48 protein-coding genes and 2 pseudogenes (2 of these 50 only partly in view) are annotated in these 56,325 nt (G+C 71.5%); 18 read left to right on the top strand and 32 right to left on the bottom strand.

Going from position 1 to position 56,325, the window contains the following annotated elements; genetic code table 11:
* Together ACWD4J_RS06910 and ACWD4J_RS06905 are read left to right on the top strand one after the other, a co-directional pair.
* Nucleotides 1-685, top strand: partial view of an FAD:protein FMN transferase gene (locus ACWD4J_RS06910; RefSeq protein ID WP_451394248.1) — the 3' portion only. The gene continues 80 nt to the left of window position 1, outside the view; the window shows 685 of its 765 coding nt (coding positions 81-765); its start codon lies beyond the left edge, outside the window; its stop codon occupies nucleotides 683-685.
* Between the two features lie 135 nt (nucleotides 686-820).
* Nucleotides 821-1,774, top strand: a complete 954-nt coding sequence (locus ACWD4J_RS06905) for a bile acid:sodium symporter family protein (RefSeq protein ID WP_451394247.1) — start codon at nucleotides 821-823, stop codon at nucleotides 1,772-1,774.
* Nucleotides 1,775-1,873: 99 nt separating this feature from the next.
* On the opposite strand, the gene ACWD4J_RS06900 is transcribed toward ACWD4J_RS06905, so the two are convergent.
* From ACWD4J_RS06900 to ACWD4J_RS06870, 7 genes are all read right to left on the bottom strand, one after another.
* Nucleotides 1,874-2,413, bottom strand: a complete 540-nt coding sequence (locus tag ACWD4J_RS06900) for an arginine repressor (RefSeq protein ID WP_067281338.1) — start codon at nucleotides 2,411-2,413, stop codon at nucleotides 1,874-1,876.
* Between the two features lie 7 nt (nucleotides 2,414-2,420).
* Complete coding sequence (locus tag ACWD4J_RS06895) at nucleotides 2,421-3,620, bottom strand: acetylornithine transaminase (RefSeq protein ID WP_451394246.1); 1,200 nt, start codon at nucleotides 3,618-3,620, stop codon at nucleotides 2,421-2,423.
* Entirely contained in the window at nucleotides 3,617-4,537 is a 921-nt protein-coding gene (gene argB / locus ACWD4J_RS06890; protein ID WP_451394245.1) for an acetylglutamate kinase, read from the bottom strand. The genes ACWD4J_RS06895 and argB overlap by 4 nt, the downstream gene beginning before the upstream one ends.
* Nucleotides 4,534-5,688, bottom strand: coding sequence for a bifunctional glutamate N-acetyltransferase/amino-acid acetyltransferase ArgJ (argJ, locus tag ACWD4J_RS06885; RefSeq protein WP_451394244.1), 1,155 nt, complete (start codon nucleotides 5,686-5,688; stop codon nucleotides 4,534-4,536). The genes argB and argJ overlap by 4 nt, the downstream gene beginning before the upstream one ends.
* Nucleotides 5,685-6,713 carry an N-acetyl-gamma-glutamyl-phosphate reductase gene (gene argC / locus ACWD4J_RS06880; RefSeq protein WP_451394243.1) on the bottom strand — a complete coding sequence of 343 codons (1,029 nt, stop codon included), beginning with the start codon at nucleotides 6,711-6,713 and terminating at the stop codon, nucleotides 5,685-5,687. Before argC ends, argJ begins: the two co-directional genes overlap by 4 nt.
* Nucleotides 6,714-6,875: 162 nt before the next feature.
* Nucleotides 6,876-9,095 (bottom strand): NADP-dependent isocitrate dehydrogenase, encoded by a 2,220-nt coding sequence (locus ACWD4J_RS06875; RefSeq protein WP_451394242.1) that lies wholly within the window; start codon nucleotides 9,093-9,095, stop codon nucleotides 6,876-6,878.
* 131 nt (nucleotides 9,096-9,226) lie between these two features.
* Entirely contained in the window at nucleotides 9,227-11,776 is a 2,550-nt protein-coding gene (locus ACWD4J_RS06870; protein ID WP_451394241.1) for an alpha-L-arabinofuranosidase C-terminal domain-containing protein, read from the bottom strand.
* Nucleotides 11,777-12,033: 257 nt separating this feature from the next.
* Between ACWD4J_RS06870 and ACWD4J_RS06865 the strand changes: the two genes are divergently transcribed.
* The gene (locus ACWD4J_RS06865) at nucleotides 12,034-12,495 is read left to right on the top strand and encodes a DUF6314 family protein (RefSeq protein WP_451394240.1); all 462 of its coding nucleotides are present in this window, start codon (nucleotides 12,034-12,036) and stop codon (nucleotides 12,493-12,495) included.
* Between the two features lie 154 nt (nucleotides 12,496-12,649).
* On the opposite strand, the gene ACWD4J_RS06860 is transcribed toward ACWD4J_RS06865, so the two are convergent.
* Nucleotides 12,650-13,372, bottom strand: coding sequence for an IclR family transcriptional regulator (locus tag ACWD4J_RS06860; protein ID WP_451394366.1), 723 nt, complete (start codon nucleotides 13,370-13,372; stop codon nucleotides 12,650-12,652).
* Nucleotides 13,373-13,565: 193 nt separating this feature from the next.
* On the opposite strand from ACWD4J_RS06860, the gene ACWD4J_RS06855 reads away from it, so the two are divergent.
* From ACWD4J_RS06855 to dmpG, 3 genes are read left to right on the top strand one after another with little or no spacing between them, the layout of a single operon-like run.
* The gene (locus tag ACWD4J_RS06855; RefSeq protein ID WP_451394365.1) at nucleotides 13,566-14,378 is read left to right on the top strand and encodes a 2-keto-4-pentenoate hydratase; all 813 of its coding nucleotides are present in this window, start codon (nucleotides 13,566-13,568) and stop codon (nucleotides 14,376-14,378) included.
* Nucleotides 14,375-15,343, top strand: a complete 969-nt coding sequence (locus ACWD4J_RS06850; protein WP_451394239.1) for an acetaldehyde dehydrogenase (acetylating) — start codon at nucleotides 14,375-14,377, stop codon at nucleotides 15,341-15,343. The genes ACWD4J_RS06855 and ACWD4J_RS06850 overlap by 4 nt, the downstream gene beginning before the upstream one ends.
* The gene (gene dmpG / locus ACWD4J_RS06845) at nucleotides 15,340-16,380 is read left to right on the top strand and encodes a 4-hydroxy-2-oxovalerate aldolase (RefSeq protein ID WP_451394238.1); all 1,041 of its coding nucleotides are present in this window, start codon (nucleotides 15,340-15,342) and stop codon (nucleotides 16,378-16,380) included. The genes ACWD4J_RS06850 and dmpG overlap by 4 nt, the downstream gene beginning before the upstream one ends.
* A 98-nt stretch (nucleotides 16,381-16,478) precedes the next feature.
* Here the strand turns inward: dmpG and ACWD4J_RS06840 are convergent, their stop codons facing one another.
* Complete coding sequence (locus tag ACWD4J_RS06840; RefSeq protein ID WP_451394237.1) at nucleotides 16,479-17,069, bottom strand: histidine phosphatase family protein; 591 nt, start codon at nucleotides 17,067-17,069, stop codon at nucleotides 16,479-16,481.
* Between the two features lie 99 nt (nucleotides 17,070-17,168).
* Nucleotides 17,169-18,064: pseudogene (locus ACWD4J_RS06835) on the bottom strand (aminotransferase-like domain-containing protein); the annotation flags it as partial.
* Here ACWD4J_RS06835 and ACWD4J_RS06830 point away from each other — a divergent pair.
* Together ACWD4J_RS06830 and ACWD4J_RS06825 are read left to right on the top strand one after the other, a co-directional pair.
* Nucleotides 18,047-18,565 (top strand): annotated as a pseudogene (locus ACWD4J_RS06830) (DMT family transporter); the annotation flags it as partial. The pseudogenes ACWD4J_RS06835 and ACWD4J_RS06830 overlap by 18 nt on opposite strands.
* A gap of 112 nt (nucleotides 18,566-18,677) precedes the next feature.
* A complete protein-coding gene (locus tag ACWD4J_RS06825) occupies nucleotides 18,678-18,875 on the top strand; it encodes a DUF1918 domain-containing protein (protein ID WP_451394236.1) in 198 nt (65 codons plus the stop codon).
* 33 nt (nucleotides 18,876-18,908) lie between these two features.
* On the opposite strand, the gene ACWD4J_RS06820 is transcribed toward ACWD4J_RS06825, so the two are convergent.
* The gene (locus ACWD4J_RS06820) at nucleotides 18,909-20,165 is read right to left on the bottom strand and encodes a glycoside hydrolase family 10 protein (RefSeq protein ID WP_451394235.1); all 1,257 of its coding nucleotides are present in this window, start codon (nucleotides 20,163-20,165) and stop codon (nucleotides 18,909-18,911) included.
* Between the two features lie 208 nt (nucleotides 20,166-20,373).
* Between ACWD4J_RS06820 and ACWD4J_RS06815 the strand changes: the two genes are divergently transcribed.
* On the top strand, nucleotides 20,374-21,234 hold the full coding sequence (locus tag ACWD4J_RS06815; RefSeq protein WP_451394234.1) for a 3-hydroxybutyryl-CoA dehydrogenase: 861 nt from the start codon (nucleotides 20,374-20,376) through the stop codon (nucleotides 21,232-21,234).
* A gap of 219 nt (nucleotides 21,235-21,453) precedes the next feature.
* Complete coding sequence (locus ACWD4J_RS06810) at nucleotides 21,454-21,711, top strand: hypothetical protein (RefSeq protein WP_451394233.1); 258 nt, start codon at nucleotides 21,454-21,456, stop codon at nucleotides 21,709-21,711.
* Here the strand turns inward: ACWD4J_RS06810 and ACWD4J_RS06805 are convergent.
* From ACWD4J_RS06805 to infC, 10 genes are all read right to left on the bottom strand, one after another.
* Nucleotides 21,708-22,274, bottom strand: a complete 567-nt coding sequence (locus tag ACWD4J_RS06805) for an NUDIX hydrolase (protein WP_451394232.1) — start codon at nucleotides 22,272-22,274, stop codon at nucleotides 21,708-21,710. The two genes, ACWD4J_RS06810 and ACWD4J_RS06805, sit on opposite strands and share 4 nt — an antisense overlap.
* 109 nt (nucleotides 22,275-22,383) lie before the next feature.
* Nucleotides 22,384-23,724, bottom strand: a complete 1,341-nt coding sequence (locus ACWD4J_RS06800) for a transcriptional regulator (RefSeq protein WP_451394231.1) — start codon at nucleotides 23,722-23,724, stop codon at nucleotides 22,384-22,386.
* 459 nt (nucleotides 23,725-24,183) lie between these two features.
* On the bottom strand, nucleotides 24,184-25,521 hold the full coding sequence (locus ACWD4J_RS06795; RefSeq protein WP_451394230.1) for a PP2C family protein-serine/threonine phosphatase: 1,338 nt from the start codon (nucleotides 25,519-25,521) through the stop codon (nucleotides 24,184-24,186).
* Between the two features lie 279 nt (nucleotides 25,522-25,800).
* Nucleotides 25,801-28,314 carry a phenylalanine--tRNA ligase subunit beta gene (pheT, locus tag ACWD4J_RS06790; protein ID WP_451394229.1) on the bottom strand — a complete coding sequence of 838 codons (2,514 nt, stop codon included), beginning with the start codon at nucleotides 28,312-28,314 and terminating at the stop codon, nucleotides 25,801-25,803.
* Complete coding sequence (pheS, locus tag ACWD4J_RS06785; protein WP_451394228.1) at nucleotides 28,314-29,435, bottom strand: phenylalanine--tRNA ligase subunit alpha; 1,122 nt, start codon at nucleotides 29,433-29,435, stop codon at nucleotides 28,314-28,316. The genes pheT and pheS overlap by 1 nt, the downstream gene beginning before the upstream one ends.
* Nucleotides 29,436-29,581: 146 nt before the next feature.
* A complete protein-coding gene (locus ACWD4J_RS06780; protein WP_451394227.1) occupies nucleotides 29,582-30,748 on the bottom strand; it encodes an ATP-binding protein in 1,167 nt (388 codons plus the stop codon).
* A 207-nt stretch (nucleotides 30,749-30,955) separates the two neighbouring features.
* Nucleotides 30,956-31,819, bottom strand: coding sequence for a TrmH family RNA methyltransferase (locus ACWD4J_RS06775; protein ID WP_451394226.1), 864 nt, complete (start codon nucleotides 31,817-31,819; stop codon nucleotides 30,956-30,958).
* Between the two features lie 248 nt (nucleotides 31,820-32,067).
* On the bottom strand, nucleotides 32,068-32,454 hold the full coding sequence (rplT, locus tag ACWD4J_RS06770; protein WP_351289963.1) for a 50S ribosomal protein L20: 387 nt from the start codon (nucleotides 32,452-32,454) through the stop codon (nucleotides 32,068-32,070).
* 106 nt (nucleotides 32,455-32,560) lie between these two features.
* Nucleotides 32,561-32,755 carry a 50S ribosomal protein L35 gene (rpmI, locus tag ACWD4J_RS06765; protein WP_007829094.1) on the bottom strand — a complete coding sequence of 65 codons (195 nt, stop codon included), beginning with the start codon at nucleotides 32,753-32,755 and terminating at the stop codon, nucleotides 32,561-32,563.
* A 137-nt stretch (nucleotides 32,756-32,892) separates the two neighbouring features.
* Nucleotides 32,893-33,540, bottom strand: a complete 648-nt coding sequence (infC, locus tag ACWD4J_RS06760) for a translation initiation factor IF-3 (protein WP_451394364.1) — start codon at nucleotides 33,538-33,540, stop codon at nucleotides 32,893-32,895.
* A gap of 439 nt (nucleotides 33,541-33,979) precedes the next feature.
* On the opposite strand from infC, the gene ACWD4J_RS06755 reads away from it, so the two are divergent.
* Nucleotides 33,980-34,399, top strand: coding sequence for a DUF1844 domain-containing protein (locus tag ACWD4J_RS06755; protein WP_451394225.1), 420 nt, complete (start codon nucleotides 33,980-33,982; stop codon nucleotides 34,397-34,399).
* Between the two features lie 51 nt (nucleotides 34,400-34,450).
* Here the strand turns inward: ACWD4J_RS06755 and ACWD4J_RS06750 are convergent, their stop codons facing one another.
* Entirely contained in the window at nucleotides 34,451-35,182 is a 732-nt protein-coding gene (locus ACWD4J_RS06750) for an SseB family protein (protein ID WP_451394224.1), read from the bottom strand.
* A gap of 166 nt (nucleotides 35,183-35,348) precedes the next feature.
* Between ACWD4J_RS06750 and ACWD4J_RS06745 the strand changes: the two genes are divergently transcribed.
* On the top strand, nucleotides 35,349-36,371 hold the full coding sequence (locus ACWD4J_RS06745) for a serine hydrolase (protein WP_451394223.1): 1,023 nt from the start codon (nucleotides 35,349-35,351) through the stop codon (nucleotides 36,369-36,371).
* Between the two features lie 64 nt (nucleotides 36,372-36,435).
* Here the strand turns inward: ACWD4J_RS06745 and mycP are convergent, their stop codons facing one another.
* Nucleotides 36,436-37,602: a type VII secretion-associated serine protease mycosin gene (gene mycP, locus ACWD4J_RS06740; RefSeq protein WP_451394222.1), complete on the bottom strand. Its 1,167-nt coding sequence runs from the start codon at nucleotides 37,600-37,602 to the stop codon at nucleotides 36,436-36,438.
* Entirely contained in the window at nucleotides 37,599-38,738 is a 1,140-nt protein-coding gene (locus ACWD4J_RS06735; RefSeq protein WP_451394221.1) for a hypothetical protein, read from the bottom strand. Before ACWD4J_RS06735 ends, mycP begins: the two co-directional genes overlap by 4 nt.
* 1,042 nt (nucleotides 38,739-39,780) lie before the next feature.
* On the opposite strand from ACWD4J_RS06735, the gene ACWD4J_RS06730 reads away from it, so the two are divergent.
* On the top strand, nucleotides 39,781-40,983 hold the full coding sequence (locus ACWD4J_RS06730) for an amino acid deaminase/aldolase (RefSeq protein ID WP_451394220.1): 1,203 nt from the start codon (nucleotides 39,781-39,783) through the stop codon (nucleotides 40,981-40,983).
* Nucleotides 40,984-41,041: 58 nt separating this feature from the next.
* Here the strand turns inward: ACWD4J_RS06730 and ACWD4J_RS06725 are convergent, their stop codons facing one another.
* Genes ACWD4J_RS06725 through ACWD4J_RS06715 form a run of 3 tightly spaced genes read right to left on the bottom strand, consistent with a single transcriptional unit; the run spans nucleotide 41,042 to nucleotide 44,608 of the window.
* A complete protein-coding gene (locus tag ACWD4J_RS06725) occupies nucleotides 41,042-41,833 on the bottom strand; it encodes a 3-oxoacyl-ACP reductase (protein WP_451394219.1) in 792 nt (263 codons plus the stop codon).
* Nucleotides 41,834-41,840: 7 nt separating this feature from the next.
* A complete protein-coding gene (locus ACWD4J_RS06720) occupies nucleotides 41,841-43,223 on the bottom strand; it encodes an aldehyde dehydrogenase family protein (protein ID WP_451394218.1) in 1,383 nt (460 codons plus the stop codon).
* An 8-nt stretch (nucleotides 43,224-43,231) separates the two neighbouring features.
* The gene (locus ACWD4J_RS06715) at nucleotides 43,232-44,608 is read right to left on the bottom strand and encodes a glutamine synthetase family protein (protein WP_451394217.1); all 1,377 of its coding nucleotides are present in this window, start codon (nucleotides 44,606-44,608) and stop codon (nucleotides 43,232-43,234) included.
* A 99-nt stretch (nucleotides 44,609-44,707) separates the two neighbouring features.
* Between ACWD4J_RS06715 and ACWD4J_RS06710 the strand changes: the two genes are divergently transcribed.
* The gene (locus ACWD4J_RS06710; protein WP_451394216.1) at nucleotides 44,708-45,448 is read left to right on the top strand and encodes a FadR/GntR family transcriptional regulator; all 741 of its coding nucleotides are present in this window, start codon (nucleotides 44,708-44,710) and stop codon (nucleotides 45,446-45,448) included.
* Nucleotides 45,449-45,562: 114 nt separating this feature from the next.
* Nucleotides 45,563-46,255, top strand: a complete 693-nt coding sequence (locus ACWD4J_RS06705; RefSeq protein ID WP_451394215.1) for a gamma-glutamyl-gamma-aminobutyrate hydrolase family protein — start codon at nucleotides 45,563-45,565, stop codon at nucleotides 46,253-46,255.
* A 28-nt stretch (nucleotides 46,256-46,283) separates the two neighbouring features.
* Here the strand turns inward: ACWD4J_RS06705 and ACWD4J_RS06700 are convergent, their stop codons facing one another.
* The 5 genes from ACWD4J_RS06700 to ACWD4J_RS06680 form a co-directional block, all read right to left on the bottom strand.
* Complete coding sequence (locus tag ACWD4J_RS06700; protein WP_451394214.1) at nucleotides 46,284-47,252, bottom strand: phosphotransferase; 969 nt, start codon at nucleotides 47,250-47,252, stop codon at nucleotides 46,284-46,286.
* Between the two features lie 182 nt (nucleotides 47,253-47,434).
* Nucleotides 47,435-48,001, bottom strand: coding sequence for a helix-turn-helix domain-containing protein (locus ACWD4J_RS06695; protein ID WP_451394213.1), 567 nt, complete (start codon nucleotides 47,999-48,001; stop codon nucleotides 47,435-47,437).
* Nucleotides 48,002-48,226: 225 nt separating this feature from the next.
* A complete protein-coding gene (locus ACWD4J_RS06690; protein ID WP_451394212.1) occupies nucleotides 48,227-49,225 on the bottom strand; it encodes a hypothetical protein in 999 nt (332 codons plus the stop codon).
* Nucleotides 49,226-49,396: 171 nt separating this feature from the next.
* A complete protein-coding gene (locus ACWD4J_RS06685) occupies nucleotides 49,397-52,021 on the bottom strand; it encodes an ABC transporter permease/substrate binding protein (protein ID WP_451394211.1) in 2,625 nt (874 codons plus the stop codon).
* Complete coding sequence (locus ACWD4J_RS06680; RefSeq protein WP_451394210.1) at nucleotides 52,014-53,174, bottom strand: quaternary amine ABC transporter ATP-binding protein; 1,161 nt, start codon at nucleotides 53,172-53,174, stop codon at nucleotides 52,014-52,016. Before ACWD4J_RS06680 ends, ACWD4J_RS06685 begins: the two co-directional genes overlap by 8 nt.
* Before the next feature lie 353 nt (nucleotides 53,175-53,527).
* Between ACWD4J_RS06680 and ACWD4J_RS06675 the strand changes: the two genes are divergently transcribed.
* The 3 genes from ACWD4J_RS06675 to ACWD4J_RS06665 form a co-directional block, all read left to right on the top strand.
* Nucleotides 53,528-54,445 carry a 5'-3' exonuclease gene (locus ACWD4J_RS06675; RefSeq protein ID WP_451394363.1) on the top strand — a complete coding sequence of 306 codons (918 nt, stop codon included), beginning with the start codon at nucleotides 53,528-53,530 and terminating at the stop codon, nucleotides 54,443-54,445.
* Between the two features lie 135 nt (nucleotides 54,446-54,580).
* Nucleotides 54,581-55,429 carry a siderophore-interacting protein gene (locus ACWD4J_RS06670; RefSeq protein ID WP_451394209.1) on the top strand — a complete coding sequence of 283 codons (849 nt, stop codon included), beginning with the start codon at nucleotides 54,581-54,583 and terminating at the stop codon, nucleotides 55,427-55,429.
* Nucleotides 55,430-55,809: 380 nt separating this feature from the next.
* Nucleotides 55,810-56,325 carry the start of an amino acid permease gene (locus ACWD4J_RS06665; RefSeq protein WP_451394208.1) on the top strand. 1,059 nt of this gene lie beyond the right edge of the window, so the window shows 516 of its 1,575 coding nt (coding positions 1-516); it begins with the start codon at nucleotides 55,810-55,812; its stop codon lies beyond the right edge, outside the window.

The raw sequence follows: 56,325 nt of genomic DNA, 5'->3' as shown, positions 1-56,325 counted from the left end.
CGTCCGGGAAGCGCTGGGCGCGGCGGTGGCCGAACTCCATCGCCTGGACGAGATGTTCAGCACCTACCGCGAGGGCAGCCAGGTGTCCCGGCTGGCTCGCGGCGAACTGACCGTCGCGGACTGCGATCCGGAGGTCGGCGAGGTGCTCGCGCTGTGCGCGGAGGCGGAGCGGCTCAGCGGGGGCTGGTTCAGCGCGACATACGCGGGGTCCGTCGACCCGACGGGCCTGGTGAAGGGGTGGGCGACCGAACGCGCGGCAGGGCGGATCGCCGAGGCCGGGGTGGACGGCGTGAGCGTGAACGGCGGTGGCGACGCCCAGCTGTACGGGGCGCCGGGACCGGACCGGCCATGGCGGATCGGGGTGGCCGACCCGCTGCGGCCCGGCGGTCTGGCGGCGGTCGTCTCGGGCACGGGCCAGGTGGCCGTGGCGTCGTCCGGGACGGCCGAGCGCGGCCGTCACATCGTGGATCCGCACACGGGGCTGCCCGCCGGGACGGACCTCGCGGCCGTCACCGTGGTGGGCCCGAGCCTGACCTGGGCGGACGCCTGGGCGACGGCGGCCTTCGCGATGGGGTCCGAGCGGGCTCTGCCCTGGCTGGAGTCGCTGGACGGCATGGAGGCGCTGCTGCTTCTGGCGGACGGGGCGGTGCGGTACACCGACGGGCTGGGGAAGTACCTGTCGTAAGGCCGGCGCGCACTCCGGGTCTGAAGCGGGCGCGGCTTCGGGGCCCGGCACAGGGGCGCCTGATCACATCGCGAGACGCTGTTGCAGCGACCGCGCGCCCGACGTTTGCATAACTCGGTGCATACTGAACATGTCATGACCACGGACGCCTCCGGCACGGATCGTGCCGCCCGGCGGGCCGTCACCGTCTTCCCCGTACTCGTGCTACTCGCCGGCGCCGTCGGCCTCGCCACGCCCGACGCCTTCGCGGGCTGGAAGACGAACGTGCCGTACCTCCTCGGCGTCGTCATGTTCTGCATGGGCCTGACGATGTCGGTCGCCGACTTCCAGGGTGTCGCGAAGCGGCCGTGGGCGGTGGCGCTCGGCCTGGTGGCGCACTACGTGATCATGCCGGGGCTCGGGTGGCTGATCGCCCACGCACTCGGCCTCTCCCCACAGCTGGCGGCGGGCGTGATCCTGGTCGGCTGCGCCCCGAGCGGCACCGCGTCCAATGTGGTGGCCTATCTCGCCCGCGGCGACGTGGCCCTGTCGGTCTCCGTGGCCACCGTCTCGACCCTGGTCGCCCCGCTGGTCACGCCGCCGCTGACGCTGCTGCTCGCGGGTGAGTACCTGCCGGTGGAGGCGGGCGCCATGGTCACCGACATCCTCAAGACGGTGCTGCTGCCGGTGCTGGGCGGTCTCGTCGTACGGCTGCTGCTCGGCCGGTACGTGAACCGGGTGCTCGGCCTGCTGCCGTGGGTGTCGGCCGCGACGGTCGCGGTGATCGTGGCTGTCGTCGTCGCGGGCAGCGCGGCGGCGATCAAGTCGGCGGCGTTGGTGGTGTTCGCGGCCGTCGTGCTCCACAACGGCCTGGGCCTGGCGCTCGGTTACGGCGCCGGAAAGCTCGCCCGGCTCGGCGTACCCGCCTCGCGCGCGATGGCCTTCGAGGTCGGCATGCAGAACTCGGGCCTCGCCGCATCGCTGGCCACCGCTCACTTCAGCCCGCTGGCCGCGCTGCCTGCCGCGGTGTTCTCCGTGTGGCACAACGTCTCGGGCGCGCTGGTCGCGGCCTGGATGTCCCACCGGACGCGGCGGGCCGAACGGGTGTGACGACGGGGCAGTGGCGCTGAGCCACAACGAGCTGAGCCACAACGACGAGGGGCCGGCGGTCTACGAAGACCGCCGGCCCTTTACGTTCGACAGGAGCCGCTAGTGATGGTTCTGCGCGAGCCGCAGCAGATGGTCCGCCAGCGCCTGACCACCCGTCGGATTACGGCTGATCAGCAGCAGCGTGTCGTCACCCGCGATGGTGCCCAGGATGTCGTGGAGCTCGGCCTGGTCGATGGCCGAGGCCAGGAACTGGGCCGCTCCGGGCGGGGTGCGCAGGACGACGAGGTTGGCCGAGGCCTCCGCGGAGATCAGCAGCTCCGCCGAGAGCCGCCGCATCCGCTCCTCCTTCGCCGACTCCCCGAGCGGCGCCCGCGGGGTGCGGAAACCGCCCTCGCTGGGCACCGCGTAGATGAGGTCGCCGTCGGTGTTGCGGATCTTCACCGCGTTGAGCTCGTCCAGGTCGCGGGAGAGCGTCGCCTGGGTGACGCTCAGCCCGTCGTCGGCGAGGAGCTTCGCCAACTGGCTCTGGGAGCGCACCGGTTGCCGGTTGAGGATGTCCACGATCCGGCGGTGGCGGGCGGTGCGTGTCTGCGGCACGGCAGGCCCGGCCTGGGGCTCGTTGTCCTGCGCCTGACTCATCGTCGTCTCATTCTCCGGATCGTCCGTCCCCGTAAACGTCGTCGAGGACACCGGGCAGCGCCCGCAGGAACGCGTCCACCTCGTCGTCGCGAAGGTTGAGCGGCGGCATGAGCCGTACGACATCGGGGGCGGGCGCGTTCACCAGGAGACCGGCGTCCTGAGCCGCCTGCTGCACCTGCGGCGCGAGCGGCTCGGAGAGCACGATACCCAGCAGCAGGCCCGCACCCCGGACATGTCCGATCAACGGGTGGCCAAGCGACTCGATACCTTCGCGCAGCTTCTCGCTTGCCCGCTTGACGTTCTCGAGCAGGCCATCGGCGGCGATCGTGTCGAGTACGGCGAGTCCGGCGGCGCACGCCACCGGGTTGCCGCCGAACGTCGTGCCGTGGTGGCCCGGCTTCAGCAGCTCGGCGGCCGCACCGAACGCGACGGTCGCACCGAGCGGCAGTCCGCCGCCGAGCCCCTTCGCGAGCGTGACGACGTCGGGCTCGACACCCTCGTGCGCCTGGTACTCGAACCAGTGGCCGGTCCGGCCGACGCCGGTCTGCACCTCGTCGAGGACGAGGAGCGTGCCGGTGGCCCGGGTGATCTCACGGGCCGCCTTCAGATAGCCCACGGGCGGCACGACGACGCCGTTCTCACCCTGGACGGGCTCGATGATCACGAGCGCCGTCTCCTCGGTGACGGCGGCCCGGAGGGCCTCCACATCCCCGTACGGCACATGCGTGACGTCACCGGGCAGCGGCACGAACGGCTCCTGCTTGCCGGGCTGGCCGGTCAGTGCCAGGGCGCCCATGGTCCGGCCGTGGAAGCCGCCCTGCGTGGCGACCATGTGCGTGCGCCCGGTCAGCCGCCCGATCTTGAAGGCGCCCTCGTTGGCCTCGGCCCCGGAGTTGCAGAAGTACACGCGGCCCTCGCGCCCGAAGAGCTGCAGCAGCCGCTCGGCGAGCGCGATGGGCGGCTCCGCCATGAAGAGGTTGGAGACATGGCCGAGGGAGCCGATCTGCCTGCTCACCGCCTCGACGATCGCGGGATGGGCGTGACCCAGCGCGTTCACCGCGATGCCGCCGACGAAGTCCAGGTACTCCTTGCCGTCGGCGTCCCACAGCCTGGCGCCCTCGCCGCGGACGAGGGGCAGCCGGGGCGTGCCGTAGTTGTCCATGAGCGCGGCACCCCAGCGCTGCGTCAGCTGCTGGTTGTTCGTCACTGCTCCCCCTCGGTCGGTACGTCCGGTGCATCCGGCAGGACCATCGTGCCGATGCCTTCGTCGGTGAAGATCTCCAGCAGGATCGAGTGCTGGACCCGGCCGTCGATGACGCGGGCGGTGTGGACGCCGTTGCGGACGGCGTACAGGCAGCCCTCCATCTTCGGCACCATGCCGCTGGACAGGTCCGGCAGCAGTTTCTCCAGCTCGCTCGCGGTGAGCCGGCTGATGACCTCGTCGGAGTTCGGCCAGTCCTCGTACAGGCCTTCGACGTCGGTCAGGACCATGAGCGTCTCGGCGCCCAGCGCCGCAGCGAGAGCCGCAGCCGCCGTATCAGCATTGACGTTGTAGACATGTCCGTCGTCCTGTGAGCGGGCGATCGAAGAGATGACCGGGATGCGGCCGTCGGCCAGCAGCGCCTCGATCGCGCCGGTGTCGATCTCGGTGATCTCACCGACCCGCCCGATGTCGACGAGCTCGCCGTCGATCTCGGGCCGGTGCTTGGTGGCGGTGATGGTGTGGGCGTCCTCGCCGGTCATGCCGACGGCGAAGGGCCCGTGCTGGTTGAGCAGCCCGACCAGCTCGCGCTGCACCTGGCCGGCGAGGACCATGCGTACGACGTCCATGGCCTCGGGCGTGGTGACCCGCAGCCCGGCCTTGAACTCGCTGACGAGGCCGTGCCGGTCGAGCTGGGCGCTGATCTGCGGGCCGCCGCCGTGCACGACGACCGGCTTGAGCCCGGCGTGCCGCAGGAAGACGACGTCCTGGGCGAAGGCGCCCTTCAGCTCCTCGTTCACCATCGCGTTGCCGCCGAACTTGATGACGACGGTCTTGCCGTGGTGCCGGGTCAGCCAGGGCAGCGCTTCGATGAGGATCTGCGCCTTGGGGAGTGCGGTGTGCTTCCGCGTCGGATTGCTCATGAGCTGTACGCGCTGTTCTCGTGGACGTAGTCCGCGGTGAGGTCGTTGGTCCAGATGGTCGCCGTCTCGGCACCGGCGGCGAGGTCGGCGACGATGTGGACCTCCCGGTAGCGCATGTCGACCTTCTCGCGGTCCTCGCCGACACCGCCGTTCTTGCAGACCCATACGCCGTTGATGGCGACGTTCAGCTGGTCCGGCTCGAAGGCGGCCTTGGTCGTGCCGATGGCGGAGAGGACACGGCCCCAGTTGGGGTCCTCGCCGTGGATCGCGCACTTGAGGAGGTTGTTGCGGGCGATGGAGCGGCCCACCTCGACGGCGTCGTCCTCGGTCGCGGCGTTGACCACCTCGACCTTGATGTCCTTGCTGGCGCCCTCGGCGTCGCCGATCAGCTGCCGGCCGAGGTCGTCGCAGACCTTCCGTACGGCCTCGGCGAACTCGGCGTACTCGGGGGTGACGCCGGACGCGCCCGAGGCGAGCAGCAGGACCGTGTCGTTGGTGGACATGCAGCCGTCGGAGTCGACCCGGTCGAAGGTGACCTTCGTGGCGGCGCGCAGGGCCCTGTCGAGGGTCTCGCTGTCGACGTCGGCGTCCGTGGTGAGGACGACGAGCATGGTGGCGAGGCCGGGGGCGAGCATGCCTGCGCCCTTCGCCATGCCGCCGACGGTCCAGCCGTCGCCCTGGTGGACGGACGTCTTGTGGACGCTGTCGGTGGTCTTGATGGCGATGGCGGCCTTCTCACCGCCGTGCTCGGACAGCTGCTGGGCCGCCGTCTCGACACCCGGCAGCAGTTTGTCCATCGGCAGCAGTAGGCCGATGAGTCCGGTCGAGCAGACGGCGACCTCGCCCGCGTTGTGTCCTTCGAGGACCTCGGCGACCTTCTCGGCGGTGGCGTGCGTGTCCTGGAAGCCCTTCGGGCCCGTACAGGCGTTGGCGCCGCCGGAGTTGAGGATGACGGCGGACACCTGTCCGCCCTTCAGTACCTGCTCGGACCACAGGACGGGCGCGGCCTTGACACGGTTGGAGGTGAAGACGCCCGCGGCGGCCAGACGGGGCCCGTTGTTGACCACGAGGGCCAGGTCCGGGTTGCCGTTCTCCTTGATCCCGGCGGCGATGCCCGCCGCGGTGAATCCTTTTGCTGCCGTGACACTCACGGTGCGACTCCGATCGTGGAAAGACCTGTCTCCTCGGCGAATCCGAGGGCGATGTTCATGCTCTGTACGGCACCGCCCGCGGTGCCCTTGGCCAGATTGTCGATGGCGCTGATGGCGATCACACGGCCCGCCGCCTCGTCGTACGCGACCTGCACCTGAACGGCGTTGGAGCCGTACACGGAGGCGGTCGCGGGCCACTGCCCCTCGGGCAGCAGATGGACGAACGGCTCGTCCGCGTAGGCCTTCTCGTACGCGGCCCGGACCGACTCGGCCGTCGTGCCCGGCTTCGCCTTGGCGCTGCACGTGGCGAGGATGCCGCGGGGCATGGGCGCGAGCGTCGGCGTGAAGGAGACCGTGACAGGCTCGCCCGCGACCGCGCTGAAGTTCTGGATCATCTCGGGCGTGTGCCGGTGGCCGCCGCCCACGCCGTACGGCGACATGGAGCCCATGACCTCGGAGCCGAGCAGATGCGGCTTGGCCGCCTTGCCCGCGCCGGAGGTGCCGGAGGCGGCGACGATCACCGCGTCGGGTTCGGCGAGCCCCGCCGCGTACGCCGGGAAGAGCGCGAGCGAGGCGGCCGTGGGGTAGCAACCGGGCACCGCGATGCGCTTGGACCCCTCCAGCGCTGTGCGGGCGCCCGGCAGTTCGGGGAGGCCGTAGGGCCAGGTCCCGGCGTGCGCGGAGCCGTAGAACTTCTCCCAGTCGGCCGCGTTCTTCAGGCGGAAGTCGGCTCCCATGTCCACGACGAGGACATCGGGGCCGAGCTGCTCGGCGACGGCGGCGGACTGGCCGTGCGGCAGGGCGAGGAAGACGACGTCATGGCCTGCGAGGACCTCGGCGGTCGTCGGCTCCAGGACGCGGTCGGCGAGCGGGAGCAGGTGCGGCTGCAGCGCGCCGAGGCGCTGACCTGCATTGGAGTTGCCGGTCAGGGCGCCGATCTCGACTTCGGGGTGCACGAGGAGCAGACGCAGGAGTTCCCCGCCTGCGTATCCGCTCGCTCCTGCCACTGCTGCGCGTACCGCCATGGAACCCTCCTCCTGGATGGCATGACTATACGTCTCGCTGCAGTTTTATGCAATCAATGCAGGGCGCTCCCCCGGTCCCCGGACCGGTCTGGGCCGGATACGGGTCCGCCCCGGCTGGCGGGAGCCGGCCGGGGCGGAGGGGTCATGGACGGAGGACCGTCATCAGGCGAGGGACGCGAGCGTCTCGTTCCAGGTGGCGGACGGGCGCATGACCTCGGCGGCCTTGGCCGGGTCGGGCTGGTAGTAGCCGCCGATGTCGGCCGGCTTGCCCTGGACGGCGATCAGCTCGTCGACGATCGTCTGCTCCTGCGCGGTCAGCGTCTCGGCGAGCGGGGCGAAGGCCTTGGCCAGGTCCGCGTCGTCGGTCTGCTTGGCCAGCTCCTGCGCCCAGTACAGGGACAGGTAGAAGTGGCTGCCGCGGTTGTCGATGCCGCCGACGCGACGGGTCGGGGACTTGTCCTCGTTGAGGAAGGTCGCCGTGGCGCGGTCGAGGGTGTCGGCGAGGACCTTGGCGCGGGTGTTGCCGGTGGCCGTCGCGTACTGCTCCAGGGAAGGAACCAGCGCGAAGAACTCGCCCAGCGAGTCCCAGCGCAGGTAGTCCTCCTTGACCAGCTGCTGGACGTGCTTCGGCGCGGAGCCGCCGGCGCCCGTCTCGAACAGGCCGCCGCCCGCCATCAGCGGGACGACCGACAGCATCTTGGCGCTGGTGCCCAGCTCCAGGATGGGGAAGAGGTCGGTCAGGTAGTCACGCAGCACGTTGCCGGTGACGGAGATCGTGTTCTCGCCGCGGCGGATGCGCTCCACCGACAGCTTGGTCGCCTCGACCGGGGAGAGGATCTTGATGTCCAGGCCCTCGGTGTCGTGCTCCGGCAGGTACGCGTTGACCTTGGCGATCAGGTTGGCGTCGTGGGCGCGGGTCTCGTCCAGCCAGAACACGGCCGGGTCGCCGGTGGCGCGGGCGCGGGTGACGGCCAGCTTCACCCAGTCCTTGATCGGGGCGTCCTTGGTCTGGCAGGCGCGGAAGATGTCGCCGGCGGAGACGGTCTGCTCGATCACCACGTTGCCGGCCTGGTCGACGAGGCGGACCGTGCCGGTGACCGGGATCTCGAAGGTCTTGTCGTGGGAGCCGTACTCCTCGGCCTTCTGCGCCATCAGACCGACGTTCGGGACCGAGCCCATCGTCGCAGGGTCGTAGGCGCCGTTGGCGCGGCAGTCGTCGATCGCGACCTGGTAGACGCCGGCGTAGGAGGAGTCCGGGAGCACCGCGAGGGTGTCGGCCTCCCGGCCGTCCGGGCCCCACATGTGGCCGGAGGTGCGGATCATGGCCGGCATGGAGGCGTCGACGATCACGTCGGACGGCACGTGCAGGTTGGTGATGCCCTTGTCGGAGTCGACCATCGCCAGGGCCGGGCCCTCGGCGAGCTCGGCGTCGAAGGAGGCCTTGATCTCGGCGCCCTCGGGCAGGGCCTCCAGGCCCTTGAAGATGCCGCCGAGGCCGTCGTTCGGGGTCAGGCCGGCCGCGGCGAACACCTCGCCGTACTTGGCGAAGGTCTTCGGGAAGAACGCACGCACGACGTGACCGAAGATGATCGGGTCGGAGACCTTCATCATGGTGGCCTTGAGGTGCACGGAGAAGAGGACGCCCTCCTCCTTGGCGCGGGCGACCTGCGCGGCGAGGAACTCGCGCAGCGCGGCCACACGCATGACGGACGCGTCCACGACCTCGCCCTCGAGCACCGGTACGGACTCGCGCAGGACGGTGGTGGAGCCGTCGTCGCCCTTGAGCTCGATCCGGAGCGAGCCGGCCTCGGAGATCACAGCGGACTTCTCGGTGGAACGGAAGTCGTCCACGCCCATCGTCGCGACGTTCGTCCTGGACTCCGCGGTCCAGGCGCCCATGCGGTGCGGGTGGGTCTTGGCGTAGTTCTTGACCGAGGCGGGGGCGCGGCGGTCGGAGTTGCCCTCACGCAGGACCGGGTTCACGGCGGAACCCTTGATCTTGTCGTAGCGGGCGCGGATCTCGCGCTCCTCGTCGGTCTTCGGGTCGTCCGGGTACTCCGGCAGCGCGTAGCCCTGGCCCTGCAGCTCGGCGATCGCGGCCTTGAGCTGCGGGATCGACGCCGAGATGTTCGGCAGCTTGATGATGTTGGCCTCGGGGGTCTTGGCGAGCTCACCGAGCTCCGCGAGGGCGTCCGGGATGCGCTGGCCCTCCTGGAGGTACTCCGGGAAGACGGCGATGATGCGCCCGGCCAGCGAGATGTCACGGGTCTCCACAGTGACACCGGCCTGCGAGGCGTACGCCTGGACCACCGGCAGGAACGAATACGTCGCCAGGGCCGGGGCCTCGTCAGTGTGTGTATAGATGATGGTCGAGTCAGTCACCGGGTGCTCCGCTCCACGTCTGCAACATTGCTCGACATCAAGATATCTCGTGAGCGGTCTCCTGCCGAAAGGGCCCTGCCGGTCCCGTCCCGCGGCGGGACGGGACCGGCGTTCTTTCGGATTTCCGGGGATCAGCCCTCCTTGATCCTCAGGAAGGTGATCGAGTCGGCCGGGAAGGTGTACGTGAACGTGTCGGCGACCCCGTCGAAGGTGGACGTGACGGGGGCGACCGGGGTGGCCGTCTCGGTGTTCACGGAGTCGGGCGCGGCCTGCAGCGTGGTGACGGCGGCCTTGCGGCCCACCTTCGCCCCGCCGAGGTCGATCGAGGTGCGGGCGTCGGCGGACTGCGCGTTGACGACCTTGACGATCAGGTCGCCGGTCTTCTTGTCGCGCGTGACGACCTGGCGGAACGGCTCGGCGGGCTTGTCGTCGGTGAAGCTGCCCCACTCCTGGCCGTCGAGGTAGAGGGTCACCTGGCGGCCGCGCACCTTGACGTGGATGTCATAGGTGCGGCCCGTCTCGATCGACCCGGCCTTGGAGATGAGCGTGGACTTGCCGCCGTCCACGGCCTGCTCGACCGCGGAGGTGGTGTTGTTCCAGCCGCCCAGGTTCCACCAGTAGTAGTTGCCGGTGTCCTTCACGCCGAAGGCGACGAGGAAGCCCTCCTTGCCGGACTTCTTGGTGGCCTTCACGTTCAGGTCGTAGTCGTGCCAGCCCGTGTCCCCGGCCGAGACCATGGTGTTCTCGGCGGCCACGTCGGTCTGCACGTACTGCCCGTCCTGGATGCTCCAGCTGCCGCCGCCCGTGTGGGTCCACTTGGAGGCGTCATCGGAGAAGTCGTCGCTGAGCAGTGTGGTGCCGTCCTCGGCGGTCACCTTCACGTCGTCGTACGCGGCGGTGGTCGCCCACGTCGAGAGGCCGACGGCGCCCGAGATCGGTCCGGTGACGCTCGGCGTGGTGGTGGCGGTGCTGGGCACCACGCGGTCGCCGACGTTGTTCATGAACAGCTTCTGGACCTCGTAGTCGGCCGACCCCCAGGACGCGTGGTTGTTGAACCACACCATGTCCGGGCTCCACTGCAGGTAGTCCTCGTTGGCGAACAGCGGGGCGTACGAGGCGAGCTTGACGACGTCCGCGTTGCGCTCCAGACCGGTCATGTACGCGGCTTCGGCGAGACCGTTCTTGAAGGCGTTGCCCCCGGAGGCGTACTCACCGAGGAAGACCTTGGGGCCGTTCCTGTCGTACGAGTCGTAGCGGTCGTTGTTCTGCAGGAACCACTGGGGGCTGTTGTAGTAGTGCTCGTCGACCATGGCGACGTCCGCGTCGCGGTTGAGCTTCCAGGCGGTGTCGAACGTGGTGCCCGCGTCGTCGGGGCCGGAGTTCGAGATCACCGTGATGTCGGGGTACTTCGCCTCGATGGCGGCGCGGAACTGCTTGAAGCGGGCGAAGAACTCGTCGGGCAGGTTCTCCTCGTTGCCGACCTCGATATGGGTGAGGTGGAAGGGCTTGGGGTGGCCCATCTGCGCGCGCTTCTTGCCCCACTCGCTCGTCACGGGCCCGTTGGCGAACTCGATCAGGTCGAGGGTGTCCTGGATGTGCCGCTTGAGCAGCGCGTCGTCGTCGACGGCCTTGTTCTGGCCGCAGCCGGTGACCAGAGCCGGTACGACGGGCAGCGGCATGGCGCCGATGTCCTCGGCGAGGCGGAAGTACTCGTAGTAGCCGAGGCCGTAACTCTGGTTGTAGCCCCAGAAGTTGGAGTTGGTCGCGCGCTGCTCGACCGGGCCGATGGTGTCCTTCCACTGGTAGGAGCGCTTGCGCTCATAGCCCGACGCCTCGTCGTACCCCTGCATGCTGCCGGTGTTGACCAGGCAGCCGCCGGGGAACCGGACGAAGCCGGGGTGCAGGGCGGCGATCTTCTCGGCGAGGTCCTTGCGCAGGCCGTTGGGCTCGTGCTTGTAGGTGTCGCGCGGGAACAGGGACACCATGTCGAGGCGTACGGTGCCGCTGCCGTGCGCGGTGACGGCGAGGCGGCCGGCGGTGCTGTCGGTGACGGCCGTCAGCGTGCCCGTGTACTTCGCCCAGGTGTCGCCCTTGGCGGTGAGCTCCAGGGAGGGGGCGAGCGTGGTGCCGTCGCTGCTCGCGAGGGACACGGTGAGGGGCGTTCCGTCGGCGCTGTCGGTGCGGGCCCACACGGAGAAGTCGTACTTCTTGCCCTTCTCGACCCTGATACCGGTGTTGTAGCCGGAGTTGACGACGCCGGTGCCGGCGTCCGTGCCGTCGAGGTCGAGGCGGAGGTAGTTGCGGTTCTTCTCGTTCAGACGGCCGTCGTCGTCTACGACCTGCACCGCGCCCGAGCCGGTGGTCTTCCAGGAGGTCAGCGGCGTGTAGGAGCGATTGTCCGCGGTGCTGTACTCGAATGATCGGTTCTGCACGAGTTCGGCGTAGAGCCCGCCGTCGGCGGCCCGGTTGATGTCCTCGAAGAAGACGCCGTACATCGTGTCGTCGATCTTCGCGCCCGAGCCCTTCGGGTCGACGGTGATCGAGTAGTCGGTGGTGTCCGCGGCGGAGGCGTTCATCGGGGCCCGGACTACGGCGGTGGCCGTCAGGAGAGCGGTGGCCGTGAGGCCGAGTCTCCAGCGGTTGCGGGTGCGGTCGGTGGTGTGGGTGCGGCTGCGTGGCATGGATACTCCGCGGCTCGTTGTTCGGAATATCGGACGGCGGTCAATAGCTCGAACGGCAAGATAGGGAGGGGGCGGGGGTGCGTCAATGGGTCGCGCACGCACTTTTGAGGCGAGGGGTGGCTCCAACTCGCCCGTAGCGGGACGTGGTTGACGAGACGTCACGACCACGCGCCGTCCGCACGCACAGGGGCCTGACCTGCCTCGATCCGGCGCGGGTAGGCTCGGAGCCGGGACGGCTGACAGGGAGGCGGCAGGCAATGGACGACTTCTGGCCGGTGCCCGACGTGCTGGCCTTCCTGGCCGGGAGCTGGGACGTGGACCGCACCGTACGGGACCTCGCGAGCGGCGACGAGGGGCACTTCAGCGGTACGACGGTGTTCGGGCCGCTGGACGGCGGCGGCGGCGACGCGGACGCCTGTGGCCTCCTGCACGAGGAGTCCGGCACGTTCGTCTGGCAGGGCACGCCCAGGCCCGCCGAGCGCACGCTCCGTTTCCTGCCCGGCCCGTCGGCCGGAACCGCGCGGGTCCGGTTCTCGGACGGGCGCCCGTTCCACGACCTGGACCTGAGGTCGGGCCGCCACGTCGCCGACCATCCGTGTGCGGCGGACCTCTACCGGGGTGAGTTCACCGCGTACAGCGCCGACATGTGGCACACGGTGTGGCGGGTAAAGGGGCCGGCGAAGGATCTGGTGCTGGTCACGGAGTACACCCGGCGATAGCTCCGCCGCTCAGCTGTGGGCAGTCGTTCCGCTGGGGGCGATGGGGGCACCTCCCATGCCCTTGAGGCAATGGGGGAGGGTGCGCACAGCGGAACCCCTCTGTTTCGGGCACGCCGTACCACCCCCGGCCAGCCCCGAACCAGGGCGCCCTGGGTCAGGCCCCCGCCCGCAACACCCGAGACAACCCCAATGCAGCGGTCCGCACCGCCGGCGCGAGCTGGGCGGGGCGGTACCGGGCCCGCGGCACGGCCACCGACAGCGCCGCGACGGCCACCGCTCCGTCGAAGACCGGGGCGGCGATACAGCTCACCCCAAGGGCGGCCTCCTGCTCCTCGTACGCCAGACCCGACACCTGAGCCTGCTCGATCGCCGTACGCAGTCGGGCCGGGTCCGTGATCGAGTACGGCGTCAGGCTGGGCAGCGGCTCGGCGAGCACCTCCTCGGTGAGCTCGGCGCCGGAGAAGGCCAGCAGGGCCTTGCCCACGCCCGTGCAGGTGAGCGGGAGCCTGCCGCCGATGCGGGAGGGCAGCGGCAGCACGTCGTGCCCGTGGATCCGCTCGACGTAGACGACCTCGCGGCCCTCGCGGACACCGAGGTGCACGGTCTCGCGGGTGGCCTCGAAGAGGTCCTGCAGGAACGGCAGCGCGGCATCGCGCAGATCCTGCCTGCGCGGCACCAGGGAGCCCAGCTCGAAGAGCTTCCCGCCGAGCCGGTAGGTGTCGCCCGTGCGCTCCAGGAGACCGAGCCGTACGAGGTCCGCGGCCAGCCGGAAGGCAGTGGTCTTGGTCAGGCCGGTGCGCTCGGCCAGTTCCGTCAGGCGGTACGTCCCGCCGTCCGGACGGAAGGTTTCGAGGAGGGTGAAGGCCTTGTCCAACATGTTGCCGCCCGAGCTGTTCCGTGTCACGGAACAACTTTGGCGCATGAACGGCGTCGCGTCTATACCGGAGGTGTCGCGAGGCACGGGCCACCCCGGCTGCCGTATCCCGCACTCGTAACCGCACCCGTTCCCGTTCCCGGAGGTGTCGCATGCCAGCGACCCGCACCACGTCCAGCACCCCCCGGCGGTGCTCATGAGCGCCGGCGCCGTCTCCCCGGCGGTGACCAAGGCCGCCGACGCCCTGGTGGAGGCCACTCGTACGGGCGTCGTGTGCCCGCCGGTGCGCACCCTCTTCGCCGACGGCGACGTCGAGTCCGCCTACGCCGTGCAGCGGCTGAACGTCGAGCGCGGTGTGGCCGCCGGCCGCCGTATCGTCGGCCGCAAGATCGGTCTGACCTCGCCGGCCGTCCAGGCCCAACTCGGCGTCGGCCAGCCGGACTTCGGCGCGCTGTTCGCGGACATGGCCGTCGCCGACGGCGGCACGATCGAGGCCGGGCGGCTGCTGCAGCCCAAGGTGGAGGCCGAGGTCGCTCTCGTCCTCGGCGCCGACCTGCCGCACCGCGACTGCACCGTGGCCGATGTGATCCGCGCGGTCGACTTCGCGCTGCCGTCCCTGGAGATCGTGGACAGCCGTATCGCGGGCTGGGACATCACCATCGTCGACACCGTCGCCGACAACGCGTCCTGCGGTCTGTTCGTGCTCGGCGGCACGCCCGTACCGCTGTCGCAGGTGGACCTGCGCGGCGTCCGGATGTCGATGACCAGCGGCGGCAAGACGGTCTCCGAGGGCACCGGCGCCGACTGCCTGGGCGGTCCGCTCAACGCCGCCGTGTGGCTCGCCTCCACCCTCGCCGCCATGGGCGACCCGCTGCGCGCCGGCGACGTCGTCCTGACCGGTGCGCTCGGCCCGATGGCCGTCGCGGCGCCCGGCGACGTGTTCGAGGCATCCATTTCCGATCTGGGCACGGTCCGGGTCGCGTTCGCCCCCGAAGGAGACAACCGGTGAGCACCACCTCCCCCGCACCCGGCGCCCGCACGAAGGTGGCCGTCATCGGCTCGGGCAACATCGGCACCGACCTGATGATCAAGGTGCTGCGTCTGTCCGAGACCCTCGAGATGGGCGTGATGGTCGGTATCGACCCCGAGTCCGACGGCCTGGCCCGCGCCCGCCGCTTCAAGGTGGCCACGACCCACGAGGGCGTCGACGGGCTGGTGAAGATGGACGAGTTCGCCGATGTGGAGATCGTCTTCGACGCCACGTCGGCCGGTGCCCACCGCTACAACGACAAGGTGCTGCGCGACCTCGGCCGCACCGTCATCGACCTCACCCCGGCCGCCGTCGGCCCGTACGTGGTGCCGCCGGTGAACCTCGAGGAGAACCTGGACGCCGGCAACGTCAACATGGTCACCTGCGGCGGGCAGGCCACCATTCCGATCGTCGCCGCGATCTCGGCCGTGACCCCCGTGCACTACGGCGAGATCGTCGCCTCCATCTCGTCCCGCTCCGCGGGTCCCGGCACGCGGGCCAACATCGACGAGTTCACCGAGACGACCTCCTCGGCCATCGAGAAGGTCGGCGGTGCCGCCCGCGGCAAGGCGATCATCATCCTCAACCCGGCCGAGCCGCCGCTGATCATGCGCGACACCGTGCACTGCCTGGTCTCGGAGTGCGACCAGGAGGCGGTCACCGCCTCCATCGAGGAGATGGTCGGCCGCGTCCAGGGCTACGTGCCCGGATACCGCCTCAAGCAGAAGGTGCAGTTCGACCGCGTCGCGGCCGACGACCCGCTGCGCGGACTCCTGCCGGCCGACGCCGCCGGCACCGACGCGGTGCGGGTGACGGTGTTCCTCGAGGTCGAGGGCGCCGCCCACTACCTGCCGTCGTACGCCGGAAACCTCGACATCATGACCTCGGCCGCGCTGCGCACCGCGGAGCGCATGGCCGCACAGAGCAAGGTGGCAACCCGATGACCGCGACCGACTCCACCGCACCCGCCCTGTACATCCAGGACGTGACCCTGCGCGACGGCATGCACGCCGTCCGGCACCGCTACACCGTCGAGCAGGCCCGCACGATCGCCGCCGCCCTGGACGCGGCGGGCGTCGCCGCCATCGAGATCGCCCACGGCGACGGCCTGTCCGGCTCCAGCATCAACTACGGCGTGGGCGCCCACACCGACTGGGAGTGGATCGAGGCCGTCGCGGACGTCTCCCGCACCGCGATCCCGACCACCCTGCTGCTGCCCGGCATCGGCACCCTGCACGACCTCAAGCAGGCCCACGCGCTGGGCATCCGCTCGGTGCGCGTCGCGACGCACTGCACCGAGGCCGACATCTCCGCCCAGCACATCGCCGCCGCGCGCGAGCTGGGCATGGACGTCGCCGGGTTCCTGATGATGTCCCACATGGCGGAGCCGGCCGAGCTCGCCCGCCAGGCCAAGCTGATGGAGTCGTACGGCGCGAACTGCGTGTACGTCACCGACTCGGGCGGCCGCCTCACGATGGACGGCGTACGCGAGCGCTTCCAGGCCTACCGCGACGTGCTGGACCCGGCCACCGAGCTGGGCATCCACGCCCATCACAACCTGGCCCTCGGCGTGGCCAACAGCGTCGTCGCCGTGGAGAACGGCTGCACGCGCGTCGACGCCTCGCTGGCCGGCCAGGGCGCGGGTGCGGGCAACTGCCCGCTGGAGGCCTTCATCGCCGTCGCCGATCTCATGGGCTGGAAGCACGGCTGCGAGCTGTTCCCGCTCATGGACGCGGCCGACGACATCGTCCGTCCCCTGCAGGACCGCGAGGTCCGCGTGGACCGCGAGACGCTGAGCCTCGGCTACGCGGGCGTGTACTCCAGCTTCCTGCGCCACGCGGAGGCCGCGGCCGCCCGCTACGGCCTCGACACCCGCGCCATCCTGGTCGAGGTCGGCCGGCGCGGCATGGTCGGCGGCCAGGAGGACATGATCACGGACGTCGCGCTGGACCTGGCTGCGCGCACGACCGCGCAGGTCTGATACGACAGGTCTGAACCTCCCCCATTGCCGTAAGGGCATGGGAGGTACCCCCAGGCGGGCCGGTGGGCGACATGGCGTCCACCGGCCCGCCGTCGCGTTCAGGCCCGGCCGTTCTCCCGGTCCCGGTCCAGTCGCAGGTTCCACCGCCCGGCGCGGCCGGTGAGCGTGACCGTCGACAGCGGCCGGACGTCGATGTTCCAGTACGTCGACGGGGGCGCCTTCAACGCGTAGACGAGGGCCGCGCGGACGACCGCGGGCTCGGCCACCACGACGATCCTGCTGCCGTCGTCCGCGGGCCGGGTGTCCAGCCAGCGGCCGACGCGGGAGATGAACGCGAGCAGGGACTCGCCGCCGTGCGGTGTGGAGCGCGGGTCGGCGAGCCATGCGTCGACCGCTGCCGGTTCCCGGGCCGTCACCTCGGAGAGGGTGCGGCCGCGCCATCGGCCCATGTCGCAATCGCGCAGGGCGGGCTGGGCCAGTGGCGTCAGGCCGAGGACGTCGCCCGTGGTCCGGCTGCGCGGAGTGGGCGAGCAGTAGCGCAGCTCGGCAGCCGCGAGCGGCATCAGGGCGGGGGCGGCGAGCTGCACCTCGTACCAGCCCTCCCGGTCGAGCGGCCGGTCGTCGTCGAAACGCTCCGCGAGCAGCGGGGAACTGCGTGCGGCAGCGATGAGCGTGAGCCGAACCTGCATGCGGTGATCGTGGTGGGCCGGATTCCCCAGGTCAAGGCCTCACGTTCCGCGCACGCCCCGGCACTCCTGCCACCCCGGCCGTTCGTGCGCCCCTGCGCCTCACTGGAGGACCTCGTCACAGGCGCGTCGCAGCCTGCGCACCCCCTCCGTGATCTCCGCCGTCCCCGCGACGCCCGCGAAGCTCAACCGCAGGTGGGCGGCGGGGGGTTCGGCGCAGAAGTAGGGGCGGCCGGGGGTCACGGCGACGCCCGCGCGGAGGGCGCCCGCCACCAGGACGGATTCGTCCGTGCCGTCGGGCAGGCGGAGCCACAGGTGGTAGCCGCCGGACGGGATGTGCGGCAGGGCGAGTTCGGGCAGGTGCAGGCGCAGCTCGCCGTCATCGTGTCGCGGCGGTTCTTCAGTTCGGCGGCCACGGACCGAAGGTGGCGCGGCCACGCGGGCGAGCCGACGAGCTCCAGCGCCGCCTCCTGCATCGGGCCCGGCACGAAGAACGTGTCGACGACCTGGATGGCGCGCAGCCGCTCCAGGACCGGGCCCCGGGCGGCGAGGGCGCTGACGCGGAAGCTCGGCGAGGTGGCCTTGGTCAGCGAACAGACGTGCACGACGACGCCGTCCGGATCGTCGGCGGCCAGCGGCCGGGGAAGCGGTCCCGCGTCCTCGTGGACGAGGCGGCGTGCGAAGTCGTCCTCGACGACGAACGCGCCCGCTTCCCGGGCGATCCGCAGTACCTCGCCGCGCCGCTCGGGGGCGAGCACCGCGCCGGTCGGATTCTGGAACAGCGGCTGGCAGACGAACACGCGGGCGCCCGTGGCCCGGAAGGCCTCGGCGAGCAGTCGCGGCTTGACGCCGCCGGAGTCCACCGGGACCGGCACCGGGCGCAGTCCGGCCGCGCGGGCGATGGCCAGCATGCCGGGGTAGGTGGGCGACTCCACGAGGACCGGCGCGCCGGGTGGGGCGAGCGCCCGCAGCGCGGTGGTCAGCTGGCGGGCGCCGCCGCGGTGATCGCGTTCACCGTGCAGCAGAGCGGCGGCGCGCTCACCACCGCTGATATGTATCTCTTCGGTGCCCTGCTGATCTGTGCCGCCGGCTACACCGAGGGCGGCCGGCTGGCCCGCGTGATGCCCGGCTGGCAGGTCGTCGGCTGGGCGCTGATCCTGTGCCTGCCGCTTGCCGTGCCCGGCGCGCTGGCCGCGCTCGCGTACGAGCCCGTCCATCTCACGGCGCACAGCGTGGCAGGAGTGCTGTGGGTGGCGGCCGGATCGCAGTTCCTGGGCCTGGTGGTCTGGTACCGGGGTATGGCCGCGATCGGCATCCCCAAGGCCAGCCAGCTGCAGCTCGCGCAGCCGCTGCTCACTCTTTTCTGGTCGGTGTTCCTGCTCGGCGAGCGGCTCACGCCTGCCGCCCCGCTCACGGCCGTCGCCGTGCTGGTGTGCATCGCCGTCACCCAAAGGGCGCCCGCCCGACAGGTCCAAGCACGGCACCCGGACGTAGACTGACGAGCACGGACACGCCACGGAACGCTGGCCCCGGACGGGACTCCCGACAGACCGCCCTGCTTTCGACGGGCCGGCCGAGGGCGCTCCCCGACGGGACGAGGAGGTCACTCCGATGCGCGCAACTCAGGGCGACCATCTGGTGGTGCACGGCAGGATCGTCGGGCAGCACGACAAAGTCGCGGAGATTGTCGAAGTACTGGGCGCGGACGGCAACCCGCCTTACCGCGTCAAGTTCGAGGACGGGCACGAGGCCGTGATGTCGCCGGGCCCCGACTCCGTCGTACAGCACAAGGAATCGACACAGCAGTAGCCCTCGGCACTGCGCAGGACCCGGGGCGGTGGCTCAGCGCGGCGCACGGGCCCGCAGGGGGTAGTGGTCGCGGACGACGCGCGCCATGGCGCCGATCCTGTCCGTGGCCACATCCTTGGCCGCGAAGAACACATGCCCGCCCACCTCGCGGAAGCCGTTGGCGAAGGTCACGTGCCGGGAGAGTTCGTCCGGGTTCTGCCACGCCGCGGGCTGCGCCGGGTCCCCGGCCCTGTACAGCGCCTCCCCCACGTACAGCCGCACGCCCGTTCCGCGGACCACCGAGGCCCACCACGGCACGAGCTCGGTGTAGTCCGCGGCGGCGAAGCCGATGTGCCAGTACAGCTGTGGGCAGATGTAGTCGATCCAGCCGTTGCGCACCCATTTTCGGGTGTCCGCGTGCAGATCGTCGTAGGTCTGCACGCCGGCCTGGGTGTCCGACCCGAGCCGGTCGGTGCTGCGGTTGCGCCACACCCCGAACGGGCTGATGCCGAAGCGGACGCCCGGCCGGACCTGCTTGATCCGCGCCGCCATACCGCGGACCAGCCGGTCGGTGTTGTCGCGCCGCCACGCCGCACGGTTCGGAAAGCCCGCGCCGTAGCGCCGGTAGGCCGCGGCGTCGTCGAAGACCTGACCGGCCACCGGATAGGGGTAGAAGTAGTCGTCCCAGTGCACGGCGTCGACGGGGTAGCGGCGTACGGCGTCGAGCATGGCGGTCTGCACGAAGTCCCGGACCTCGGGCAGCCCCGGGTTGTACATCAGCTTCCCGCCGTACTTCACGACCCAGCCCGGGTTCTGCCGCGCGGGATGCCTCGGGGACAGGCGCGTCAGATCCGCGTGGTTCGCCACCCGGTAAGGGTTGAACCAGGCGTGCAGCTCCAGGCCGCGCCGGTGCGCCTCCGTGACGGCGGTGCCGAGCGGGTCCCAGCCGGGGTGCCGCCCCTGGACCCCGGTCAGGGACGCGGACCAGGGCTCGTACGGCGACGGCCAGAACGCGTCCGCAGTGGGCCGCACCTGGAGGATCACGGTGTTGAGCCGGCGGCTCACCGCCGTGTCGAGATGCTTCAGCAGCTCGGTACGCTGCTGGGCGGCGCTGAGGCCGGGGCGCGAGGGCCAGTCGCGGTTCGAGACCGTCGCCAGCCACATGCCCCGCATCTCCGTGGACGCCTGCACGGAGGAGCCGGGGCCGCCGCCCGGTGCCGCCGCCGTCCCCGCGGCGTCCGACGCGCTCGCCAGGCCCGTGAGAGCCGCCGCGGCACCGGCCGTGAATCCCCTGCGTGTCATACGTCGCATCTGCCCGCCCTCCGTGCAATGTGTCGGCCGTGCCTCCCCCAGTGCCTCAAGGGCCTGGGAGGTACCTCCAGGTCCACCCGGCCCGGGGCCCGACCCCGCCCCGCCGGGCAGCGGCGGTTCCGGAGTAACGTGCATGGCCGAGGCAGGCCCCACAGTATGGAGGCGCTGCCGCCCGAAGATGAGCGAAAGGCACAAGGTGACGGACCCTATGGGGGATATTGCACGCGTCGGTGTGGTGGGCTGCGGCCAGATGGGGGCGGGCATCGCCGAGGTGTGCGCCCGCGCCGGGCTGGACGTCAAGGTCGCGGAGACCACGGGCGAGGCCCTCGAGATCGGCCGCACCCGGCTGTACACCTCGCTCTCGAAGGCGGCCGAGCGCGGCAAGATCACCGAGGAGGAGCGGGACGCCACTCAGGCGCGGCTGAGCTTCACCACCGACCTCGGCGAGTTCGCCGACCGGGACCTGGTGATCGAGGCGGTCGTCGAGAACGAGCAGGTGAAGACGGAGATCTTCCAGGTGCTCGACCAGGTGGTGACCCGCCAGGACGCCATCCTCGCGTCCAACACCTCGTCGATCCCGCTGGTCAAGCTGGCCGTCGCGACCTCGCGGCCCGACCATGTCATCGGCATCCACTTCTTCAACCCGGCACCCGTGCAGAAGCTGGTAGAGCTGATCCCCGCGCTCACCACCTCCGAGGGCACCCTCGGCCGGGCGCAGCTGCTGGTCGAGAAGGTGCTGGGCAAGCACGCCATCCGCGCCCAGGACCGCTCGGGCTTCGTGGTCAACGCCCTGCTCATCCCGTATCTGCTCTCCGCGATCCGGATGTTCGAGTCGGGGATCGCCAGCCGCGAGGACATCGACAACGGCATGGAGCTGGGCTGCGCCCACCCCATGGGTCCGCTGAAGCTGTCCGACCTGATCGGCCTGGACACCGTGGCCTCGGTGGCCGACTCGATGTACGAGGAGTACAAGGAGCCGCTGTACGCCGCTCCCCCGCTGCTGCAGCGGATGGTCGACGCGGGCCGGCTGGGCCGCAAGACGGGGTCGGGCTTCTACACGTACGGCTGACCCCCGCGTACCCCTGACGTCGCAACAGGGTGTGACGCTCACTCTTTGTAGCTGATTCGGGCCCGGTGCTCTCCTGAGCGCCGGGCCCGAACCGTTCACACACCGTGTGCGCACCGGGCCCGCATATGCCCCTCGCACACTCTCCCGCCGCATACACCAGGCGGGTTGACTTTCCGTGCGCTTGCAAGGGATGTGCCGACTACGGAAAGGAGCGCACACGTGACCACCGACCCCGAGCATCCCGTGGTCCCGGAGGAACTCGCGGAGTTACGCCGCTGCCTCGAGGTGGGCCTGGCCCGCGTCGACGGCGGACTGGCGTTGCTCACGCAGCGCGACGAACAGAGCGTCAAGGATCTGGACGACCTGACCGCCCGGATCGCCGCCCTCGAACACGCCCGCTGGCCCCTGCCCGCCGTCGCCGCCCTCGCCACGGTCGGAGCAGTGGCGGTGGCGGTCTGGCAGGCCCTCGGCCACTAGGACCGGCCCTCGGGCACATGCGGTGAACCGTCGTGGCCGAGCCTGAGGTGGTGCAGGAGCATCAGCGCCGCCGCCATGTTGGCGGCCGGGACCTCGCCGCGGGCGACCATGTCGGGGACGAGTTTGAGCGGGACCCACTCACGCCGGTCCGACTCGAAGGCGTCCACGGGATGTCCGGTGTACGCGCCCTCGTCGGCCCAGTAGATGTGGTGCACGGCGTCGGTGAGCCCGTTGGAGGGCTCCACGCTCATCAGGTGCCGCAGCGGGCCGGGCCGCCACCCTGTCTCCTCCTCGAGTTCGCGGGCGGCCGCGTGGGCGATGTCCTCGCCGTCCTCGACGACGCCCGCGGCGAGTTCCCAACCCCAGCTGTCGGTGATGAAGCGGTGCCGCCACAGTAAAAGAACCTCGTTGGCCTCGTTGACGACGGTGGCCACGGCCACGGGCCGCAGCCGGATCAGGAAGTGGTCGAGGTGCCGGCCGTCCGGCAGCTCGACATCCGCGAGATTGACGCTGAACCAGCGGTTTTCATAGACAGTCTGTTCGCTCTGTTTCGTCCACTGCACGGTTCTGCCACCTTCCACCGAGTAGATGGCAATATCGCAGCAGGAGCGTGCGCACAGCAGGGCCGGTGGGCCCTTTCCAGGAGCGGTACGCGCGCCGGTGGGACGGTGTCTAGAGCGGTACGCGCAGTGCGCCGTCGATGAGTTCGGCCGCTTCGGCGGTGCTCGCGCAGCCGCTGCTCACCAGTTGTGCGCGTACCGCGCGGAGTCTGTCGCGCAGCCGCTGGGACTCCATTCCCCTGGCTCGTTCGGCCATTTCCACCGCTGTGGCAGCCGCCCGGTCGGCGTTGCCCCGGCGCAGTTCGATGTGGCTCAGCATGGCCAGCCGGTGGACCCGGCCCCGGTCGTGGGCGGGGTTCTCCACCGCGGCCGCCGCGTGCTGCCACGCCGCCGCGATGTCGCCGAGGCTGAGGAGCGCCTCCGCCACCTGTACGTTGACCAGGCCCGGCTGGACGTAGCCGGTCTCGTCCGGCTCGTGGCCGCGGTGGATGCGTTCGGCCGCCGATTCGGCACGCCGGATGCAGGCCAGTGCGCTGTTGCCGTCGCCGAGGTGGGCGTACGCCTTGGCCTGCATCGCGTAGAGGTCGGAGGCGAGCGCCGGGGTGATGTGCCGGCCAGCCGCGCGCAGCGCGGCCTCCGCGAAGGCCACGGCCTGGCGGTACTCGCGCATGAACAGCGACTGGTTGACGAGCAGGGCGATCACATAGGCGCCGAGCCCCCGGTCCCCGCTCGCCTTGGCCAACCGCAGGGCCTGGTGGAAGTAGCGCTGGGCGAGGCCGTGCGCGTCCGAGTCGTAGGCGCAGATGCCCGCGATGGCCACCAACCCGCCTGTCGCACGGTGCAGTTGGCGCCCGGTGGCGTCGGTGTACCTGCCGCGCAGCAGCGGCGCGGCCTCGGCGTTGAGGAAGCCGACGATACGGGCGCGGGTCGCGACGCCGCCCGCCTTGCGGTACAGCTGCTCGTAGTGCGCCCGGGCAGCGCGCAGCATGTCGATGTCGGCCGTGCTGACCGGGTGCAGGCCGCCGCGCGAGACGTCGACGTCCTCGGGCGGGTTCTCCCATTCCCATACGGGCATGACCGCGGGCGTGCCGGTGACGGCGGGCGCGCCGAGGATGTGCGACCGCTGCTGTTCGTCGGAGCGCCACAGGGCCGTGGCCCGGTCGACGAACCCGGAGAGCGTGCTGCCGCTCACCACGGCCGGTCTGCCCGGTACGCCGAGTCCGATGTCGTCGAGGGTGACGGGGCGCCGCAGCCGGGCGGCGAGGACCTCGCAGATCAGGTCGGGCACCTGGCCGCGCGGCCGCTGGCCCTTCAGCCAGCGGGCGACCGCGGTGTGTTCGTATCTGAGGGCGACGCCGCGCGCCTTGCCGGCCTGGTTGACGTGGGCGGCGAGCCCCGCATGGGAGATGCCGGCCTCGTCGAGAATCGCGTCGAGCAGGGTGTTGGGCTGCATCGATGCCCTCCGGTGGCTCGGTGCCGACAGCGCTGCGTCTGCCCGGAGAGCCCGTCACCGGCGGCGCCGCGGGGCCCGGGCCCCAGCCCGACAGCAGGGCGTCCGTCTTGCACGGCAGGTTAGCGCGCTGACGCCCCTCGTGACCCTGAAGGAGTGCGGACTGGGCCCTGCGGACTTCACACGGGGTGTGAACGGAGTGCCCGCGTCCGGGGTGGTGTGCACCCTGTTCCGGCCACTTTCGACTCGCTTGACTGGAATGCCTCGAAAGAGGCCGGCCGGGCCGCCGGCTCCCCCTCGTACAGTGCGGCGGCCCGCCTTCGCGCCGTCCGCCCGTGCCGACTGCCCGACACTCCGCGGCAGGGCGGACGGCGCGCGCCGTGTCAAAGAGCCCGCTCCGCGTGATGCGCGGACACGGCCCCGCGACCGGCAGGCCGACGGCGGCGGAGCGTTACACGCGTCTCACCTGGCGGGCCGCGCGGGGGCGCGGCTCCCGGCAGTGAGGCCGGGCCTGGGCGTGCGTGACGGGCGTTCCTGGGAAGCGGGCGCACAGGCACAGGAAGCCTGCTCGCCGGAACAGCCTGCCTCGGGAGCCGGCCCGCCCGAGGCCGGCCGGCCCGGGACCGGATGCTTCGGCGCCCGACCGCGCTCGTTGCACACCACCAGAAACGCCGCGTCGTCGGCCGGTCCCCCGCGGGAGTGCTGCAGCAACCGCGTGTACACCGAACCGATCACGGCCTGCGGCGAGACCTGCCCCGCCACCGCTTCGGTGAGCACGGTCCGCAGGGGGAAGAACGTGCCGGCCGCGTCACGCGCGTCCTCCACGCCGTCGGTGTGCAGAAACAGCATCTCGCCCGGCAGCAGCCGTCCACACCGCTGCAAGGGCAGCTCGTCCGGCAGCGGAAACGGCCCGAGCGGCGGCATCGGCTCCCCACCGACGACAGGCTCCACCCGGCCGCCCGCGCCTGCACCGGGCTCCGGGGAGCCGTTCGACGCGGCCGTCTCCTGGTCCCCGCCGCGCAGCACGTACGGCCATGGATGGCCGCAGTTGAGGGCGACGATCTCGCCGTCCCGGCGGATCTCCAGGAGCAGTACGGTGGCGAACTCCTCCGCGGCCGGGCCGTCGGGTTCCATCGCGCCGGGGGTGCCGAAGCCCGGGGCGGCGGCGGGCCCGGACGAGGGGTGCTCGGCCCGCGCCCGCTCACACAGGTGCCGGGCCATCGCACGTTCCAGCCGGCGCATCACGGAGGCGAGTTCGGGCTCGTCGTGCGCCGCCTCGCGGAAGCTGCCGAGCAGCGCGGCGACGGTCCCGATCGCGCCGAGGCCGTGTCCTCGTACGTCGCCCATGACGACCCGCACTCCGTGCTCGGTCGCCATCACCTCGTACAGGTCGCCGCCGACCATGGCACCGCGGTCCGCGCAGAGCCGGCCGGCCGCGAGGGCGAGGCCGTCGATACGCGGCGGCAGGGGACGCAGCAGTACGTTCTGCGCGGCGCCCGCCACCTTGCGGGCCTGGCGCAACTCGCGCAGCAGTGTGCGGCGTACGTGCGCTATCAGCGTGATGCCAATGGTGAAGAAGACGGCGCTGGAGACGATCCGCGCCCCGAGGCCGCTCTGCTGGGCGAGCGGGCAGGTGAGTTTGTACAGGATGGCGAGGGCGCCCCATGTCATCGGCAGCCCGAGCGTGAGGGCCCGGCGGATCCAGTGCGAACGGCCGGGCGTCAGGCGGGCGCGGCCCGTGGCCCAGGGGGCCGCCGGGGACCCTGCCGCGGAGGGAGCTCCGGCCTTGACACGGATCATGGCGCCCCCTGGGTCTAGGACCTTGTTCCCGCGGTCTGCCTCACGATGAACTGCCGTGCCCCGGAGGCGGCATGCCCCTCCGCTCGGCCCGGGGATCGCCTGGGAAGAGCGCAGCAGCGAGCAGGCCGTCTCCGCGGCCGGACAGATTCTTTCGACCGGCTGCCGGGACCGAGGCTCCTCGCCCCGACTTCCCACCCGAATGAGTGAGGGGCGCATCCAGTCTCTGGATACGCCCCTCACCAGGGACTATGCACGTGGCACTGCCCACGTGCGCAGTGCCTACGCCCCGCGCAGCACCGCCCCGGTGCGCTCGGCCGCCAGCGCGACAGCCGCGTCACGGGCCGCCGAGGCCTCCTCGACGGTCAGCGTGCGGTCGGCGGCGCGGAAGCGCAGCGCGTATGCCAGGGACTTCTTGCCCTCGCCGATCTGCTCGCCGGTGAAGACGTCGAACAGCCGGATGGACTCGAGGAGTTCACCCGCGCCCTCGCGCAGCACGGCCTCGACCTCCGCCGCGGGGACGGACGTGTCGACGACCAGAGCGACGTCCTGGGTGGCGACCGGGAAGGTGGAGATGCCCGGCGCCTGCGGGGTGCCGTCGCCCGCCTGCTCCAGGGCGTCCAGGTCGAGCTCCATCGCGCAGGCGCGCGCGGGCAGGCCCAGGGCCTTGACGACGCGCGGGTGCAGCTCGCCCGCGTGGCCGACGATCCGCTCGGCGCCGTCGACGGTGATCGCCAGCTCGGCGCACCGGCCCGGGTGCCACGGACCGTACTGGCCCTGGCGCACGATCAGCTCGGCGCCCGTCTCGCGGGCCACCGTCCGGGCGGCCTCGACCGCGTCGGCCCAGTCCGCCGGGCGGCCCTGGCCCCACCAGCCGGCCTGCTCGCGGGCGCCCGCGAGGACGACGGCGACGTGGCGCGGCTGCTCGGGCAGCGCGGCGTTCAGCTCCGCGAGCTCCTCGTCGGTCGGACGCCGGTCGACGGGCAGAGCGGCGGCGACACGCTGCTCCTCGCGCGGGTGGAACACCAGACCGGTCTCGAACAGCGCGAGGTCGTGCGCGCCCCGGCCGTCGTTGCGGCGCAGGGCGGCGAGCAGGCCCGGCAGCAGCGACGTACGGAGCGCGGGCTCCTCGTCGTTGAGCGGGTTGGTCAGCTTGACGACACGGCGGTTCGGGTCGTCGGCGTCGAGGCCGAGCTGGTCGAAGATCTGCTCGCTGATGAACGGGTAGTTCGGCGCCTCGACGTAGCCGGCCCCGGCCAGGGCCCGGCCGACGCGGCGGTGCAGGCGCTGCCGGTGGGTCAGGCCGCGGCCCGACGGGGGCTTGGGCAGCGTGGAGGGCAGGTTCTCGTAGCCCTCCAGGCGGATGACCTCTTCGGCCAGGTCGTTCGGGTCGGTGAGGTCGGGCCGCCAGGACGGGACGGTGACGATCAGCTCGTCCTGCCCGTACACGTCGCAGCCGATCTCCTGCAGGCGGCGCACGACGGTCTCACGGCCGTAGTCGACGCCCGCGACCTTGTCCGGGTGGTTCGCCGGGATGGCAATCGTGCGCGGCGCGGACGGCGCGACGACCTCGGTGACACCGGCTTCGGCGGTGCCGCCCGCGAGCAGCACCAGCAGGTCGACGGTGCGCTGGGCGGCGGCGGCCGCGGCGAGCGGGTCGACGCCGCGCTCGAAGCGACGGGACGCCTCCGACGACAGCTTGTGGCGGCGGGCCGTACGGGCGATGGAGACGGCGTCGAAGTGCGCGGCCTCGATGACCACGTCGGTCGTCGAGTTCTCGGTGTCGTCGTGGTCGGCGATCTCGGTGTTGGCGCCGCCCATGACACCGGCGAGGCCGATCGGCCCGCGCTCGTCGATGATCACCAGGTCTTCGGCGTCGAGCGTGCGCACGACGCCGTCGAGGGTGGTGAGCTTCTCGCCCGGCTCGGCCCGGCGCACGCCGATCGTGCCCTGGACGAGCGAGCGGTCGTACGCATGCAGGGGCTGGCCGAGCTCCATCATCACGTAGTTGGTGACGTCGACGGCGAGCGAGATCGGGCGCATGCCGACCTTCTGCAGGCGCCGCTGCAGCCAGATCGGGGAGCGCGCCTCCGGGGCGAGGCCCGTGACGGTGCGGGCGGTGAAACGGTCGCAGCCGGTGGGGTCGGAGACCTGCACCGGGTAGCCGAACGCGTTGGGGCCCGGGACGTCGAGCAGCGCCGGGTCGCGCAGCGGAATGCCGTAGGCGATGGCGGCCTCGCGAGCGACGCCGCGCAGCGAGAGGCAGTAGCCGCGGTCCGGCGTGACGGCGATGTCGAGGACCTCGTCGACCAGCTCGAGCAGCTCGATGGCGTCCTTGCCGATCTCGGTCTCCGGCGGCAGGACGATGATGCCCTTGGAGCCGTCGTCGCCCATGCCCAGCTCGTCGCTGGAGCAGATCATGCCGTGCGAGGTCTTGCCGTAGGTCTTGCGGGCGGAGATCGCGAAGCCGCCGGGCAGCACGGCGCCCGGCAGGACCACGACGACCTTGTCGCCGACGGAGAAGTTGCGGGCGCCGCAGACGATCTCCTGGGGCTCGCCCGTGCCGTTGGCCTGGCCGACGTCGACGGTGCAGAAGCGGATCGGCTTCTTGAAGCCCTCCAGCTCCTCGATGGTCAGCACCTGGCCGACGGCGAGCGGCCCCTTGAGGCCGTCGCCGAGCTGCTCGACGGTCTCGACCTCGAGACCGGCCGCAATGAGCTTGGCCTGGACGTCGCGCCCGGTCTCAGTCGCCGGCAGGTCGACGTACTCCCGCAGCCAAGAAAGCGGGACCCGCATCAGATCTCCATCCCGAACGGCCGGGTGAACCGGACGTCACCCTCGACCATGTCTCGCATGTCTTCGACGTTGTGGCGGAACATCAGCATCCGCTCGATGCCGAACCCGAAGGCGAAGCCGCTGTACTTCTCCGGGTCGACGCCGCAGGCGACCAGCACCCGCGGGTTGACCATGCCGCAGCCGCCGAGCTCGATCCAGCCCTCGCTGGAGCAGGTGCGGCAGGGCCGGTCGGGGTTGCCGACGGACTCGCCCTTGCAGACGTAGCAGAGCATGTCCATCTCGGCGGACGGCTCGGTGAACGGGAAGAAGTTCGGCCGCAGCCGGGTCTTCATGCCCTCGCCGAACAGCGACTGGACCATGTGGTCCAGCGTCCCCTTGAGGTCGGCCATGGTCAGGCCCTCGTCGATGGCGAGCAGCTCGACCTGGTGGAAGACGGGGGTGTGCGTGGCGTCCAGTTCGTCGGTGCGGTAGACGCGGCCGGGGCAGATCACGTAGACCGGCAGCTCGCGGTCGAGCAGGGAGCGGATCTGCACGGGCGACGTGTGGGTGCGCAGCACGACGCCGGACTCGGTGCCGCCGTCAGGACCCTGGACGAAGAACGTGTCCGCCTCGCCGCGCGCAGGGTGGTCCGGGCCGATGTTCAGCGCGTCGAAGTTGAACCACTCGGCCTCGACCTGCGGGCCCTCGGCGACCTCGTAACCCATGGCCACGAAGATGTCCTCGATGCGCTCGGAGAGCGTGGTCAGCGGGTGACGCGCGCCCGCGGGCGTGCGGTCGTGGGGCAGCGTGACGTCCACGGCCTCCTCGACCAGCACGCGCGCGTCGCGCTCGGCCTCGAGCTCGACCTGGCGGGCGGCGAGCGCCTTGCTGACGGCGCCGCGGGCCTGCCCGACGCGCTTGCCGGCGTCGGCCTTGGCGTGCGGCGGAAGCGCGCCGATCTCGCGGTTGGCGAGGGACAGCGGGGACGTGCCGCCGGTGTGGGCGACCTTCGCCTCCTGGAGCTGCTCGAGGTCGCCGGCGGCCGCGAGGGCGGCGAGCGCCTCGTCCCGCATGCGCTCGATCTCTTCCGGTTTCAGTGCCTCGACCTCGACTGGGTCGTACGACTTGTTCGGTGCCGACATCTCTTCCCGTGCTTCCGGTTGGCTGGCTGAAGGCCCCGTTCCGACTCGGGGGCGCTGTCGCCCAGGAACGCGGACACAAACGTGCCAATGGCCGAGTCTAACGGGGGTGAGGTGTGCGAATGAGCCCGCGGGCGGCTGGATCCGGCTCAGAGCAGATAGGCCGGGGTGCCCACGGGCAACGTAAATCGGAACTGGGCGCCACCGCCGGGCGCGCGCCCGACCGTGATGGTCCCGCCGTGGACCTCGACGATGCCCTTGACGATGTACAGGCCCAGGCCGGTCCCGCCGCGCTTGCTGCCCCGCCAGAAGCGGGTGAAGACGCGGCCCATCGACTCCTCGGGGATGCCGGGACCTTCGTCGCTCACGGTGACTGCCGTTCCTGCCGACTGGTTCTTGAGGGGCGCGGACGCCACCTCGATGGTGACGGTTCCCTCGCCGTGCCGCACCGCGTTTTCCAGCAGGTTGCTCAGCACTTGGTCGATCTTATCGGGGTCGGCCCACAGATCGGGCAGCGGGTGTTCGATCCGTACGAGGAAACGGTCGGCGGACTGGCCCGCGGCGACGTGCGACTGGATGTGGCGGGCCACCGCCGCCCCGATGTCGACGGGCTGCCGGCGAACCTCCAGCCGGCCGGAGTCGATCCGCGAGATGTCGAGGAGCTCGGCGATCAGCCGTGTGACGCGGCTGGCGTCGGCGTCGACGGTCTCCAACATCAGCCGCTTCTGGTCGTCGGTGAACCGCTCCCACTTGGCCAGCAGCGTCGCCGTGAAGCCCTTCACGGAGGTGAGCGGCGAGCGCAGCTCATGGGCGACGGTCGCTATCAGCTCGGCGTGGCTGCGCTCGGTGCGGCGGCGCGCCTCGGTGTCGCGGAGCGAGACGACGACGCGGCGCACGGGTCCGGTGGGCGCGGTGCGCACGTACCGCGCGCAGACCAGGACCTCGCGGCCGCCCGGCAGCAGCAGATTGCGCTCGGGCTGCCCGACGCGGGTGGCGAGGCCGCCGTACGGATCGGTGAGCTGCCACCAGCGGCGGCCTTCGAGATCCTCCAGCGGGAGGACGTGCTCGAGCGGGCGGCCGATGGCGTCGGAGCGCCGAACGGCGGTGATACGGGAGGCCGCGCGGTTGAAGCAGATGACGCGGCCGTTCTCGTCGGCGACGACGAGGCCGTCGGGCAGGTCGTCGGGGACGATTCCCAGGTTCTCCAGGTCGTCCAGGTCGTGCAGGTCGTGCAGGCCGTCCGGGTCGTCCGGGCCGCACGAAGAAGGAGCGAAGGCCCTTCCTGCCTCCGCCGCCCTGCCTGTGCCGACAGCCATCCCCGTACCCCACCTCTCGAACCGGCGGCGGGGGTACCTCCCTGCTCCGGGGGTACCTCCCAGGCCCTTGAGGCATGGGAGGAGAAGCCGAGAGCTTGGGGGGGAGGCCCCCGAGTGCGTCACCCTACTAGGCGTCGGTTACAGGGCGACACCCTGTGACGGCGCGCCGTGCGATTGCGCCGACGTCGCGCAGGCGCCCCCGTTTCCTCAGTGAACCGTCCCGGGCGCCGTGGCACGGCACCCTCCGGTGGCCCGCTGCGCGCGTGCGGAGGCATAGAGACAGACGGCCGCGGCGGTCGCGAGGTTCAGGCTCTCGGCTTTTCCGTGGATCGGCACGCGGACGACGGCGTCGGCGAGGGCGCGGGTCTCCTCCGGCAGGCCCCAGGCCTCGTTGCCGAAGACCCAGGCGGTGGGGCCGCCCATGGTGCCATGGTCGAGCTCGGTGTCGAGGTCGTGCTCCCCCGCGCCGTCGGCGGCGAGGATGCGTACGCCCGCGTCCTTGAGGCCCTGGACGGCCCGGTCGACGGGCACTCCGACCGCGACGGGCAGATGGAACAACGAACCGACGGAGGCGCGCACCGCCTTCGGGTTGTACAGGTCCACGGACGCGTCGGTGAGGACGACGGCGTCGGCTCCCGCGGCGTCCGCGCACCGCAGCACCGTGCCGGCGTTGCCGGGGTCCCGGACGTGCGCGAGGACGGCGACGAGCCGGGGCCGGGCCGCGAGGATGTCGTCGAAGTCCGTGTCGAGGAACCGGCACACCCCGACGAGGCCCTGCGGGGTGACCGTTGTCGAGATCTCGCCGATCACCTCGTCGGCCGCCAGATGTACCCGGGCCCCGGCGGCCCGTGCGTCCCCGACGATGTCGGCGTACCGCTCGGCGGCCTCGGGGGTGGCGAACAGCTCGACGAGCGCTGGCCCCTCGTCCGTCCGGTACCTGACCGCCTCCCGCACGGCCTGCGGCCCCTCGGCGAGGAACCGCCGCTCCTTGCCGCGGAAGTTGCGCCTCGCCAGCCGCCTGGCGGCGGAGACACGCGGCGAGCGCGGGGAGATCAGCTCGGGGCCGGACATGGACTCACTTTCGGGTACGGAACTGTGGGCACCGTTGTGGGCAGTCGTTCCTCCCCCAGTGCCTTAAGGGCCTGGGAGGTACCCCCAGGGCTGGGGGCACCTCCCAGCGGTAGCTGGGGGAGGGTGGGCACAACCCACGACGCACGGTGCCTCTTGCGGTGAGAGGGACCGGGCTGACCGGGGCCGGACACAACCGGACCCGCAGGCCCAAGGCCTGCGGGTCCGTTAACGCTGGGGGCGGCGAGCCGTCAGGCCGCCGTCTTCGGCGCGTTGACGTCGCTCGGCAGCGCCTTCTGCGCAACCTCAACGAGCGCGGCGAACGCACCGGCGTCGTTGACGGCCAGCTCGGCGAGGATCTTGCGGTCCACCTCGACGCCCGCAGCCTTCAGGCCCTGGATGAAGCGGTTGTAGGTGATGCCGTTGGCGCGGGCAGCGGCGTTGATGCGCTGGATCCACAGCTGACGGAAGTCGCCCTTGCGCTTCTTGCGGTCGTTGTAGTTGTAGACGAGGGAGTGGGTGACCTGCTCCTTCGCCTTGCGGTAGAGGCGCGAGCGCTGACCGCGGTAGCCGCTGGCCTGCTCGAGGATCGCCCGGCGCTTCTTGTGGGCGTTGACTGCCCGCTTGACGCGTGCCACTTCTTAACTCCTTGTAGCGGGGCCGTGGTGTGTCGTCACACGGCCCGGTATCGAATGGGTCCCGGTCCTGGCGTCATACGGCCCCCGCTCGCCGGGGGCCACGACGTCACTTGCCGAGAAGCTTCTTGATCTTCTTGGCGTCGCCCGGGGCCATCTCGGCGTTGCCGGTGAGGCGACGCGTCAGACGGGACGACTTGTGCTCGAGCAGGTGGCGCTTGCCGGCGCGCTCACGGAGCACCTTGCCGGAGCCGGTGACCTTGAAGCGCTTGCTGGCACCGCTGTGCGACTTGTTCTTCGGCATAGCGCCGTTCTCTCCTCGTCAGTGGCGCTCCGATGCCCGGTCTTTCAACCGGGCATGCGGGAGCGTCAGATGTATCGGTTGACATCCCTGGACTGGCGCCCCGGGACGCTTGGACCCCCGGGACTGGCGTCCTGGGATCAGGCCTCGGCGGAAGCCTCGGCCGGGGCCTCGGCGGGCTGCTCGTCGGCGGCGTTCTGCGAACGGCCGGGGTTGGCCTTCGCCTCCGCCTTGCGGGCCGCCTGGGCCTCGCGGGCCTCGGCCATCGCTTCGGTCTTCTTCTTGTGCGGCCCGAGGACCATGATCATGTTGCGGCCGTCCTGCTTCGGGTTCGACTCGATGAAACCGAGGTCCTGGACGTCCTCCGCGAGGCGCTGCAGCAGCCGGTAACCCAGCTCCGGCCGGGACTGCTCGCGGCCACGGAACATGATCGTGATCTTGACTTTGTCGCCCTGCTTGAGGAACCGGACGACATGACCCTTCTTGGTGTCGTAGTCGTGCGGGTCGATCTTCGGCCGGAGCTTCATCTCCTTGATGACCGTGTGCGCCTGGTTCTTGCGCGCCTCACGGGCCTTCATGGCCGACTCGTACTTGAACTTCCCGTAGTCCATGAGCTTGCACACGGGCGGACGGGCGTTCGCCGCGACCTCGACCAGGTCCAGGTCGTACTCCTGCGCAAGCTCCAGGGCCTTGGCAAGCGGGACAATCCCGACCTGCTCGCCGCTGGGACCGACAAGTCGCACCTCGGGAACGCGAATCCGGTCGTTGATGCGGGGCTCGGCGCTGATGGATCCTCCTCGGTAGCACCGCGCGACAGTCTGGCGGACAGCCGCGTAACGTCTGTGTTCGTTGGACCTAACCGCGCCGGCGCACGAAAAATGCCCCGGACGATCACATGCGGGGCTCCTTGCACAACCGGAGCACCGTCGCGAGACCGCGGGGCGCATCGGACGGACATCACCAAAAGGCGGACCGTCTGACCGGTGACCCGCCGCCCGCGAGGGCGGTCAGGTGGGAGTTCGGAGCCTCCACTTTGTGGGTCGGGCACGTCGGTGTCCGACCGGTCATTACGCAAGGCTATCAGCTCTGCGGGTACGGGGCTAATCACCCCGCACCGGACTTCCGAGGACGCACTCCGGGGACCTGAGATCTCACTGTGGGCTTCCGTGCCCTCACCGCGGGCTCCCGCAGACGGGGGCCGGCGCGGCTGGGCCTATCGTGTGGGGCATGAACGACGCGACCCCCCCGACCGACGCCTCGGCGCCTGCCGACTCCGCGGTGGCTGCCACCTCTCCGGTGACGGCCGAGGAGACCCCCGATTTCGACGCCCTGACCCGCGACATCGCGGAGGTTCCCGCGGTCGAGGTGATCGTGACGGTCGCGGTCAACCTGATGAGCGCCGCCGCCGTGAAACTCGGCCTCACCGAGGACGGCGACGAGCACAAGGACCTGGACGAGGCCCGCAAGCTGGTGCACGCGCTGGCCGGTCTGCTCGACGCGAGCACGACGGAGATCAGCTCCTTCCACGCCGCTCCGCTGCGCGACGGGCTGAAGTCGCTGCAGCTGGCGTTCCGCGAGGCTTCGCTGGTACCGGACGAGGTGGGCAAGGGCCCGGGCGAGAAGTACACGGGTCCGGTCTTCGGCTGAGTCGTCGGTCCCGTACGACGTAGACGTCAGACGCACACCCGCATACGCGCGTCAGGAACGCACAAAGAGGGGCTCGCCCGGTGGTGTCGTCCCGGTCGGCAGCACTGCCAGATCGAGGCCGCGGACCAGGCGGGCCCTCAGTGTGTCGTCGGCTGCCAGGCGCTCGGCGACGCGGCGGACCGCCTCGGCCGGGGCGGCGGCGGGATCGAGGACGAGGGCGAGGGTGCCGTCGGCGCTGCCGGGGCCGAGGTGGGCACGGAGAACCGCGGGCTCGGCGGCGACGGCGGCGCGCACCGCTTCGGTGACGGCGGGGTCGGCGAGCGGATCGGTGCTGGTGCGCCCCTCGGCGAGGGCGAGCAGGGCGGCTCCGGTGAGCTCGTACGGTACGGGGCCCGCGAGGTCCAGCACGATCGTGTCGGCCTTTTCGTGGGCCGCGGCCTGGAGCGCCTGATGCAGGGGGACGGCGACGGGTCGGGCGGCCGGGTCCCACCGGGCCAGGGACTCGGTGGACGTGAAGGCGGGCAGCGCGGTGCGCGCGCCCGCCTTGAGCGTGGGCACGGCCATGTCGCTGGTCTTCTCGCGGCGCAGACCGTTCTCGTCCTCCTCGACCTCACCGAGGATGGCGACGACGGGGACCAGGAGCCGGGCGCCCTTGAGGGCCTCCAGTACCGGCTGCTCGGCCGTCCGGTCCTCGGCCCAGACGGCGAGCGCGGCGCTCAGCGCGGGGTCGGCCGAGCCGTCGTCGTCGGAGAAACCGGGGTCCGGGATGTTCTTGTTCGCCACGGTCACGACCCTATCGACCCGTCGGACGCCGCCCGTAGGCGGCATATCGCCGGCTTGCTCCGCCGCCCCCTCGGCAGGCGGTCTTCAAGACGGTCTTCATGGTCTTCACAGTGCACGCTGAGATTCGTCTTACCGTCCGCACAGGGCGACCGCAGAGCATCCAGGCATGCATCGGCACATACGCATGGTCTGCGCCACCACCGCCCTGGTCGGATCGCTGGCGGGCTGCAGCTCGGTCCTCGACGCGGTCGGTATCGCGCACTCCGTGACTGCCACATCGTCGGCGACGGTCCCCGTGACGGCGTCGGCCGATCCGTCGCCGTCGCAGACCCCGACCGAGGAGCCCACGGTGGACCCCGACGACGCGCTCGCCGAGGCGCTCGCGGACGTGCTGCCGGATCCTGACGGAGACGCGCGGCTGTCCGTCGCGGTCACCGCGCTGGACAGCGGCGACGTCCAGGCATCGGCGGACGACGGCGGTGACGGCGGTGACGGCGGCAGCGTCAGCAGTGCCGCGGTGTACGCGGACGGCTCGACGTTCGACACCGCGAGCATCGTCAAGGTCGACATTCTGGCGGCGCTGCTGCTGCAGGCGCAGGACGCGGGGCGGCACCTGACGACGCAGGAGCGCACGTACGCGACGGCGATGATCGAGAACAGCGACAACGCGTCGGCGACGGCACTGTGGCAGGTGATCGGCGGCGCCGACGGGCTGAACGCGGCCAACAAGCGGCTGGGGCTCACCTCGACGGTGGCCGGTGTGAACGGCCGCTGGGGTCTTACGCAGACGACGGCGGACGACCAGGTGGCGCTGTTGCGGGCGGTGTTCGGGGCGGCGGACTCGACGTCGTCCGCCGGCACGTCGTCCGAGTCGTCGTCCAGCTCCTCCTCGGAGCTGACCGAGGCATCGCGGGCGTACATCCAGGAGCTGATGGGGAAGATCGCCACGGATCAGGACTGGGGTGTCTCGGCCGCGGCCGGCTCCGGGTGGGCGCTGAAGAACGGCTGGCTGCAGCGCAGTACGACCGCGCTGTGGGACATCAACAGCATCGGGCGGGTCACGGTGGACGGCCGGCAGTACCTGGTCGCCGTCCTTTCGGGCGGCAACGCGTCCAAGGAGAAGGGTGTCTCCCTGGTCGAACGGGCGGCGAAGGCGGCGGTCTCGGCGGCCGCGGAGCTGGACGCGTAGCGCCTGCGGCGCGCTTGGCCCGACTGCCGGGCGCACGCGCCACGCACCCGCTCGGCGGCCCGGGTCAGCTCAGGCGGATTCCTCGCCGCCCCCGCCACAGCACGACCGCCGCCGCCAGCAGCACGGCGCCCAGGCCGGCCGCGAGCGGGCCGGCCCAGTCGGCCGGGCCGTCGCCGGAGCCGGAGTCGGTCGGGCCGGGGCCGAAGTACTTCTTTCCGTAGGCCGCCGCGCGCAGGTCGTCCTTCGGGAGGTCGGCGCCCTCGCGGATGGCGGCGGCGGGGTCGACGATGCCGTAGCCGCGGGAGTCGTCGCGGCCGCCGGCCGGGGAGTCGCGGGCGGTGTCCTCGAGGAGCTGTTTGATCTGGGCGGGGTCGAGGCCGGGGTGGGCGGCGCGGACGAGCGCGACGGCGCCCGAGACGAACGCTGATGCGGCGCTCGTGCCCCAGAGCTCGTAGTACCTGCGGTCCGGGTCGGCCCCGACGACGTCGAAGCCGGGCGCGCCGACGGTCGCGTACCAGCGGCGGGTGGAGAAGGACGCGCGTGTGCCGTAGCGGTCGACGGCGGTCACGGCGATCACGCCGGGATATGCGGCGGGGTACGAGATGTGGTCGCCCTTCTCGCCGCCGTTGCCTGCGGAGGCGACGACGACCACGCCCTTCTTCAGCGCGTACTGGACGGCGGCGTCCTCGGAGGGCTCGGGGTGGGCCGACTTGGAGTCGTCGCCCAGCGAGAGGTTGATGACGTCGGCGCCGTGGTCGGCGGCCCAGCGGATGCCCTCCGCGAGGGCGTCGCCGCGGGTGGCGCGCGCCCTCTTCCGGGCCGGGTCGCCGTCCTCGAGGATCACCCGGACCGGGAGGATCTTGGCCTCCGGGGCGACGCCGAGCACGCCGTCGGCGTTGCCCGGGCCGTGTCCGTGGCCCGCGATGATCCCGGCCATGCCCGTGCCGTGGTTGGCCCAGGTCTCGTCGCCGCGCTGCGCGCCGAAGCCGACCAGGTCCTTGCCCTTGAGGACGTTGCCCACGAGATCGGGGTGGGTGGCGTCCACACCGGTGTCCAGTACGGCGACGGTGATGCCCTTGCCCTTCGTCGTACGCCATGCCTGCTGGGTGTGGAGCGCGTCCAGGCCCCATTGCCGTGCGCGGATGGCGTCGGCGTGGGCGGCGGTGGCGGGCAGCAGCGCGAGCGCGAAGGCGAGGGGGGCGGCCAGGAGGGCGTGCCCGATGCGCTTCATGAGTGTTTCTCCGTGGCCGCGGTGACGGTTTTCCGCAGGCTCCGCTCGACACGGTCGGCGAGGCCCTTCGCCTCGTGGCCGAGGCCCGCCTGGGCGGGGGCGGTGGTGGCGCCGGCCTTCATGGCGTCGGCGGCGGGCTGCGGTTCCTCGACGGTGCGGCCGTCGGCGAAGCCGGAGACCGCGTAGACGACGACCGGGGCGTCGGTGAGCACGGAGACGGTCCAGGACGCCCGCTGGTCGTCGCCGAAGTCGTCGGCGACGGTGCCCTTCGCCGCGTACGGCCGGGGCATCAGGTCCGTGCGCCGGTCGAGCCCTTCGTCCTCGAAGCGGGTGTGCAGCGCGCGCATGCCCGCGGCGTCGGCCTTGGTGAACAGCAGGCCGACGGTCGTGACGTTGCTGCGGGTGGCGTCCGTGTAGGTGGCGCGCAGCAGGCGCAGACATCCGACGGGGGCCAGCGCCTTGTGCAGCAGGGGGTCGAAGGCGGTCTTGCAGCCGCTGTCCGGGGCGACGGCGATCCGCGTCCAGACGCGGTCGGCTCCGCCGGGGCCCGCGCCGTCGCCCTTGACGACGGGCGGGAACAGCTGGTCGACGGGGACGCTGTGCCACAGGTCGCCGGCCGCCGCGAAGGAGTTCTGGCTGCCGGCCGCCGCCGAGCTGTCGCCGGTCAGCCAGCTCCCCGTCACGGCACCGCCTATGAGCCCGAGGCCGAGTACGGCGCAGACCACGGCTGCCGCGACCTTCGGCCGGCTCCGCGTCCTGATGGGCCGCGGCGGCGTGGTGTCGTCGTACGCGTCCTGCTGTGCGAAGGCCGCGAACGGCCACCCGGCTCCGTGCCCGAGCGTCGGACCGGCGGCGTGGATGGCGGTTCCGGCGGTGGTGGCGATACCGGAGGGACCCGGAACCGTCGGGAACGCGGCTATGGGCACACCGGCGGCCGGTGTCGTGGCCGAGGACGCGGCCGCCCGGGCCGGTCCGCTCCCCGGGTGGCTGTCGTCCTTGATGGGGCGCAGACGGGCAGTGGTCTCGGCGGGCCGCTCCTCGCGCGCAGCGGACGGCCCTGAACCGGCCGCACCACCCGTCGGCCCGTCGGCCTTGGAAGCAGGGCTCGACGCGAGAGGTCCGGCCGCGTCGTCCACCGCGCCACCGGGCATTCCAGGCCGACCCGGCGTCCGGGCCGGCGGAACCGCCGGACGCCCGGGCGGAGTCGGCGGGGGCGGGGGAACGGCTGCGTCCCGGGTACCGGTGCTCGGGGGTGCGGCAGGCTGCGGCGGTACGACGGGTCGTACGCCATCGGCAGGCGCCGCGCCGTCGGCCCCTGTCCGGGCGCTCCACTCGGCCGGTCTCGGGGCGACCACCGGTCTCGGCGGAACGAGAGGACCGGCGGGCGAGGTGCCCAGGGTGCGCGCGGAACCCGTCGGGGCGGGCACCTCGTCCGGAAGGGGCACGGAACCGGTCCGAGCGGGCACGGCATCCGGAAGGGGCACCCCCCGGGTCGTCGCAGACGACGCATCCGGAAGACGTACCGAACCCGTCGATGTCGGCGCCGCGTCGGAGAAGCGCGCCGAGACGGCCGCAGCGGGCACCGCATCCGGACGGGGCACGGAACCCGACGGCCCATCCGTAAGACGCACCGAATCCGACGGCGCAGGCACCGCATCCGGAAGACGTACCGAACCCGTCGGTGTCGGCGGCGCGTCGGGGAAGCGGGCCGAGGCGGGCGGGGGCGGGGGCTCCGCGGCCGCGGAGCCGGGCCGCGGCAGGGGGGCAGCCGCCGTCCGGGCCGCGCCTCCGGCAGACGTGTTCGTCGAAGTCGAACTCGAACTCGAAGCGTTGTCCGTCGCACGTGACGGGGACGACGCGCCCCCAGTGGCGGCTGCGTCCACCGCCGGCGCTGCATCCGCGAACGTACGGGGAGGTGTCGCCGGGCGTGGCGGGGTAGGGGCGCGTCGTGGTTCGGCGCTCATGCACCCCCCGTTTCCTGGTGCCCGGCCGCGATGCCCGGGCAGACCGGCCGGGGCCGGCCTGTAGCCCCTCAGGCACAGGCGCGTCGCGTTCTCTCCTGCGTTCGCGTCACTCTACGGGCTGACGCGGCCCGAACGGGAACCGGTCCGCGGGCCGGGGCGATCTGCCCGGAACATCCCCCTACCCTGCGGTAATCCGGTCTGGCAGGCTTCCGCCATGACTGCCCGTGCCACCGACCGAGCCCGGTACGACCGGGCCACAGCCCATCTCGAGGCTCCCCTGGCGATCGTGGATCTGGACGCCTTCGACGCCAACGCCGCGGATCTCGTACGCCGGGCGGGAGGCAAGCCGATCCGGGTCGCCAGCAAGTCCGTTCGCTGCCGGGCCCTGCTCGAACGCGTGCTGGCCCGTGAGGGGTTCACCGGGATCATGTCGTTCACGCTCGCCGAGTCGCTCTGGCTCGCGCGTTCCGGGTTCGACGACGTCCTGCTCGCCTATCCGTCGGCCGACCGGAAGGCGTTCGCCGAGCTGACGAGCGACGCCAAGCTCGCGGCAGCCGTGACCGTGATGATCGACGACCCGGCGCAGCTCCACCTCATCGACGACGCCCGGGACGGCGGCCGCGAGGAGGTGCGGGTCTGTCTGGAACTGGACACGTCGCTGCGCCTGCTCGGCGGACGGATACGGGTCGGAGCGCGGCGCTCACCCCTGCACTCGCCGGCCCAACTGGCCGAGCTGGCACGCGCGGTGGCCCGTCGGCCGGGCTTCCGGCTGGTCGGCGTGATGGGGTACGAAGGGCACATCGCGGGAGTGGGCGACTCCGTCGCCGGACGGCCTCTGCGGTCACGCGCGATCCGGTTGATGCAGGCGGCGGCCCGGCGTGAGCTCGCCGAGCGCCGTGCGGAGGCGATCCGCGCGGTGCGTGCCGTGGCGCCCGATCTGGAGTTCGTGAACGGCGGCGGCACGGGCAGCGTGCAGCACACCGCGGCCGAGGACGCAGTCACGGAGATCGCCGCAGGTTCGGGGCTCTACGTGCCCCGGCTCTTCGACAACTACACGTCGTTCAGCGGGCGTCCGGCCGCCCTGTTCGCACAGCCCGTCGTCCGCAGGCCGGGGGTGGGTGTGGTGACGGTGCTGGGCGGCGGGTACCCCGCGTCGGGTGCTGCGGGCGCCGACCGGCTGCCGGTGCCGTATCTGCCCGAGGGGCTGCGGTACGACCCCCAGGAGGGACCCGGCGAGGTGCAGACCCCGCTGCTGGGCGGTCCCGCGGACGATCTGCTGATCGGCGACAAGGTGTGGTTCCGGCACGCCAAGGCCGGGGAGCTGTGCGAACGGTTCGACGAGCTGCACCTGGTCCAGGGGGAGACCGTGACGGCGACCGTCCCGACGTACCGGGGCGAGGGGCGCACGTTCCTCTGAGGAGACGCCGAGGAGGCACGAGGCACCGCTGCGGCCTCGCCCGGGACCGCCGCGGGGACTACAGAGGCGTGACGTACGCCCCCGAGATCCCCCCGTCCACCAGGAAGTCCGTGGCGTTGACGAACGACGAGTCGTCGCTCGCGAGGAAGGCCACGGCGGCCGCGATCTCCTCGGCCTCGGCGAACCGGCCCACGGGGATGTGGACGAGGCGGCGCGCGGCACGCTCCGGGTCCTTGGCGAACAGCTCCTGCAGCAGCGGCGTGTTCACCGGACCCGGGCAGAGCGCGTTGACGCGGATGCCCTCGCGGGCGAACTGCACGCCGAGCTCGCGCGACATCGCGAGCACGCCGCCCTTGGACGCGGTGTACGAGATCTGCGAGGTCGCGGCGCCCATCCGGGCCACGAACGACGCGGTGTTGATGATGGAGCCCCTGCCCTGGCGCCGCATGTACGGGATGGCGGCCTTGCAGCACAGGTAGACGGAGGTGAGGTTGACCTCCTGGACCCGCTTCCACGCCTCGAGGCCGGTCTCCAGGATGGAGTCGTCGTCGGGCGGTGAGATGCCCGCGTTGTTGAAGGCCACGTCGACGCTGCCGTAGGTGTCGTACGCCGTCTTGAAGAGCGCCTCCACCTGCTCGGGGTCGGTGACGTCGACCTTCACGAAGGTCCCGCCGACCTCCTCGGCCGCGGCCTTGCCGCGCGCCTCGTCGACGTCGCCGCAGACGACGTTCGCGCCCTCGGAGGCGAGCCGGCGCGCGGTGGCGAGGCCGATGCCGCTGCCGGCTCCGGTGATGACGGCGGTACGGCCGACGAGGCGGCGGCAGATGGACTGCTCGGTCTGCTCGGTCATGGGTGGCTCAGGCCTCCGTGCTGATGAAGACGTTCTTGGTCTCGGTGAAGGCGGTGAGGGCGTCGGGTCCGAGCTCGCGGCCGAGGCCCGACTGCTTGTAGCCGCCGAAGGGGGTCCAGTAGCGGACGCTGGAGTGGGAGTTGACGGACAGGTTCCCGGCCCGTACCGCCTGGGAGACGCGGAGTGCCCTGCCCACATCCCGGGTCCAGATCGAGCCGGACAGGCCGTACTCGGTGGCGTTGGCGAGGCGGATCGCATCGGCCTCGTCCTCGAACGGCAGCACGACGGCGACCGGCCCGAAGACCTCCTCGACGGCCACGCGTGCGTGCGGGTCGACGTCGGTGAGGACGGTCGGCGGGAACCAGAAGCCGGGGCCTTCGGGGGCGGTGCCGCGGATTCCGGGCGCGTCCCCGGGGACGTACGAGGTGACCCGCTCCAGCTGGGTCTTGGAGATCAGCGGGCCCATCTGGGTCTTTTCGTCGGCGGGGTCGCCGACGACGACGGACTCGATGGCCGGGGCGAGGAGTTCCAGGAAGCGGTCGTACGCCGTGCGCTGGACGAGGATGCGGGTGCGGGCGCAGCAGTCCTGGCCGGAGTTGTCGAGGAACGACATCGGCGCGCTGAGGGCGGCCGCCTCGATGTCCGCGTCGGCGAAGACGATGTTGGGGCTCTTGCCGCCGAGTTCGAGGGTCACGCGCTTCACGCGGTCGGCGCACTCGGCCATGATCTGCTTGCCGACGCGCGTCGATCCGGTGAAGACGATCTTCGCGACTCCCGGGTGTTCGACGAGGGCGTTCCCGGCGACCGGCCCCTCCCCGGGGAGCACCTGGAAGAGGTGCTCGGGCAGGCCCGCTTCCAGGGCGAGTCCGGCCAGCCGGAGCGCGGTCAGGGGCGTGGTCTCGGCGGGCTTGAGGATGACCGCGTTGCCCGCCGCGAGTGCGGGGGCGCTCCCCCAGGCGGCGATCGGCATCGGGAAGTTCCAGGGCGCGATGACGCCGACCACGCCGAGGGGTTCGAGGAGCGTGACGTCGAGGCCGCCGGGGACGGGGATCTGGCGGCCGTTCAGCCGCTCCACTCCCCCGGCCGAGTAGTCCAGCAGATCGCGGACGTTGGACGCCTCCCAGCGGGCGTTGCCGATCGTGTGACCGGCCTCGGTGACCTCCAACCGGGCGAGTTCTTCGAGGTGTTCGTCGACGGCGGCGGCGAAGCGGCGCAGCGACCGCGCCCGGTCGGCAGGGGCGAGGGCGGCCCACCGCGCCTGGGCTGCCGTGGCGCGCACCACCGCCGCGTCCACATCGTGAGCGGTCGCCGCCGGGACGGTCGCCACGACCTCCTCGGTGGCCGGATTGAGTACCTGAAGCTCGTGGGACTCGTGGGACTCGTACGACAAGAAGGGCCTCACATGCGTTCGAAGGAGCGGCGGAGCTCCCAGTCGGTCACCGCGGCGTCGAAGGCGTCCAGCTCGACGCGCGCCATGTTGCGGTAGTGCGCGACCACCTCGTCGCCGAACGCGGCCTCGGCGATGGGGCTGGTCTCCCAGAGCTCGGCGGCCTCGCGGAGGGTGGTGGGGACGTGCTCGTACTCGGCGGCGTACGCGTTCCCCGCGCAGGGCTCCGGCAGCTCCAGCTTCTGCTCGATGCCGTACAGGCCGGCCGCCACGAGGCCCGCGACGGCGAGGTGCGGGTTGACGTCGCCGCCCGGCAGCCGGTTCTCGAAGCGCATCGAGCGGCCGTGGCCGACGACGCGCAGGGCGCAGGTGCGGTTGTCGTACCCCCAGGCGACGGCGGTCGGGGCGAAGGAGCCGGGCTGGAACCGCTTGTAGGAGTTGATGTTGGGGGCGTAGAGGAGGGAGAAGTCGCGCAGGGCGGCCAGCTGTCCGGCGAGGAAGTGGCGCATGGTCTCCGACATGCCGCCGGGGCCGGCACCGGCCATGACATTCCGGCCGTCCGCGTCGGCGAGCGAGAGATGGATGTGGCAGGAGTTGCCCTCGCGCTCGTTGTACTTGGCCATGAAGGTGAGCGAGACGCCCTCCTGGGCGGCGATCTCCTTTGCGCCGGTCTTGTAGATGGCGTGCTGGTCGCAGGTGACCAGGGCCTCGTCGTACTTGAACGCGATCTCGTGCTGGCCCGGGTTGCACTCCCCCTTGGCGGACTCGACGGTCAGGCCCGCGCCCGCCATGTCGTTGCGGATGCGGCGCAGCAGGGGCTCGATGCGGCCCGTGCCGAGGACCGAGTAGTCGATGTTGTACTGGTTGGCCGGGGTCAGGCCGCGGTAGGCGGCGTCCCATGCCTGCTCGTACGTGTCCTTGAAGACGATGAACTCGAGTTCGGTGCCGACCTGGGCGGTGAAGCCGTGCTCGGCGAGGCGCTCGAGCTGGCGGCGGAGGATCTGCCGGGGTGCGGCGACCACCGGCGAGCCGTCGTTCCAGGCGAGGTCGGCGATCAGCATCGCCGTGCCCTCGTTCCAGGGCACCCGGCGCAGCGTGGTCAGGTCCGGGTGCATGGCGAAGTCGCCGTAGCCGCGGTCCCAGGAGGACATGTCGTAGCCGTCGACCGTGTTCATCTCGGTGTCGACGGCGAGGAGGTAGTTGCAGCCCTCGGTGCCGTGGTCGAGGACCTCGTCGAGGAAGAAGCGCGCGGCGAACCGCTTGCCCTGGAGCCGGCCCTGCATGTCGGGGAAGGCCAGGACGACGGTGTCGATCTCGCCGCTCGCGACGAGTGCGTGCAGTTCCCCGACGCCGAGCGGTGGTGTGCGGTCTGCTGTGCCGTCTGCCACGAGAGGGTCTCCTTCGGTCAGCCGAGGCCACTTAAGGTATTCCTGAGAACCATTGATTGGGAAGGGTTCGCCGAAGGTTCAGGAAGGGGGTACGCCCATATGTCAGGTGCCGATGCATCAGGTGCCGATGCCGGCGACCGGCTGACACCGGTGCTCCGGCCTGTGCGGGCGGGCAACGGATTCGAGGATGCCCTGGAGCAGATCCTCCAGGTGGTCCGGCTCGGGCTGGTGCCGGGCGGCGGGCGGCTGCCCGCGGAGCGCGAGCTGGCCGAGCGGCTCGGGATCAGCCGGGTGACGCTGCGCGAGGTGCTGAAGGTCCTGCAGGAAGAGGGCCTGGTGGAGTCCCAGCGCGGGCGCTACGGCGGCACGTTCGTGGTGGAGCGGACCGGTATACCCGGCGAGGACGAGCTGCGGCGGCGCGTCGAGAAGACCGACGTCGAGGACGTGCTGCGGTTCCGCGAGGTGCTGGAGACCGGCGCCGCCGGGCTCTGCGCGGCGCACGGGCTGACGGGCGAGCAGGCCCGGCGGCTGCGCGACGCCCTGGCCGGGACCCATGACGCACCGCTGGCCGACTACCGGCGGCGCGACACGCTGCTCCACCTGACGCTCGCGGAGCTGTGCGGCTCGCCGTCCCTGGCCGCGCAGTACGCGGCCGTACGCGCGCAGGTCAACGACCTCCTGGACTGCATCCCGCTGCTGGTGCGGAACCTGGAGCACTCCCAGCGCCAGCACACCGCCCTGGTGGAGGCCGTCCTCGACCAGGACGCCGACGCGGCGCGCGAGATCATGCGGGAACACTGCGCGGGAACGGCGGCCCTGCTGCGGGGCTTCCTGACGTGAGCGGCGGTCGCCCGACTGTCTGTGCGGGGTTGATTTCCGCTGCACAGTGCGGCAAAGGTTTGACTTTGTTCCATTGAATGCGCCACGGGCGCGCCGGGCACGTCGAAGGGGTGCATGGTGAGCAGACCGCTGATCGGTGTCAGTACGTATCTGGAGTCCGGGGCCCGCTGGGGCGCCTGGGAGCTGGACGCGGCGCTGCTGCCCGCCGGCTATCCGCGGCTCGTGCAGGCCGCGGGCGGCCTCGCCGCGATGCTGCCGCCGGACGACCCGGCGCACGCCGCGTCCGCGCTCGCGCGGCTGGACGGGCTCGTCATCGCGGGCGGTCCGGACGTCGAACCGGTGCGGTACGGGGCCGAGCGGGACCCGCGCACCGGGCCACCCGCCCGCGAACGGGACGCGTGGGAACTCGCCCTGATCGACGCCGCGCTGGCGTCCGGAACGCCGCTGCTCGGCATCTGCCGCGGCATGCAGCTGCTCAACGTGGCACTCGGCGGCACCCTGGTCCAGCACCTCGAGGGTCACACCCAGGACGTGGGCGTGTTCGGGCGGCACGCCGTGAAGCCGGTGCCGGGCACGCGGTACGCGGACGCCGTCCCGGAGGAGGCGTCCGTGCCCACGTACCACCACCAGGCGGTGGACCGGCTCGGCGAGGGCCTGCGGGTCTGCGCGTACGCCCAGGACGGCACCGTCGAGGCCGTGGAGCTCCCCGGCCGGCACTGGGTGCTCGGCGTGCAGTGGCATCCGGAGATGGGCGAGGACCTGCGGGTGATGCGGGCGCTGGTCGGCGCTGCCTCCTCCCCGGCCTAGCGTCGCTTCGTGCTGCTTCGTGCGCCGCCTAGCGCTGCTTCCGCCGCTTCTTCCGCAGGCGCTTCCTGAGCCACTCGAGGGCGGCGGCGCCCTGCGCGTACTGGAAGGCCCTGAGCGTCGGCAGTCCGGACGGGGCGGGCCTGCGTGCCTGCTGCACGAAGAAGCCGGCGAGGCCGGCGAGCACCGAGGTGACACCCCTCGGGTCGGCGGCCCGGCCCAGCGGATGGCTGGTGAACACCTCCTCGGGGTCGGGGCCGCCCTGGGCGCGTACGCACGGCAGCATGACGAGGAGGTCGAACCACGGCGCGGCGAGCGACGCGTGGGGCCAGTCGACGAAGATGACGCGCTCGTCGGCCGTGAGCAGCATGTTGTCCGCGCGGAGATCGCCGTGCGCGAGCGTGTCGCCCGCGGCGAAGCCGGCCCAGGGAGCGGCCAGTTCGGCGAGGTCGGGCAGATGGCGGCGAGCCCACGGGTCGAGGGTGTGGGTGTCCCCCGCGGCGATCAGGTGCTCCCAGCCCCGGAAGTTGTCCGCCTGCCGCTCGGCGACGGTCGGCGCCTCGAAGGGCGACGGGCTCAGGGCGTGCGCGAGGTCGTTCACGGCGTCGAGGACCCGGTGGAACTCGTCCTCGCGCCATGGCACGTGGGGCTGGTGTCCGGCGATGTCCTCGTAGACGAGGGCCACCCAGGTGCCGTCGTCGTAACTGCCGAGGAGGCGGGGCGCCGCTATGGTCTCGGGCAGGGCGGCGGCGTTGCGGGCCTCGGTACGGTGCATCTCCGGGCTGTCCGGGTTGGCCTCGGCGCTCACCGCCTTCACGAAGGCGCGACGGCCGTCGGCGAGGCGGACGCGGGCGGCCACGCCCGGCGAGAAGCCGCCGCGCTGGGTGGCCGCGTCGGTCACGGGGGCGCCGAGCACGTCGGCGACGGCGCCGCGCACGTGGACCGGGAGGTGCTCCCACGGGGTGCGGACTCCGCCGGCCGGAGGGGCGGTGAGAGTCATGTCCGCCATGATTCGCGCCCTCTCGGGCGCGCGCTACCTGATTTCTGCCCTGCGGGCGGGGTTGGCGCCCGCCTTGTCGGCGGGCGCAGGGGCTTGTGGGGGTTCCTTGCGGTTACGCCGATCGGGGTACCGGAGGGCGCCCTGCGGAACGATTGCCCACAGCGGTAGCCGCTAGCGGCCGGTCACCGGCGTGGGTCCTCTGCCGCCTCGATGTACTCCGCCACGGACACGACGAGTACGCGGGTGTCCGGGACTGTGGCGCGCCAGCGGTGTCTGGCGCCGCCGGTCAGGTACAGGGTGTCGCCGCGGCCGAGCCGGTAGGCCCTGCCTTCCGCCTCCACCTCGACGGCGCCGTCGGCCACGTACATCAGCTTGTCGTTGCGGTGGTGGAGCTCCCGGCCGGCGTCGTGGTCGCCGGTGAACTCCTGGGCGTGCATCTGGTGGCGGCCGGTCACCAGGGGACGCACACGGGGTTCGCCCGCGGGCTCGGAAGCCGCCTCGGCCCGTACGACGGCGACGCTGCGCGCCGGGTCGGCGGCGGCGAGCAGTTCCACGGCCGTGGTGCCCAGCGCGTCCGCGACCCGCTGGAGGGAGCGCATGCTGGGGCGCGCACGCTCGTTCTCCACCTGGCTCAGGAACGGCACAGAGAGACCGCTGCGCTCGGCCACGACGGCGAGGGTGAGCTCCAGTGCCCTGCGCCGCCGCCGGACGGCCGCGCCTACCCGAAGGGTCTCTTTGCTGTCGTCCATCGCTTCGGCTCCCTCCTGTGCATCGTCATGGTCGGGTCTTTCAGGTCCCGGGACCGGCGGATTCCGCGAGTCGGCCCGGGTGACCTCACGAACCCGGTACGGTCTCCGGGCCCTGTTGAGTTCTCTGCACCCTACGCATGTTCGGCAAACGGTTTCATCTGCCCGTCACATCCTTGTCCACACAATGGCGGGTCGTTCCCACTCGCCCTGCCTCCCGGCGAGGCCTCACAGGGCGCGCCAGTACAGGAGCTGGCCCGACTCGCCGGGCGCCGCTCCCTCCAAGGGAATGAACAGGCTCATCAGCAGTGCCGGACGGCCGTTCGGAGCAGTGAGCAGGGTCGCCGAGGGATTGGCGAAGGCGCGGCTGCCTCCGTGGGTGCGGATGACGAGCCGGTCGGCGCGGCCGGTGACGGGATCGTATGCAAAGGTCTGCCAGCTCGAGAAGTCGTTCCGCCACCGCTGTCCCTCGATGAGCACCACGCTCATGCCGTCGAGCCGCAGCAGGGCGCGGTCGCCTATGTTCCCGGCGTTGCCCCACGACTGCACGGCCCGGTCGAGGCGGTGGTCGGGCTCGGCGTGCCAGTGGCTGAAATCCGTCAGAGTGGCGCGGAGTTGGCGGTCGGTGTCGCAGTCCGCCCGGTAGTGCCCGGTGAGCCGGATCGTGTCGCCCTCGACGGAGGTGATACTGGGCGTGCCCTCGGCGCAGCGCGAGAGGGTGCGCGGCGCGTCGTACGCGCGGCCGGCCCGTCCGGCGAGCAGCGCATCGAGGTCGTCGTAGCCGCGTACGGCGATGTGGTTGTCCGGGTCCTTCTCGTAGGCGAGGACATATCCGCCCGTCCCGTCGGGGGCGAGGGAGGCCTGGTGGGTGCCGGGGCCGAAGTCGTGGCGGCGGTGCCAGTGCAGCAGGTCCGTGGAGGTGGCGACGGACGCGTGGAAGCGGCCGTCGGCGCGGAACGTGTGGTAGACGGCGAGGTAGGTGCCGTCGGGCGCCTGCACGATCTGCGCGGCGTCCATGGACCGGCCGGTGTCGTCCGCCAGGCCGTAGCGGTAGCCGTCCGCGGTGCGTACGTCCCCGGCCAGTTGCGCGAGGCGGGCGGTGGCGACGGAGGCGGGCGCCGCACTGGCCCGGGGTATCTGCGACAGCAGCAGCACCGCGGCTACGACGACGGCCACTGCGGCGGCGAGGCGCACGGGCCGGTGGGGGCTGCGGGCAGCGGCGGTCACGGATGTCGTCTTACGGTCGGCGGGACGGGGGCGGCTGGGACTCACGGGGCTGATGAGGCGCGGCTATCGAGCGTACGAACGACCGAGAGGCCGCGGGAACGCCATGAGGGGTGTGCTTCGCCACAAAGGCGAAGCACACCCCTCACATGAGGTCCACCAGGTTCGGCCGGATTACTGCGGAGCCATCCGCTCCACGATCCCCGGGTTCTCCTTCACCCAGGCCGCGACGGCCTCTTCCTCATGGCCCTTGCCGCGCTTCTTGATCTCGTTCTCCAGGCCGGCGAGCTCCTTCTCACTCATCCTGAAGTTCTTGATCCACTTCGTGAGCTGCGGGTACTGCTGCGGGAACGCCTTGCTGGCGACGGTGCGGATCGTGTCGCCCTTGCCGAACAGGCCCTTGTCGTCCTCGAGCTTGGTCAGGTCGTACTCGCTGTACGCCCAGTGCGGCGTCCAGAGCAGGACCGCGATGGGCTCCTTCTTCGCGTACGCGCGCTTGAGCTCCGCGAGCATGCCGGGCGTCGAGCCGTCGACGACCTGGTACTCCTTGTCCAGGCCGTAGCCGGGCAGGACCTTGGTCTTGAGCAGGTTCATCGTGCCCGTGCCGGGCTCGATGCCGATGATCTTGCCCTTGAACTCGCCGCTCTTGCCCTTGAGGTCCTCGAGGGTCTTCACTCCCTTGACGTACGACGGGACGGCGATCTCCAGGGACGTCGGCGAGTACCAGGTGCCGAGGTCCGTCAGGTCCTTGCCGTACTTGTCCCAGTACGACTTCTGCGTGTACGGCAGCCAGCCGTCGAACTGCACGTCCAGCTGCCCCTGGGACAGGGCCGTGTACATGGGGCCGACAGCGAACTGCTTGAGGTTCATCGTGTAGCCGCGGTCCGCGAGGACGTGCTTCCACAGGTATGTGACGGCGATGTCCTCCTCCCACGGGAACCAGGCGACGTTCAGCGGACGGGCCGCCTCGCCCTGGCCCTTCGCGCCCTTGGCGGACTTCGCGACCGGGGCCCACTTGTCGACCAGGCCCGGGTTCTTCTTCAGCCAGGTCTTGACGGCCTGCTGCTCCTTGCCCTTGCCGGCCTTCTGGATCTGCGCCTCGAGACCGGTGAGCTGCTCCTCGGTCATCTTGAAGTTCTTGAGCCACGTGCCGACCTCGGGGTTCTCCGAGGCGAAGCCCTTGCGGGCGATCGTGTGGACGGCGTCGCCCTCGCCCCAGGCGCCCTTCGGGTCCTTGAGCTTCTTCAGGTCGTAGTCGCTGTAGGCCCAGTGGGGCGACCACAGCGTGACGACGATGGGCTCCTTCTTGGCGTACGCGCGCTTGAGCTCGGCGAGCATAGCGGGCGTGGAGCCGTCCACGACCTTGTACTCGCCCTCAAGGCCGTACTCCTTGAGGACCTTGTCCTTGAGCAGGCCCATCATCCCGGCGCTGGGCTCGATGCCGATGATCTTGCCCTTGAACTCGCCGCTCTTGCCCTTGAGGTCGTCGAGGGAGTCGACGCCCTTCACGTACGAGGGCACGGTGAGCTCCAGCGAGGTGGAGCCGTACCACTGGCCCAGGTCGTCGAGCTTGCTGCCGTACTTCTTCCAGTACTCGGCGTGCGTGGCGGGCAGCCAGGAGTCGGTCTGGAAGTCGATCTGGCCCTGCGCGAGGCCGGTGTAGAGAGGCCCGGCCGCGTACTGGGTGGTCTTGACGTCGAAGCCGCGCTGCTCCAGCAGTTCCTTCCACAGGAACGTGGAGGCGATGCCCTCGTCCCACGGGATGTAGCCGATGTCGACCCGCTTGCCCTTGCCGACGTCCGTGGACGCCGAGGCGGCGCCGGAGTCCGAGCCGTTGCCGAAGATGCCCATGCCGCCCGCGACGAGCGCGAGGACGATGACGCCGACGACCGCGACCGCGGGGCGCGGGCGGTGGTTCCAGATCTTCAGGCCGCCCATGGCGGCACGGGCCTTGGCGGCGGTGCGGCGGCCCAGCGGCGAGAGCTGGCGGCCGAGGGCGCCGGTCATCCGGTCCAGGTAGATCGCCAGGATGACGATGCCGATGCCCGCCTCGAAGCCGAGGCCGACGTCGAGGTTGCCGATCGCCTCGTTGACGGCGCCGCCGAGGCCGCCGGTGCCGACCATGCCCGCGATGACCACCATCGACAGGCCCAGCATGATCACCTGGTTGACGCCGGCCATGATCGTGGGCAGCGCGAGCGGCAGCTGCACGCGCAGCAGGGTGTTGCGGGGCGTGGTGCCGAAGGCGTCCGCCGCCTCGACGAGCTCCTTGTCGACCTGGCGGATGCCGAGCTCGGTCATCCGTACGCCCGGAGCGAGCGCGAAGATCAGCGTGGCGACGATGCCGGACGGCACGCCCATGCCGAAGAAGAGGATGGCGGGGATGAGGTAGACCATCGCCGGCATCGTCTGCATGAGGTCCAGGACGGGCCGTACGACGGCGCTGACCGTGCTGGAACGCGCCGCCCAGATGCCCACCGGCACCGAGATGACCAGCGCGATGATGGTCGCCACCAACACGAGCGACAGGGTCGACATGGCGTCGTCCCACAGCTCGAGGGAGTCGATCAGCGCGAAGCCGGCGAAGGTGAGCACGCCGGGGACGAGGCCGCGCAGCCACCAGGCGATCACCGCGAGGATGCCCACGAGGAGCAGCGGCTCGGGGGCGGACAGGACGGCGTTGATGCCGTCGTACATGCCTTCGACGACCGCCTTGACGGCGTCGAAGAGCCAGGACATGTGGTTCACGAGCCAGTCGACGCCGTCGTTGACCCAGTCGCCGAGACGGATCCTAGGCACCGGCGATCACCTTGCCCGCGGTGTCGTCGTCGCTGCCTGTGGCGCCGTCCTGAGCGGGGACGGCGGCGAGCGGCTGGTCGGACGGCGTCATCGGCTCGCCGAGCACGGCCAGCAGCCGCGCCCGCGGTACGACGCCGACGAGCTCACCGTCATCGCCGGTGACGGCGACCGCCACGCCGCTGGTGGAGCAGGGGGTGAACAGCTCGACGATCGGCGTGTCCTCGGAGACGGTTGCGGGCGCCGCGTCGAACACGTCCCGCGCCGTGCGCAGCTCCCTGCCGTCGGGCGTCGTCGTGCCGTACGCGGTCTCCGGGTCGGCCATGATCGCGCCCGCGGTCAGCACGCGGGAGCGGTCGACGTCCTGGGTGAACGCGGCGACGTAGTCGTTGGCCGGGGTGACCAGGATGTCCTCGGCCGTGCCGATCTGGACGATGCGGCCGTCGCGCATGACGGCGATCTGGTCGCCGAGGCGCATGGCCTCGTTGAGGTCGTGGGTGATGAAGACGATGGTCTTCTTCAGGGTCTTCTGCAGCTGGAGGAGCTGGTCCTGCATGTCGCGGCGGATCAGCGGGTCGAGCGCGCTGAAGGACTCGTCCATGAGCAGCAGGTCGGCGTCCGTGGCGAGCGCGCGGGCGAGGCCCACGCGCTGCTGCATACCGCCGGACAGCTCGTCGGGCCAGGACTGCTCCCAGCCCTTGAGGCCGGCGAGCTCCAGCGCCTCGGTGGCGCGCTTCTCGCGCTCGGCGCGCGGGACGCCCTGCACCTCGAGGCCGTATGCGGCGTTGTCGAGGACGCTGCGGTGCGGGAACAGCGCGAAGTGCTGGAAGACCATGCTGATCTTCCGGGAGCGGACCTCGCGCAGCTCGCGCGCGCTCAGCGCGGTCAGGTCCTGGCCGTCGAAGCGCACCTGTCCGGCCGTCGGCTCCAGGAGTCCGTTGAGCATGCGCAGCAGCGTGGACTTCCCGGATCCCGACAGACCCATGACGACGAAGATCTGGCCCGGTTCGACCGTGAAGGACGCGTCGATGACCGCGGCGGTCGTGCCGTCGGCACGCAGCTCGTCACGGTCGGCTCCCTGACGGAGCCTCTCCACAGCGGCCTCGGGCCGTCTGCCGAACACTTTGTACAGGTGCTCTGCTTGCAGCCTGGACACATAAACCTCTCGCGTAGAACGAACACGGCCCGCCTCCCCCGCCGGCGGGCCGTGGAGCGGCGCGGGGTCCGCCCGACTGACCGACCGCGTTCGACCGAGATGGTGGAAGATGCGACCGGGTCCGCTCCGGCAGCGCGCCTGCCCGGATCGGTGCAGGTCAAACGGAGGAGTGGCTCAGTTCACAGTTGGTTCACTTCTGCGATGTGGTGGGCGGGGCATCGCGCGGCACGGGCGGTCCTCGGCGTACGGCTGGGGTGGCAGCGCCGGACGGCATGGGCTGTCAGCGGCGGACGGCGTGGGCTGTCAGTGCCGTGCGGCATGATGCGAACGTGACTCAGCGAACGCGACGGCTCATGCTCCTCGACACCGCATCCCTGTACTTCCGGGCGTATTTCGGGGTCCCGGACTCGGTGAAGGCCCCGGACGGCACTCCGGTGAACGCCGTGCGCGGCCTGCTCGACTTCATCGACCGCCTGGTCCGCGACCATCAGCCGGACGACCTGGTGGCCTGCATGGACGCGGACTGGCGCCCGCAATGGCGCGTCGAGCTGATCCCGTCGTACAAGGCGCACCGCGTCGCGGAGGAGACCGAGGCCGGGCCGGACGTGGAGGAGGTGCCGGACACGCTCTCGCCGCAGGTGCCGGTCATCGAGGCCGTCCTGGACGCGCTGGGCATCGCGCGCGTGGGCGTCGAGGGGTACGAGGCGGACGACGTGATCGGCACCTACGCCACGCACGCACCAGGCCCCGTCGACATCGTCACCGGCGACCGCGACCTCTACCAGCTCGTCGACGACAAGCGCGGGGTGCGCGTGCTGTATCCGCTGAAGGGCGTCGGCACCCTGCAGGCCACCGACGAGGCGTGGCTGCGCGAGAAGTACGGGGTCGACGGGCCGGGGTACGCGAATCTCGCGCTGCTGCGCGGCGACCCCAGCGACGGGCTGCCCGGCGTGCCGGGCATCGGCGAGAAGACGGCCGCGAAGCTCCTCGCGCAGTACGGCGACCTCGCGGGGATCACGGCCGCGGTCGGCGACCCGGCGTCGGCGCTCACGCCGGCGCAGCGCAAGAGGCTCGACGAGGCAGGGCCGTATCTCGCCGTGGCACCGACGGTCGTACAGGTCGCCGCGGACGTCCCGCTGCCGGACGTGCAGGTGGCGCTGCCGCGCACCCCGCGCGACCCGGCCGGGCTGGACGCACTCGCGGCGCGGTGGGGCCTCGGCGGTTCGCTGCAGCGACTGCTCTCGACCCTGCAGGAGCGCCCTGCGGACTGAGCAGCCGCAGGGAAATCGCGGACGAAGTGGCAGAAGTCGCAGGGTGTCGGCGAAGTCGTGCCGTACAAGGTGAGGCGATTCCTGCAAGGGGGTGTTAACTTAGGCTTGCCTAAGCCCGTCACCTTGGAGGCCGTCATGGCAGAGCGTCCGGCACGCCGGGCCCCGAAGCCCCACTCCGCCCGCGTGGTCCGCACCGAGCGGCTGACCCCGCACATGCAGCGTGTGGTGCTCGGCGGCGACGGGCTGGCCGGGTTCACGGCAGGGACCTGTACCGACCACTATGTGAAGCTGCTGTTCGGGCCCGAGGGCGTGACATACCCGGAGCCCTTCGACATGGAGCGGATCCGCGCCGAGTTCCCGCGCGACCAGTGGCCGGTGACGCGTACGTACACGGTGCGCGCCTGGGACCCGGAGCACCGCGAGCTGACGCTGGACTTCGTGATCCACGGTGACGAGGGACTTGCCGGGCCCTGGGCCATGCGCGCCCAGCCGGGCGAGCTCGTGCGTTTCCTCGGCCCGGGCGGTGCGTACGCCCCCGACGAGGACGCCGACTGGCATCTGCTGGTGGGTGACGAGAGCGCACTGCCCGCGATCGCCGCGGCCCTCGAGGCCCTGCCCGAGGGCACCGACGCCCGCGCCTTCGTGGAGGTCGCGGACCCGGACGAGGAGCAGAAGATCGCCACCGACGTGGAGGTCGTCTGGCTGCACCGCGGCGACCGCCCCGCCGGCGAGGCACTGGTCGAGGCCGTGCGGGAGCTGGAGTTCCCGGCGGGCCGGCTGCATGCCTTCGTGCACGGCGAGGCGGGCTTCGTGAAGGAACTGCGCCGTCTGCTCCGGGTCGAGCGCGGCATCCCGCGTGAGGACCTGTCGATCTCCGGTTACTGGCGGCTCGGCCACAACGAGGACGGCTGGCAGGCCTCCAAGCGCGAGTGGAACGCCCGCATCGAGGCCGAGCAGGAGCCGGCCGGGACGGCGGCCTCCTAAGACCGGGACTGCGGCGCCCTAAGACCGGGACTGCGGCGTCCTAAGACCCTGGCTCGCTAGCGCCGGGCGGACTGGAATTTCCAGCCCGCCCGGCGCTTTCGCGCGTTCGGCGCCTTCGCGCGTTCGGCGCTTTTCGCGGCGTTCGGCACGGCCCAGCCCGCCGCAAGGGCCGTGAGGAGTTCGGCCCCCAGCAGACACGGGCGTGTCACGCCCGCGAAACAGGCCGTCCCTAATTTCTGTCACCCGACAGGAATTGATGCGGGCGGGATGCAGGCCGGCAGGAGCGTCGCCGTACGGAATGTCGCCCGCCCCGGCTGCCCCCGACAGACATGTCGCCCGACAGACCTCCCGCGCCGCCTCCGCGAAAGCAGGTTGCCGCCATGACAAGCTCCGCCCCTGCCGATCTCCGTCCCGATCCGCCGGTACCCACGGACGCCGGCGACTCCTCCCTTGCCGAGTTCGGCTACCGCCAGGAGCTGCACCGCAGCCTCGGCCGCTACGCCTCGTTCGCCGCCGGGTTCTCCTTCATCTCGGTGCTGACCACTGTCTTCCAGTTCTTCGCGTTCGGCTACGCCTTCGGCGGCCCGGTCTTCTTCTGGACCTGGCCTGCCGTCCTGCTCGGCCAGCTGATGGTGGCCGCGTGCTTCGCCGAACTCGCCGCCCGCTACCCGATCTCGGGCGCGATCTACCAGTGGTCGTCCCGCCTGTCGACGCTGACCTTCGGCTGGTTCGCCGGCTGGATCATGGTGATCGGGCAGATCGTCGTGGTCGCGGCCGCGGCGCTCGCCCTGCAGATGGTGATGCCGGCGATCTGGTCCGGTTTCCAGCTGGTCGGCGGCGATCCGGCACCCACCTCGCCCACCGGCGCGGCGAACGCCGCGGTGCTCGGCGTGCTC

This window comes from Streptomyces sp. NPDC002577, from assembly GCF_053594815.1.
Note: the sequence above shows the minus strand (reverse complement) of the source record. Positions and strands in the feature narration are given on the sequence as shown.

What these genes read in the sequence shown, in the direction of transcription:
- ACWD4J_RS06865 (WP_451394240.1), top strand. Translation starts at nt 12,034, where the DNA reads ATGGACGACTTCTGGCCGGTGCCCGACGTGCTGGCCTTCCTGGCCGGG.
- pheS (WP_451394228.1), bottom strand. Translation starts at nt 29,435, where the DNA reads ATGTCGGCACCGAACAAGTCGTACGACCCAGTCGAGGTCGAGGCACTG.
- ACWD4J_RS06700 (WP_451394214.1), bottom strand. Translation starts at nt 47,252, where the DNA reads ATGACTCTCACCGCCCCTCCGGCCGGCGGAGTCCGCACCCCGTGGGAG.
- ACWD4J_RS06855 (WP_451394365.1), top strand. Translation starts at nt 13,566, where the DNA reads ATGAGCGCCGGCGCCGTCTCCCCGGCGGTGACCAAGGCCGCCGACGCC.
- ACWD4J_RS06825 (WP_451394236.1), top strand. Translation starts at nt 18,678, where the DNA reads ATGCGCGCAACTCAGGGCGACCATCTGGTGGTGCACGGCAGGATCGTC.
- ACWD4J_RS06860 (WP_451394366.1), bottom strand. Translation starts at nt 13,372, where the DNA reads ATGTTGGACAAGGCCTTCACCCTCCTCGAAACCTTCCGTCCGGACGGC.
- ACWD4J_RS06900 (WP_067281338.1), bottom strand. Translation starts at nt 2,413, where the DNA reads ATGAGTCAGGCGCAGGACAACGAGCCCCAGGCCGGGCCTGCCGTGCCG.
- ACWD4J_RS06725 (WP_451394219.1), bottom strand. Translation starts at nt 41,833, where the DNA reads ATGACCGAGCAGACCGAGCAGTCCATCTGCCGCCGCCTCGTCGGCCGT.
- ACWD4J_RS06705 (WP_451394215.1), top strand. Translation starts at nt 45,563, where the DNA reads ATGGTGAGCAGACCGCTGATCGGTGTCAGTACGTATCTGGAGTCCGGG.
- ACWD4J_RS06795 (WP_451394230.1), bottom strand. Translation starts at nt 25,521, where the DNA reads ATGATCCGTGTCAAGGCCGGAGCTCCCTCCGCGGCAGGGTCCCCGGCG.
- ACWD4J_RS06800 (WP_451394231.1), bottom strand. Translation starts at nt 23,724, where the DNA reads ATGCAGCCCAACACCCTGCTCGACGCGATTCTCGACGAGGCCGGCATC.
- ACWD4J_RS06775 (WP_451394226.1), bottom strand. Translation starts at nt 31,819, where the DNA reads ATGTCCGGCCCCGAGCTGATCTCCCCGCGCTCGCCGCGTGTCTCCGCC.
- ACWD4J_RS06840 (WP_451394237.1), bottom strand. Translation starts at nt 17,069, where the DNA reads ATGCAGGTTCGGCTCACGCTCATCGCTGCCGCACGCAGTTCCCCGCTG.
- ACWD4J_RS06745 (WP_451394223.1), top strand. Translation starts at nt 35,349, where the DNA reads ATGCATCGGCACATACGCATGGTCTGCGCCACCACCGCCCTGGTCGGA.
- ACWD4J_RS06710 (WP_451394216.1), top strand. Translation starts at nt 44,708, where the DNA reads ATGTCAGGTGCCGATGCATCAGGTGCCGATGCCGGCGACCGGCTGACA.
- ACWD4J_RS06905 (WP_451394247.1), top strand. Translation starts at nt 821, where the DNA reads ATGACCACGGACGCCTCCGGCACGGATCGTGCCGCCCGGCGGGCCGTC.
- rpmI (WP_007829094.1), bottom strand. Translation starts at nt 32,755, where the DNA reads ATGCCGAAGAACAAGTCGCACAGCGGTGCCAGCAAGCGCTTCAAGGTC.
- dmpG (WP_451394238.1), top strand. Translation starts at nt 15,340, where the DNA reads ATGACCGCGACCGACTCCACCGCACCCGCCCTGTACATCCAGGACGTG.
- ACWD4J_RS06730 (WP_451394220.1), top strand. Translation starts at nt 39,781, where the DNA reads ATGACTGCCCGTGCCACCGACCGAGCCCGGTACGACCGGGCCACAGCC.
- ACWD4J_RS06870 (WP_451394241.1), bottom strand. Translation starts at nt 11,776, where the DNA reads ATGCCACGCAGCCGCACCCACACCACCGACCGCACCCGCAACCGCTGG.
- ACWD4J_RS06780 (WP_451394227.1), bottom strand. Translation starts at nt 30,748, where the DNA reads ATGGCTGTCGGCACAGGCAGGGCGGCGGAGGCAGGAAGGGCCTTCGCT.
- ACWD4J_RS06755 (WP_451394225.1), top strand. Translation starts at nt 33,980, where the DNA reads ATGAACGACGCGACCCCCCCGACCGACGCCTCGGCGCCTGCCGACTCC.
- ACWD4J_RS06675 (WP_451394363.1), top strand. Translation starts at nt 53,528, where the DNA reads ATGCTCCTCGACACCGCATCCCTGTACTTCCGGGCGTATTTCGGGGTC.
- ACWD4J_RS06670 (WP_451394209.1), top strand. Translation starts at nt 54,581, where the DNA reads ATGGCAGAGCGTCCGGCACGCCGGGCCCCGAAGCCCCACTCCGCCCGC.
- ACWD4J_RS06695 (WP_451394213.1), bottom strand. Translation starts at nt 48,001, where the DNA reads ATGGACGACAGCAAAGAGACCCTTCGGGTAGGCGCGGCCGTCCGGCGG.
- ACWD4J_RS06815 (WP_451394234.1), top strand. Translation starts at nt 20,374, where the DNA reads ATGGGGGATATTGCACGCGTCGGTGTGGTGGGCTGCGGCCAGATGGGG.
- ACWD4J_RS06820 (WP_451394235.1), bottom strand. Translation starts at nt 20,165, where the DNA reads ATGCGACGTATGACACGCAGGGGATTCACGGCCGGTGCCGCGGCGGCT.
- mycP (WP_451394222.1), bottom strand. Translation starts at nt 37,602, where the DNA reads ATGAAGCGCATCGGGCACGCCCTCCTGGCCGCCCCCCTCGCCTTCGCG.
- argB (WP_451394245.1), bottom strand. Translation starts at nt 4,537, where the DNA reads ATGAGCAATCCGACGCGGAAGCACACCGCACTCCCCAAGGCGCAGATC.
- argC (WP_451394243.1), bottom strand. Translation starts at nt 6,713, where the DNA reads ATGGCGGTACGCGCAGCAGTGGCAGGAGCGAGCGGATACGCAGGCGGG.
- pheT (WP_451394229.1), bottom strand. Translation starts at nt 28,314, where the DNA reads ATGCGGGTCCCGCTTTCTTGGCTGCGGGAGTACGTCGACCTGCCGGCG.